Source organism: Flavobacterium piscis (genome assembly GCF_001686925.1).
In the GTDB taxonomy this organism is placed as follows: domain Bacteria; phylum Bacteroidota; class Bacteroidia; order Flavobacteriales; family Flavobacteriaceae; genus Flavobacterium; species Flavobacterium piscis.
The window spans coordinates 115,343-173,013 of sequence record NZ_LVEN01000035.1; the positions used below are offsets into that span (position 1 = coordinate 115,343).

Annotated in this window: 48 protein-coding genes (2 of these 48 running past the window's edge); 28 read left to right on the top strand and 20 right to left on the bottom strand. The window is 35.1% G+C overall.

Features of this window, described 5'->3' with window-relative positions:
- Positions 1 to 556: the 3' portion of a C40 family peptidase gene (locus FLP_RS15355; RefSeq protein ID WP_065450404.1), read on the top strand. The gene continues 206 nt to the left of window position 1, outside the view; the window shows 556 of its 762 coding nt (coding positions 207-762); its start codon lies off the left edge, out of view; the stop codon is at positions 554 to 556.
- Positions 557 to 580: 24 nt separating this feature from the next.
- Positions 581 to 1,642 (top strand): SMI1/KNR4 family protein, encoded by a 1,062-nt coding sequence (locus tag FLP_RS15360; RefSeq protein WP_065450405.1) that lies wholly within the window; start codon positions 581 to 583, stop codon positions 1,640 to 1,642.
- 79 nt (positions 1,643 to 1,721) lie between these two features.
- On the opposite strand, the gene FLP_RS15365 is transcribed toward FLP_RS15360, so the two are convergent.
- On the bottom strand, positions 1,722 to 2,567 hold the full coding sequence (locus tag FLP_RS15365; RefSeq protein ID WP_065450406.1) for an AraC family transcriptional regulator: 846 nt from the start codon (positions 2,565 to 2,567) through the stop codon (positions 1,722 to 1,724).
- 119 nt (positions 2,568 to 2,686) lie between these two features.
- Here FLP_RS15365 and FLP_RS15370 point away from each other — a divergent pair, with 119 nt between their 5' ends.
- The 4 genes from FLP_RS15370 (at position 2,687) to FLP_RS15385 (ending at position 5,468) form a co-directional block, all read left to right on the top strand.
- On the top strand, positions 2,687 to 3,673 hold the full coding sequence (locus tag FLP_RS15370; RefSeq protein WP_065450407.1) for an aldo/keto reductase: 987 nt from the start codon (positions 2,687 to 2,689) through the stop codon (positions 3,671 to 3,673).
- A 361-nt stretch (positions 3,674 to 4,034) separates the two neighbouring features.
- Positions 4,035 to 4,637 (top strand): NAD(P)H-dependent oxidoreductase, encoded by a 603-nt coding sequence (locus FLP_RS15375; RefSeq protein ID WP_065450408.1) that lies wholly within the window; start codon positions 4,035 to 4,037, stop codon positions 4,635 to 4,637.
- A 26-nt stretch (positions 4,638 to 4,663) separates the two neighbouring features.
- Positions 4,664 to 4,942 (top strand): putative quinol monooxygenase, encoded by a 279-nt coding sequence (locus FLP_RS15380; protein WP_065450409.1) that lies wholly within the window; start codon positions 4,664 to 4,666, stop codon positions 4,940 to 4,942.
- Positions 4,943 to 5,000: 58 nt separating this feature from the next.
- Positions 5,001 to 5,468 (top strand): DUF3291 domain-containing protein, encoded by a 468-nt coding sequence (locus FLP_RS15385; protein ID WP_065450410.1) that lies wholly within the window; start codon positions 5,001 to 5,003, stop codon positions 5,466 to 5,468.
- A gap of 124 nt (positions 5,469 to 5,592) precedes the next feature.
- Here FLP_RS15385 and FLP_RS15390 read toward each other — a convergent pair whose 3' ends face one another.
- Positions 5,593 to 6,300: a class I SAM-dependent methyltransferase gene (locus FLP_RS15390; protein WP_065450411.1), complete on the bottom strand. Its 708-nt coding sequence runs from the start codon at positions 6,298 to 6,300 to the stop codon at positions 5,593 to 5,595.
- A gap of 269 nt (positions 6,301 to 6,569) precedes the next feature.
- Here FLP_RS15390 and FLP_RS15395 point away from each other — a divergent pair, with 269 nt between their 5' ends.
- Together FLP_RS15395 and FLP_RS15400 are read left to right on the top strand one after the other, a co-directional pair.
- Positions 6,570 to 7,448 carry a LysR family transcriptional regulator gene (locus FLP_RS15395; protein WP_065450412.1) on the top strand — a complete coding sequence of 293 codons (879 nt, stop codon included), beginning with the start codon at positions 6,570 to 6,572 and terminating at the stop codon, positions 7,446 to 7,448.
- 169 nt (positions 7,449 to 7,617) lie between these two features.
- Positions 7,618 to 8,898 carry a DUF2130 domain-containing protein gene (locus FLP_RS15400; RefSeq protein WP_065450413.1) on the top strand — a complete coding sequence of 427 codons (1,281 nt, stop codon included), beginning with the start codon at positions 7,618 to 7,620 and terminating at the stop codon, positions 8,896 to 8,898.
- Between the two features lie 105 nt (positions 8,899 to 9,003).
- On the opposite strand, the gene FLP_RS15405 is transcribed toward FLP_RS15400, so the two are convergent.
- Positions 9,004 to 9,786 (bottom strand): META domain-containing protein, encoded by a 783-nt coding sequence (locus FLP_RS15405; RefSeq protein WP_065450414.1) that lies wholly within the window; start codon positions 9,784 to 9,786, stop codon positions 9,004 to 9,006.
- A 268-nt stretch (positions 9,787 to 10,054) separates the two neighbouring features.
- On the opposite strand from FLP_RS15405, the gene nirB reads away from it, so the two are divergent.
- The 9 genes from nirB to FLP_RS15450 all read left to right on the top strand — a co-directional run bounded on the left by nirB (position 10,055) and on the right by FLP_RS15450 (position 21,805).
- The gene (gene nirB / locus FLP_RS15410) at positions 10,055 to 12,568 is read left to right on the top strand and encodes a nitrite reductase large subunit NirB (protein ID WP_065450415.1); all 2,514 of its coding nucleotides are present in this window, start codon (positions 10,055 to 10,057) and stop codon (positions 12,566 to 12,568) included.
- 251 nt (positions 12,569 to 12,819) lie between these two features.
- Entirely contained in the window at positions 12,820 to 13,197 is a 378-nt protein-coding gene (nirD, locus tag FLP_RS15415) for a nitrite reductase small subunit NirD (RefSeq protein WP_065450653.1), read from the top strand.
- Between the two features lie 306 nt (positions 13,198 to 13,503).
- Positions 13,504 to 14,088 carry a DUF4202 domain-containing protein gene (locus FLP_RS15420; RefSeq protein ID WP_065450416.1) on the top strand — a complete coding sequence of 195 codons (585 nt, stop codon included), beginning with the start codon at positions 13,504 to 13,506 and terminating at the stop codon, positions 14,086 to 14,088.
- 65 nt (positions 14,089 to 14,153) lie between these two features.
- Positions 14,154 to 15,959 carry a sensor histidine kinase gene (locus FLP_RS15425; RefSeq protein WP_065450417.1) on the top strand — a complete coding sequence of 602 codons (1,806 nt, stop codon included), beginning with the start codon at positions 14,154 to 14,156 and terminating at the stop codon, positions 15,957 to 15,959.
- 388 nt (positions 15,960 to 16,347) lie between these two features.
- On the top strand, positions 16,348 to 17,007 hold the full coding sequence (locus FLP_RS15430) for a response regulator transcription factor (protein WP_065450418.1): 660 nt from the start codon (positions 16,348 to 16,350) through the stop codon (positions 17,005 to 17,007).
- 95 nt (positions 17,008 to 17,102) lie between these two features.
- Entirely contained in the window at positions 17,103 to 18,581 is a 1,479-nt protein-coding gene (locus tag FLP_RS15435) for an MFS transporter (RefSeq protein WP_065450419.1), read from the top strand.
- 105 nt (positions 18,582 to 18,686) lie between these two features.
- Positions 18,687 to 19,949, top strand: coding sequence for an alginate export family protein (locus FLP_RS15440; RefSeq protein WP_065450420.1), 1,263 nt, complete (start codon positions 18,687 to 18,689; stop codon positions 19,947 to 19,949).
- Between the two features lie 204 nt (positions 19,950 to 20,153).
- A complete protein-coding gene (locus tag FLP_RS15445; protein WP_065450421.1) occupies positions 20,154 to 20,777 on the top strand; it encodes a class I SAM-dependent methyltransferase in 624 nt (207 codons plus the stop codon).
- Between the two features lie 257 nt (positions 20,778 to 21,034).
- On the top strand, positions 21,035 to 21,805 hold the full coding sequence (locus FLP_RS15450) for an alpha/beta hydrolase (RefSeq protein WP_065450422.1): 771 nt from the start codon (positions 21,035 to 21,037) through the stop codon (positions 21,803 to 21,805).
- A 90-nt stretch (positions 21,806 to 21,895) separates the two neighbouring features.
- Here the strand turns inward: FLP_RS15450 and FLP_RS15455 are convergent, their stop codons facing one another.
- Positions 21,896 to 22,606 (bottom strand): Crp/Fnr family transcriptional regulator, encoded by a 711-nt coding sequence (locus FLP_RS15455; RefSeq protein WP_065450423.1) that lies wholly within the window; start codon positions 22,604 to 22,606, stop codon positions 21,896 to 21,898.
- A 182-nt stretch (positions 22,607 to 22,788) separates the two neighbouring features.
- Here FLP_RS15455 and FLP_RS15460 point away from each other — a divergent pair, with 182 nt between their 5' ends.
- The 3 genes from FLP_RS15460 (at position 22,789) to FLP_RS15470 (ending at position 29,099) form a co-directional block, all read left to right on the top strand.
- Complete coding sequence (locus tag FLP_RS15460) at positions 22,789 to 26,307, top strand: nitrate reductase (RefSeq protein ID WP_065450424.1); 3,519 nt, start codon at positions 22,789 to 22,791, stop codon at positions 26,305 to 26,307.
- 354 nt (positions 26,308 to 26,661) lie between these two features.
- A complete protein-coding gene (locus tag FLP_RS15465) occupies positions 26,662 to 28,092 on the top strand; it encodes a rubredoxin (RefSeq protein WP_065450425.1) in 1,431 nt (476 codons plus the stop codon).
- A 377-nt stretch (positions 28,093 to 28,469) separates the two neighbouring features.
- A complete protein-coding gene (locus tag FLP_RS15470; RefSeq protein ID WP_065450426.1) occupies positions 28,470 to 29,099 on the top strand; it encodes a hypothetical protein in 630 nt (209 codons plus the stop codon).
- A gap of 117 nt (positions 29,100 to 29,216) precedes the next feature.
- Here the strand turns inward: FLP_RS15470 and moaA are convergent, their stop codons facing one another.
- The 16 genes from moaA to FLP_RS15550 all read right to left on the bottom strand — a co-directional run bounded on the left by moaA (position 29,217) and on the right by FLP_RS15550 (position 44,749).
- The gene (gene moaA / locus FLP_RS15475; protein ID WP_065450427.1) at positions 29,217 to 30,224 is read right to left on the bottom strand and encodes a GTP 3',8-cyclase MoaA; all 1,008 of its coding nucleotides are present in this window, start codon (positions 30,222 to 30,224) and stop codon (positions 29,217 to 29,219) included.
- Entirely contained in the window at positions 30,211 to 31,125 is a 915-nt protein-coding gene (gene moaCB, locus FLP_RS15480; protein WP_065450428.1) for a bifunctional molybdenum cofactor biosynthesis protein MoaC/MoaB, read from the bottom strand. Before moaCB ends, moaA begins: the two co-directional genes overlap by 14 nt.
- Positions 31,118 to 31,555, bottom strand: a complete 438-nt coding sequence (locus tag FLP_RS15485) for a molybdenum cofactor biosynthesis protein MoaE (protein WP_065450429.1) — start codon at positions 31,553 to 31,555, stop codon at positions 31,118 to 31,120. Before FLP_RS15485 ends, moaCB begins: the two co-directional genes overlap by 8 nt.
- A gap of 104 nt (positions 31,556 to 31,659) precedes the next feature.
- Positions 31,660 to 32,733, bottom strand: a complete 1,074-nt coding sequence (moeB, locus tag FLP_RS15490; protein ID WP_065450430.1) for a HesA/MoeB/ThiF family protein — start codon at positions 32,731 to 32,733, stop codon at positions 31,660 to 31,662.
- 11 nt (positions 32,734 to 32,744) lie between these two features.
- Positions 32,745 to 32,981, bottom strand: a complete 237-nt coding sequence (locus FLP_RS15495) for a MoaD/ThiS family protein (RefSeq protein ID WP_065450431.1) — start codon at positions 32,979 to 32,981, stop codon at positions 32,745 to 32,747.
- The gene (gene cobA / locus FLP_RS15500; protein WP_065450432.1) at positions 32,981 to 33,772 is read right to left on the bottom strand and encodes a uroporphyrinogen-III C-methyltransferase; all 792 of its coding nucleotides are present in this window, start codon (positions 33,770 to 33,772) and stop codon (positions 32,981 to 32,983) included. The genes FLP_RS15495 and cobA overlap by 1 nt, the downstream gene beginning before the upstream one ends.
- A gap of 5 nt (positions 33,773 to 33,777) precedes the next feature.
- Positions 33,778 to 34,350, bottom strand: a complete 573-nt coding sequence (locus FLP_RS15505) for a molybdenum cofactor guanylyltransferase (protein ID WP_065450433.1) — start codon at positions 34,348 to 34,350, stop codon at positions 33,778 to 33,780.
- A 167-nt stretch (positions 34,351 to 34,517) separates the two neighbouring features.
- Positions 34,518 to 35,264 (bottom strand): sulfite exporter TauE/SafE family protein, encoded by a 747-nt coding sequence (locus FLP_RS15510; RefSeq protein ID WP_065450434.1) that lies wholly within the window; start codon positions 35,262 to 35,264, stop codon positions 34,518 to 34,520.
- A gap of 198 nt (positions 35,265 to 35,462) precedes the next feature.
- The gene (locus FLP_RS15515; RefSeq protein WP_065450435.1) at positions 35,463 to 36,635 is read right to left on the bottom strand and encodes a molybdopterin molybdotransferase MoeA; all 1,173 of its coding nucleotides are present in this window, start codon (positions 36,633 to 36,635) and stop codon (positions 35,463 to 35,465) included.
- Positions 36,636 to 36,802: 167 nt separating this feature from the next.
- Positions 36,803 to 37,060 carry a DUF6755 family protein gene (locus FLP_RS15520; RefSeq protein WP_065450436.1) on the bottom strand — a complete coding sequence of 86 codons (258 nt, stop codon included), beginning with the start codon at positions 37,058 to 37,060 and terminating at the stop codon, positions 36,803 to 36,805.
- Between the two features lie 18 nt (positions 37,061 to 37,078).
- Positions 37,079 to 37,597, bottom strand: coding sequence for a QcrA and Rieske domain-containing protein (locus FLP_RS15525; protein WP_065450437.1), 519 nt, complete (start codon positions 37,595 to 37,597; stop codon positions 37,079 to 37,081).
- A gap of 10 nt (positions 37,598 to 37,607) precedes the next feature.
- Complete coding sequence (locus FLP_RS15530) at positions 37,608 to 38,177, bottom strand: 4Fe-4S dicluster domain-containing protein (RefSeq protein ID WP_065450438.1); 570 nt, start codon at positions 38,175 to 38,177, stop codon at positions 37,608 to 37,610.
- A 19-nt stretch (positions 38,178 to 38,196) separates the two neighbouring features.
- Positions 38,197 to 40,413 carry a molybdopterin oxidoreductase family protein gene (locus FLP_RS15535; RefSeq protein ID WP_065450439.1) on the bottom strand — a complete coding sequence of 739 codons (2,217 nt, stop codon included), beginning with the start codon at positions 40,411 to 40,413 and terminating at the stop codon, positions 38,197 to 38,199.
- A gap of 159 nt (positions 40,414 to 40,572) precedes the next feature.
- On the bottom strand, positions 40,573 to 41,625 hold the full coding sequence (locus FLP_RS25540; RefSeq protein ID WP_065450440.1) for an MFS transporter: 1,053 nt from the start codon (positions 41,623 to 41,625) through the stop codon (positions 40,573 to 40,575).
- Between the two features lie 26 nt (positions 41,626 to 41,651).
- A complete protein-coding gene (locus tag FLP_RS15545; protein ID WP_065450441.1) occupies positions 41,652 to 43,244 on the bottom strand; it encodes a magnesium transporter MgtE N-terminal domain-containing protein in 1,593 nt (530 codons plus the stop codon).
- A 29-nt stretch (positions 43,245 to 43,273) separates the two neighbouring features.
- Positions 43,274 to 44,749: an MFS transporter gene (locus tag FLP_RS15550; RefSeq protein ID WP_065450442.1), complete on the bottom strand. Its 1,476-nt coding sequence runs from the start codon at positions 44,747 to 44,749 to the stop codon at positions 43,274 to 43,276.
- Between the two features lie 1,283 nt (positions 44,750 to 46,032).
- Here FLP_RS15550 and FLP_RS15555 point away from each other — a divergent pair.
- The 8 genes from FLP_RS15555 to FLP_RS15590 all read left to right on the top strand — a co-directional run.
- The gene (locus FLP_RS15555; protein WP_065450443.1) at positions 46,033 to 49,164 is read left to right on the top strand and encodes a SusC/RagA family TonB-linked outer membrane protein; all 3,132 of its coding nucleotides are present in this window, start codon (positions 46,033 to 46,035) and stop codon (positions 49,162 to 49,164) included.
- A 16-nt stretch (positions 49,165 to 49,180) separates the two neighbouring features.
- Positions 49,181 to 50,653, top strand: coding sequence for a RagB/SusD family nutrient uptake outer membrane protein (locus FLP_RS15560; RefSeq protein WP_065450444.1), 1,473 nt, complete (start codon positions 49,181 to 49,183; stop codon positions 50,651 to 50,653).
- Between the two features lie 27 nt (positions 50,654 to 50,680).
- A complete protein-coding gene (locus FLP_RS15565) occupies positions 50,681 to 52,249 on the top strand; it encodes an arylsulfatase (protein WP_065450445.1) in 1,569 nt (522 codons plus the stop codon).
- 43 nt (positions 52,250 to 52,292) lie between these two features.
- Positions 52,293 to 54,218, top strand: coding sequence for an arylsulfatase (locus tag FLP_RS15570; protein WP_065450446.1), 1,926 nt, complete (start codon positions 52,293 to 52,295; stop codon positions 54,216 to 54,218).
- Positions 54,219 to 54,287: 69 nt separating this feature from the next.
- On the top strand, positions 54,288 to 54,839 hold the full coding sequence (locus tag FLP_RS15575; protein WP_065450447.1) for a DUF1254 domain-containing protein: 552 nt from the start codon (positions 54,288 to 54,290) through the stop codon (positions 54,837 to 54,839).
- Between the two features lie 276 nt (positions 54,840 to 55,115).
- Positions 55,116 to 55,712, top strand: a complete 597-nt coding sequence (locus tag FLP_RS15580) for a DUF1214 domain-containing protein (RefSeq protein ID WP_065450448.1) — start codon at positions 55,116 to 55,118, stop codon at positions 55,710 to 55,712.
- A 272-nt stretch (positions 55,713 to 55,984) separates the two neighbouring features.
- Positions 55,985 to 57,055 carry a sterol desaturase family protein gene (locus FLP_RS15585; protein WP_065450449.1) on the top strand — a complete coding sequence of 357 codons (1,071 nt, stop codon included), beginning with the start codon at positions 55,985 to 55,987 and terminating at the stop codon, positions 57,053 to 57,055.
- Between the two features lie 127 nt (positions 57,056 to 57,182).
- Positions 57,183 to 57,671, top strand: the 5' portion of a protein-coding gene (locus FLP_RS15590; RefSeq protein ID WP_065450450.1) for a thioredoxin domain-containing protein. Its footprint extends 231 nt past the window's final position; only the first 489 of its 720 coding nucleotides appear in the window; it begins with the start codon at positions 57,183 to 57,185; the stop codon falls past the right edge of the window.

Below are 57,671 nucleotides of genomic sequence, written 5' to 3' on the forward strand. Positions count from 1 at the left end.
TCAGTTAAGCAAAGAAGCAATTATCTTAAATGCTGATTTGATTGATTATATCAGTGCGCCGGATAATTTATTATTACCAATTCCGCTTGGCGCATCATTATCTTTTTTAAATAATAGCGAAATTAATACTTCAAACTTTGATTTCGAAGGAACAAAAACCAGTGGTGTAAAACCCAAAAGCGCTTTAATAAATACAGCTTTTATGTATCTGAACGCTCCCTATTTATGGGGAGGTAAAACACCTTTCGGAATCGATTGTTCCGGTTTCACGCAAATGGTTTACAAACTAAACGGCTATAAAATTCATCGCGATGCCTCACAGCAAGCACTTGAAGGAGAACCTTTAAGTTTTATCGAAGAAAGCGAAGCTGGAGATTTAGCTTTTTTTGACAATGACGAAGGAAACATCATTCATGTCGGAATCATTATGGACAACAATTACATCATTCACGCAAGTGGAAAAGTTCGTATTGACCGTTTAGACCATTTAGGAATTTACAATCCGGAATTGAACAAACATACCCACAAGCTTCGTGTCATAAAAAAAATCATCTAATATTTCTAATATCCGTAAAATAGTATGTCATTAAAAATCTCATTATCTAAAAAAGAATTTAAAATTAATGACATTGCTGTCGAATTTCCTGTTGAAATAGCGGTTTTAAAAACAATTTTAGGCGAAGCAAGATTAAAAAAGAGTGAGCATAACCAAATTTATACTTGGGACAATCATGGTTTAATTGCATTTTCTAAAGAGGGAAAAAATGCAGAAAATTTATTATTGGATCTAAATTATGGAACTTATGATTTCTGCTCAAAACAGTCTTTTTCAGGAGAATTTATTTTTGAAGATCAAAATCTTTTTGAATTTTACACAACCAATAAAAAACAACTTGTAAAACTTTTTAAGGGTGATGACAGCGGTGCCTTTATTCTTAACGGAATCAGCGTTTGGTTTAATAAAGATGATGATAAAATAACAGCAATCGACATAGCTGCTTACCAGGAAAAGATTAAAAAGCCCAGCCTGCCTATTGATGAAAAATTTAAACAATTCGAATCCTTATGGCAAGAATGGATTACCGAAATCAATAAAATTATTGAATCAGACAATCGTTATTACAATCTCGCAGACGGGATTTCTGCAGAAAATTTAGAAGAACATTCTGAATTAGAAGAAGAAATCAAAATACCGCCGGCTCTTCAAAATTTTTATAAAGTTCAAAACGTAGAATACGATGCCGTAACTTCTGCTTTTCAGTTTTTGATCAACAATTGGACTTACGATCTTATTCCGTTTGAAGACATCAAAGACGAATGGAACTCTATACAAGATTTACAATTTGACGAAGACGATCTTCCGGAACTGGAAATAGATTTTGATAAAATAAAAACCAATAACTACGCAAACCCAAAATGGATTCCGTTTGCAACAGGAAGAAATGGCGATTATTTAATCTATGATACAGACCCTGCCGAAAAAGGAAAATTCGGCCAAATCATAGAACTTCAAAACGAATCCTGGGAACGAAATATAGTAGCTGAATCATTAGAAGAACTTCTAAAAAACGAAATCAACAATCTGAAAACCGGCAAAACAGAACATTTCGATTTTATAACCGGCAAAGAAAATCAAGATTAAATCCGTTCAAATCTAAAACAAAAAAATCCGCGATAATCCGTGTTTTCGCTTGCGAATCCACATCATCGCGTGCCAATATTTACGCGCTAATTCGAATCGTTTTCCTAAATTCCGAAGGACTATTCCCTCTTTGCTTTTTAAAGAATTTATTAAAGTGGCTTTCATCCGTAAAACCAAATTCATAAGCAATTTCATTAATCCGTTTATCACTGAATTGCAAACGATGTTCGATCAGTTTGGTTTTGTAATTGCTAATATATTGTTGCATTGTTTCATCAGCATGTTTTTTAAAATAACGTCCTAAATAAGTATTCGAAATTCCGAAATATTCGCTTAATGACTCTGCTTTTATTTTCTCCGGATAATAAATATTATTCTGAATATATTGCAGGATATCCATCGCTTTCCCTTCAGTTCCCACATTCACCTGTTCCGGTAAATACTTTGCAATATTTCTCGCTACAATAATAATAAGTGTGTTCACCAATTGCTGAATCAATTCCTGATTGTAAACATCTTTATCCTGATGTTCACGACAAATCGCCTCAACCATCACTTTTACCAAACATTTATCAGCCTGATTCTTCAAAATACAGCCCGGCTGATGATTCGCATTCTGCAAAATATATTCTAAACGCTGAATGTTTTCATTTTGTAAACTGGAGTTCTTCAAATAAATATCATTAAATCTCAAAAAGAAAAACTTTGTTTTCGTCTCGATAGTAAAATTATGACAATCTTCAGGCGTCAGTAAAAACATATGTCCCGCATCATATTCAAAAATATTTTTGTTGATGCACTGCGAACCTGTTCCTTCCAAAATATAAACCAATTCGAAGAAATTATGTCGATCCCCAACATCCGGATATTCATCCAGAGTTTCAAAGGAAACGGTAAACGGCTCGTATAGATTTTCTTTTTTCATGAGATGTAAATTATTTGAAGTTGCAAATTTACATAAAAAAGACAAATATATACAAGTTAACACTCTTAAAAATGGTATAATTTTGCCAAGTGAAATTTAAGATTTAAAAATACAACATTATGGAATATAGAAAATTAGGCAATACCGAACTTGAATTATCAACTATTACATACGGCGCATTTGCCATTGGCGGAAATATGTGGGGCGGAAACGAAAAAGCAGATTCAATCGCTTCCATTCAGGCTTCAATCGACCATGGCGTGACCACAATCGACACCGCTCCTTTTTACGGATTTGGTTTAAGCGAGGAAATGATTGGCGAAGCTATAAAATCTCACGATCGTTCAAAAGTTCAGTTATTAACCAAATTTGGTTTGGTTTGGGACGGAAGCAATAACGGAAAAGGCGATTTCTTCTTCGATGCCGATGACAACGGAAAGAAAATCCCGGTTTACAAATACGCTTCAAAAGCAAATGTTATTAAAGAAGTCGAAGAAAGCTTAAAACGTCTTCAAACCGATTATATCGATTTATTGCAAATTCACTGGCCAGATTCTACAACGCCAATTCAGGAAACGATAGAAGCGCTTGAAACTTTGATTCAACAAGGAAAAATCAGAGCGGCGGGAGTTAGTAATTATAGTGCTTCGCAAATTCAGGAAGCGCAAAAAACAATTCAATTAGCATCAAACCAGGTACCGTTTAGCATGCTGAATCGTAAAATCGAAACCGATTTGATTCCGCTAACAATCGCAGAAAACATCGGAATAATTGCTTACAGCCCAATGGAAAGAGGTTTATTAACCGGGAAATATTTCACAGACAGCAAACTAAAAGACAACGATCACAGAAATGGGTATTTCGGACAGTTTGATCTTCAAAAAGTAAAAACTTTAGTTGAAGAATTGAGTTCATTAGCAAACGCAAAACACATTTCGATCTCACAATTGGTTTTACGCTGGACAACTTTACAAAAAGGAATCACAATCGTTTTAGCCGGAGCAAGAAATGCAGAACAAGCAATTTCAAACGCAAAAGCAATGGATTTCGATTTATCAGTTTCAGAATTAGATTTCATCAATCAGGCAATTTCAAAAGTAAAATAAATATTTAAACACATAGAAACATAGCCAATAGGAATGTATAAAGGCGTTTCACTTAGCCTAAAAACACATAGCTATGTGATAGGAAAGTCTGCTTTTAGCTTTGTCAAAGTTTAAAACTTTGACAAAGCCAGACCTAGCTATGTGTGAGAAACTAGTTTCTTTCCACATCCTTTTTTACCCAAAGAAATATATGTCTCTATGTGTTTAAAATTATACGCAACAATAAAAACAATTTTGGTGTGACCCCGCAGAAAAAGCGGGGTCGGGCTATCCACAATATCTTTTGTTTTTTAAAGAAAAAAACAAAAGGATATTTGCTCCTATCCCTCACACTCACGAATTCATAAGAAGATTTAAAGACATGAAAAAAATATTTATCATCAACGGAAGTCAAAATTTCGCTCATTCAGGCGGAAAATTCAACCAAACCGTTACCGACTGGACAATCGAATACTTAACAAACAGCAAGCAATTCGAAATAAAAACAACTGATATCAAACAAGATTTTGATCTTGATGAAGAAGTCGAAAAATTCGTTTGGGCTGATATTGTAGTGTACCACACGCCAGTTTGGTGGTTTCAGTTACCAAACCTTTTCAAAAAATACATTGACGACGTTTTCACAGCAGGACACAACAAAGGAATTTACAGAAGCGACGGAAGAACCAGAACAAATCCGGACATTAATTACGGAACGGGCGGACAATTACACGGTCGCAAATACATGCTAACAACAAGTTGGAATGCCCCTGCAACCGCTTTTACACTTCCGGGAGAATTCTTCGAAGAAACATCAGTAGACGACGGAGCTATGTTTGGTTTCCATAAAATGAATAAATTTGTAGGTATGGAAAAATTAGAAAGTTTCCATTTCCACGACGTTGAAAAAGGTGCCACTGCCGAAAACATTGACATCTTTAAGGAAAATTACACAAAGCATTTAGAAAAAACGCTTAACCTTTAACTTCTAACATTTAACATCTCACAATCATGATCTCTATTACCGCAATTATCAAAAGTAAACAAGAAAACATCGAACAAGTTCGCAACATGATTCATCATTTGGTTACCGAAACCAGAAAAGAAGCTGCCTGTGTACGCTACGACCTTCATACCACCGAAAATGTTTTTATCATTTGGGAAGAATGGAAAGATCAGGCTGGTCTTGATTTCCACAACAATCAATCGTATTTACAGGATTTTATCAAGCAAAGTGAAGGTCTGGTCGCCTCTCCTATTCAGGTATATAAAACAACACAATCATTGTAAAAAGTTACAATAATTAGGCATCAATAAATTAACTTGCTTCTTATTTAATTAGTGAAACATGAGTAAATATCATCTTGCCGAAATTAATATTGCCAAAATGAAAGGAGTCAGCATAAACGATCCAATCATGAAAGAATTTGTAGATAATTTAGACATCGTCAACAAGTTAGCCGAAAACAGCGAAGGTTTTGTATGGAGATTGAAAGATGACAGTTATAACGCCACAAACTTAAACCCATACAATGATGAGCAAATCATTGTGAACGTTTCGGTTTGGGAAAACATTGAAACTTTAGAACATTATATGTACAAAACATTTCACAGCGAGTTTTTAAGACGTCGTAAAGAATGGTTTCAAAAATTTGGAAAAGCAGCTACAGCAATGTGGTGGATTCCAAAGGGGCATATTCCAACACTACAAGAAGCCGTAGAAAAATTAGATTACCTACAACAAAATGGTCCTTCACAATTGGTTTTTGATTTTAAAAATAAGTTTTCTGAGCCAGAATTAGAAAATAAAGTATAAAATATTTTTTGCCACGAATTTCACGAATTTTCACTAATTAATTTTTTCTCATGCGATAAAGCAAAGCTTTATTTCAAAATAAAAAATTCGTGAAAATTCGTGAAATTCGTGGCTAAACTTTTTTTTACTTTATTCCCCCAAAAGCACCAAAACACATATTCTTGTGTAAAATTTCAACATTGGTAAAGCCAACTTTTTTCATCAAATCCAATTGATAATTCATTGACCTTGGTGTATCTTCTTTTTCTACATAATCCAATACTTTCTGACGGTATTCTGCGCCTCCAATTCCCTCTAAATAATCGCCATAACGTTGCCACGTATATTCATTTAATAATTCAGTATCCTGCGTTATCAAATCTGAAATCATAAAACATCCACCCGGTTTTAATAATTTGAATATTTTGGTAAAAGTTGTTTCCCAATCCTGATCATCTCTTAAATGATGCAAAACCGCTCCGGCCAAAATAATATCAAAATGGTTCTCCGGTAATTCAACTTCGCGGATATCGCCATGCTTTACTTCTACTTTACCGTTGGTTGCTGAAGAAACTCTTTCGAATGCTCGATCCAACATTGGCAAACTCAAATCAACCAAAGTACTATTCAAATTGGGCAACTTAGACAACATTTTCAACGTATAATTCCCGGCACCACAGCCGATATCCAAAACGTGTACAGCATTCGGAGCAATTCTTTTAGACGCTTCCGTAATTAATTCTAAAGAAATAGTAGCGTCAATTGTGGCCACTTGCCCCGTTTCTAAATTTGAAAATCGTTCGACATCATTGTCAAAACGCTCTCTAATCTCTTCAATAGTTGATTTTTTCATAGTTCTTGTTTTTTGTTTTTTTTGCCACAGATTAAAGGATTAAAAAGATTTTTTTTTAAGTTGCGGAAAATTTGTTTGCCACGAATTACACCAATTTCCACGAATTAATTTATCTTTTTGAATTTGTGGAAATTGGTGTAATTCGTGGCTAAAGAAAAATCATGCTAATCAATGTAATCTGTGGCAAAACTTTTTTTCTCAAAACTACCACTTTGATATATACTTCAAAAATACTTATTTTGTCAATTATTAATACTTAATAGGTATTTATGGAACTACGTCACTTGAAATATTTTTTGGCTGTAGCCGAAGAATTAAACTTTACCAAAGCCTCAGAAAAACTATTTATTTCCCAGCCTCCATTGAGCCGGCAGATTTTGGAATTGGAAGAAGAGCTTCATGCGCGCTTATTTAACCGAAATAATAAAAAAGTCGAATTAACCGAAGCTGGAAAATATTTTGAAAAAGAAGTAAGAGAGCTGTTTCAAAATTTGGAACGCATTACAATTAAAACAAAAAAGATTGCTGCAAATGTTTCCGGCGAATTTAGAATCGCGTATATCAGTTCGATTTATTCGTCCGTTATTTCAGATTTGATCAAACATTTGAAAGAAAAATTTCCTTATGTGAATTTCAAATTATTTGAAGTTTCCACAACCAAACAAATTTCCGCTTTAGAACAAGGAAAAATCGAGTTGGGAATTATTCGGTCTCCTATACAATCTCCTAAAATAAAAGCGCAATTATGGTTTAAAGATGGATTTTCAGTAGTTTATAATAAGAATTTAATTCAAATTAAATCTGAAGAAGAGATTCCGAAACTAAAAGACGAAACTTTTGTGTTTTTTAATAAAGATTACGCACCACATTATCATGACATTTTATTAGAGCTTTGTGCTTTTTACGGCTTTGAACCGCAAGTTGTTCACGAATCCAACAACATCAATTCGATTGTTCAGTTAGTTAAAAATGGTTTGGGAATTTCGATTGTTCCCTCCAACATTGCGAAGAATAATCCGGATGCCGAAATTGGTTTTATTGAACTGAAAAAAGTCAATTTATTTACGGATGTTTCGTTAATTACTTCAAAAGAAGATGATTCTGAGATTACGAAAACTGCCGTGGAGTTTTTATTGAAAAAAGAATAGCCACGAATTCACGAATTTCTTTTTTTTGTTTGCGCATAGATTTTAAAAAATAAAAATTCGTGAATTCGTGGCTAAAAAAACGTTACAATTTATCACAACTTGTTTTGCATTAAAAGAGAACTTTTAAATACCTTAGCAAATTATAATTCTCGTTAAAAAATCAATAAAAATGGCTGAGCAATCTTCAATTATATGCCCAAATTGCGGGACACCAATCGATGTAAATGATGTATTAAAACATCAGTTGGAAGATAGTATCCGTAAAGAATTTCAACAAAAAGCCAATGCTCAATCCAGAGAATTGGAACTTAAAAATGAACAATTCGAAAAAGCCAAAGCCGACTTTGAAGCTAAAAAGAAACAGGAAAATGAACTTTTCGCTGAACGCCTAGAACGCGAAAAAAAGACAGCCGAAAAAGAAATCACCGAAAAGCTAAAAACCAAACTCGAAGAAGAAAACAAAGATCGTTTGACCTTAATGGAAAAAGAACTTTCTGAGAAATCAGAGAAACTTCGAGAATTGAATAAAATGACAGGCGAAATTGCGAAACTCCAACGTGAAAAACTGGAAATGAAAGAAGCCATCGAAGCCGAGGCTCAAAAACAATTGAATGCTACTTTGGTTCTGGAACGCGATAAAATCCGTAAACAGGAAGAAGAAAAAAACGAATTAAAAATAAAAGAATACCAAAAACAATCTGACGATCAGAAAAAGTTAATCGAAGAAATGAAACGCAAGCAGGAACAAGGTTCTATGCAGTTACAAGGCGAAGTAATGGAATTAGCGATCGAAGAATGGCTGGCGAATAATTTTCCGTTAGATAGTATTGATGAAATTAAAAAAGGTGCCAATGGTGCTGATTGCCTTCAGATTGTAAACACACGCGAACTGCAAAATTGCGGTTCTATTTATTACGAAAGCAAGCGTACCAAAGCTTTTCAGCCATCCTGGATTGAGAAATTCAAAAATGATATTCGAACTAAAAGAGCCAATATCGGTGTTTTAGTAACCGAAGTCATGCCAGCCGGAATGGACCGAATGGGAATGCGCGACGGCATCTGGATTTGTACTTATGAAGAGTTTAAAGGTTTAAGCGCGGTTCTGCGACAATCTTTGATTCAGGTAAGTCAGGCGGTTCAGGCGCAGGAAAACAAAGGCGATAAAATGTCGATGTTGTATGACTTTTTAACGAGCAACGAATTCCATTTGCAGATTGAAGGAATCGTAGAAGGTTTTACACAAATGCAAAGTGATTTGGATTCTGAAAAAAGAGCGATGCAAAGAATCTGGAAACAACGTGAAAAACAAATCGAGAAAGTCGTTCATAATACTTTAGGAATGTACGGCTCGATTCGTGGTATTGCAGGAAATGCGGTGCAAACAGTAAGAGCTTTAGAACTTGATTTTATTGAAGAAGAAAAAGAGGATCCTAAGGAATTATTTGAATAATTTTTTTTTTAATTCCAATAATTTAATACCAAATACCAATTTCTCACAAGTTTGTCATTCCTAGTTCCTAGGAATGACAAACTATTCGAAAACATCGAAGTTCAATCAATCCACCTTTCTAAATACTAACAATTTTCCTGACGGATTCGAAAGTGTCAATCTGTTATCTCCAATAGAATAAGTAGTTGTACTTTGCAGCGCTTTTATAAATTGATCCTCCTTATTTCCTTGTGCACAAGCCATCCTAGTTGCAACTACTTTAGAAAATCGCAGAAGATCTTTTTCATAAAAAATACTCCCGCTAATTGCATTACAACCTCCGTAACCCATAAATTTATTTTCTGAAGAATTTATTTCAATCCTTGGCAATTCTTTTTGATAATCAGTTGCAAAAACTTTGAAACCGTTTAGTTCTTCCAAAACCCAAATATCATGAAGGCGATAGTCAGTGTTATAATTCCCGCATCCGCTCAATTTTGTATCAGTAAGCTCGGTGTTATTTTTAATTTCAACTGAAACTTTATAAGGAGAAATTACTCCCGACATCGAATTTTGACATTCTAATTGCTGAATCGTGATTGTCGCACTTGCTGTTTCATTACTTACTTTATACATTTTTATATTAGCATCCATTGCCTTTATGACTTCGGTTGCAGGAAAAGCAAGTTTTTCCTTTCCCGAAATTAAGGATGTAAACTCAATATTCTCATTGCCCATTTTTATTCCCCAAAAAGGTTCATTCCCGGTTCCCGTAAAGTAATATTTCATTTGATCTTCCTGACTTCCGTATTCAGAACTAGTGTTTTGTGCATCTGAAGTTTTGCCCGCTGTAGATTTACAACCTAATATCAATGATAATAATAGCAAAAGTGTAAGTAATTTTTTCATAGAATTTATGTTAAGAATATTCCATTTAAATAAAATACATATAAAATTCTTATGAATTTACGACATTTTTTCGAAATCCTTATTTAGAATCTTTTCAAATTTATAATAGTTATAACTTTTCTAATTCAATCAAAACCCGCATTACGTAAAAGATTACGATAAAATACGTAAACAACAATCGTTATCAATTCAAAAAAAAATAATTATTTACGTATTTTCATAAGTATAAATACTTATATTTGCGTAGTAATACTTAATTAAAGAAATCATGATAAGAGTAATAGTAGTTGGAAACGGCATGGTTGGTTATAAATTTTGTGAAAAATTCATTGCAAAATCAGGACATGAAAAGTATCAGATAACCGTTTTTGGTGAAGAACCAAGGCGAGCCTACGACCGCGTTCACTTAAGTGAATACTTTGGAGGAAAAACTGCAGACGATTTATCACTTTCTACAACCGAATGGTACGTAGAAAACAATATTACACTCAACACATCTGAATTAATTACAGATATTAATCGTAACGATAAAACGGTACATACTCATTTAGAGAAAACTCATACATACGACTACTTAGTTCTGGCAACAGGATCATCAGCTTTTGTTCCTCCTATTGACGGAGTCGAAAAAGAAGGCGTTTTTGTCTACAGAACCATCGAAGATCTTGATGCAATTATGGCTTACGCCAAAAAGATAAAACAAAAAGGTGCAACAGAAGCAGCAGTTTTAGGCGGTGGTTTATTAGGTCTTGAAGCAGCAAAAGCTGTTAGGGATTTAGGACTTAATCCGCAAGTGGTAGAATTTGCTCCGCGTTTAATGCCAAGACAATTAGACAAAGGTGCAAGCGATATGCTGCAGTCAAAAATAGAAGAATTAAATATTGGCATTCACCTAAACAAAGCCACGCAATATATCGACGGTGCAGCGTGTATAACGGGAATGATGTTTGCAGATAACGAATTGTTAAAGGTTGACATGTTGGTTATTTCTGCCGGAATTAAACCTCGTGATGAACTGGCTCGGGTTTCAGGACTTGAAGTGGGTTTAAGAGGTGGTGTTGTGGTAAACAATCAGATGCAGACATCAGATCCTTCTATTTATGCGATTGGCGAAGTAGCCCTTTACAATCAAAACATTTACGGACTTGTTGCTCCTGGTTACGAAATGGCCGATGTAGCAGCTGAACAAATCTTAAATGGTTCCAAAACTATGAGAGAAACCATCGATATGTCGACACAATTGAAATTAATTGGTGTTGAAGTAGCGAGTTTTGGTGATCCATTTGTCGAAAATAATGATGTAACCGCTATTATCTATGAAAACAAATTAAGCGGAATTTATAAAAGAATCAATGTTACCAAAGATTCTAAAACCTTATTAGGAGGAATTCTGGTGGGTGATTCCAGCGATTACAACTCTCTTTTCCAGATTTTCAGCAACGCTATGGCCTTACCAAAAAATCCCGAAGATCTTATTTTAGGTTCAAGAGACGGTTCTGAAGGTTCTAGTTTAGGAAGCGTTTTAGACTTACCCGATACTGCTGTAATTTGTTCTTGCGAAAATGTAACAAAAGGCGCAATTTGCTGTTCACTTTTAGATGAGACCTGCGCCAGTTTTTCAGATGTTGTCAAACATACCAAAGCAACTTCTGGCTGTGGAGGCTGTAAACCAATGGTCTCAGATCTGGTAAAAGCTACTCAAAAATCTCTTGGCAAAGAAGTAAAAGATGTTATTTGCGAGCATTTTAGCTACAACCGTCAGGAATTATATGATTTGGTAAAAATCAATAAATACGAGAATTTCTATGAAGTAATAGATCATCACGGAAAAGGCGACGGCTGTGAAGTTTGTAAACCAGTTGTAGCTTCAATTTTTTCTAGTATTTATAATGATACTGCTAATAAACATGTAACAACTCAAGATACCAACGATAGATTTTTGGCGAATATTCAACGCAACGGAACGTATTCTGTTGTACCAAGAGTTGCCGGTGGGGAAATTACGGCCGAGAAATTAATCGTAATTGGTGAAGTGGCAAAACAATTCGATTTATATACAAAAATTACTGGCGCACAACGTGTTGACTTATTTGGAGCACATTTGAGTGATTTGCCAAAAATATGGAAAATCCTAATTGACAATGGTTTTGAAAGTGGTCACGCTTACGGAAAATCACTTCGCGCTGTAAAAAGCTGCGTTGGAAATGCGTGGTGCCGTTACGGAATGGACGACAGCGCCGGATTTGCAATCGAACTGGAAAACAGATACAAAGGAATTCGTTCTCCGCATAAATTAAAAGGAGGAGTTTCGGCCTGCATTCGCGAATGTGCCGAAGCCCGAGGAAAAGATTTTGGACTAATTGCTGTTGAAGGCGGATGGAATTTATATATCGCAGGAAACGGTGGCGCCAACCCAAAACACGCTGTTCTGTTAGCCGAAAAGATAGACAAAGAAACCGTTATCAAATATCTAGATCGTTTTTTAATGTATTACATCCGCACGGCTGGACCGCTTATCAGAACTGCAACTTGGTTGGATAAATTAGACGGAGGTTTAGAATACCTAAAAGAAGTCATTATCGAAGACAGTTTAGGAATCTGTGAAACTCTTGAAGCCGAAATGCAGACTCTTGTAAACACCTTCGAATGCGAATGGAAACAGGTACTTGAAAAACCAAGATTGTTAAAACGTTTCAATCACTTTGTAAACTCGGAAGAAAAAGATGACAATGTTGTTTTTGTTCCGTTAAGAGATCAAAAAGCGCCAAAAGCATGGTTGTAACTTATAAAAAATAAACACATAGAAACATAGCTATTTGAAATGAATAAAGGCGTTTCACTTGCTTAAAAACACATAGCTTTCACAAATTTTTAATTTTTAATTCTCAATTTTTAATTAAAAAATTCAGCTCCAAAAAAAGAAAAAAAATATCACAAACGTTTGCTGTCCTCTTACCCTCTTTTTTACTGCGCCATCAAACTCTCTTGATTGTAAAAAGAGGGATAAGAAACAGGAACACAAAATTTACTGAAATGGAAGAAATCTTAAATCAATACGAAACAGTTCATCCAAACGATGCTACAATTTGGTTCAAAGCCGGAAAAGTAGAAGATTTCCCCACCAATCGTGGCGGCTGCATCAAATACAAAAACAAACAAATTGCCATTTTTAATTTCACGCGCCGCAACGAATGGTACGCTTGCCAAAATGCCTGTCCGCATAAAATGGAAATGGTTTTGGCCAGAGGAATGACGGGATCTACAGATGATATCCCTAAAATTGCCTGCCCAATGCACAAAAAAACTTTTTCATTAGTTGATGGTTCAAACCTAAACGGTGAAGATTTTAAAATTGCAACTTATCCCATTAAAGTCATTGAAGATGAGGTATTTGTTGGCTTTGTAGATTAACAATACTAGTTTTATTCACAATCTTGTCATTCCGACGGAGGAGGAATCCCCGCAAGTAGCTCCGCACAGAAGAACGCCAATCTTTGTAGAGCTACTCGCGGGGATTCCTCCTCCGTCGGAATGACAAAAACAGACGAAAATATTCTTATGAAAATGATTGCCCTAGCCCCGATAGTAGTGGAAATCCTTTTGTGGCGGGGTTCGCCACAAAAGGATTTCCACTACTATCGGGATTAGCTCCTGAAAAAAATTAAGCCTTAAAAGTTAATTTACGTATATTTGAAATTCTATTATCAGACCAAAAAAATGACTACACCTTTTCAAAAAGCAAGCGAATGGATTGATGCTGAAAATGCTCAGGATCCTAATATCGAAATCGATCAAAATACTGAATACCCAAAGGAATTATTGTATTCGAACAGAATGTACGAAAGACTGTTGCAGTTTGAACCTGAAGCTTCAGAACAAATTCAGATTGCCTCAAAAGCACAACATATTTGCCGATGGAAAGTTGCTCGCGAATCTTACCCGATGGATCGTGTGGGCTATTTGAGATGGAGAGAAGACCTTAAAAAATTTCACGCCAAAACTACAGCCGATATCTTAGAAAAGGCCGGATACAATCAGGACTTTATCGATCGTGTTTCTTTTTTAATCGAAAAGAAATTATTAAAAAAAGATGCCGAAACCCAATTGCTGGAAGACATCATTTGTCTGGTGTTTTTAGAGTATTATTTAGATCCTTTCGTACATAAACACGACGATGAAAAACTAAAAAACATCATTAAAAAAACCTGGGATAAAATGTCTGACAAAGGACATCAGGAAGCCTTAAAAATCAATTATTCCGAAGAAAATCTTAATTTAATAAAAGCCTCTTTAGGATTGTAATCTGAGATATGGAACAAGTTTAAAACGAATTCCATTTTAAGGTAAAAGACAAATATTCACTTCGAATGAAAAAAAGCAATCAGGAAGCTGCAGATAAAATTAATTTCAAAAATTTACGCCGCTGGTATTTTTTTGCACTCTGGACTATTGCCGTAACCGTCATTCTAAGTCAGATTTTGGTTCAGTACAATTTAAAACAACAACTAAGCGATTCTAAAATCATCAATATTTCGGGAAAGCAAAGAATGCTGAGTCAGAAAATTGTCAAAGAAGTCTTGATTTTACATTATGTTTCAGATACCATTTCACAAAAACAAATTTCGCATTTAAAAGAGGTCCTCGAACTCTGGAAAACAACTCAAAATGCGCTTGAAAACGGTAATGACAGTTTGGCTTTCCCAAAAGAAAAAAGCGAAACCCTCAATAAATTATATACCGAAATCAATCCGGTTTTCAGCACTATTAGTCAGTCAACCAATTCTTTTCTTTTAAATTTAAAACAAAAAAGCAATTTAGCCCAAAACCAAAAACTGGTTCAGACCATACTAAAAAACGAAGGCGTTTTCCTTTCAAAAATGAATCAGATTGTAAGTCAGTACGATCTTGAAGCACACGAAAAAGTAACAGAACAACGCAAAATAGAATATTGGATTTTCGCCTTTACGCTTTTCGTTTTACTAATGGAGTTTTTCTTTATTTTTAAGCCAACCAATAAAAAAATAGAAAAACTGATTGCCAGACTTTTATCTTCTCAAAAGAAAGCTTTAAAGCTCGCTTATGACACTGAAATTATTAGCGAAATAAAGGAAAATTCGGTAAAAGAATTAAAATCTCTTAATTACGCAATGGAAAATACGCTGCTGTATTGCCGTATTGCACCAGATGGCTCGATCATTCATATAGGAGAAAAATTTGCCAAACTTTTAAACTATACGAGATTTTCATCCAACAAAAAATTCTCTGAAGTGCTAACAACCGATGAGAAGGAACAACTGAATATTGACCGAATTATCTTTGAGAAACACAGAAGCGGCTGGCAGGGCGAAATTAAAATCATCAATAAAGAATCCCAGACATTTTGGCTCGACTTATCGATGGTTCCGGTAACAATCAAAAAAGAAGAATCAGAACTTTTAATTATTTGTTTCAATATCACCGAGCGTAAAAAAGCACAACGGGAAGTCGAACGTCTTAACATCGAAAACAGCACCGAAAAAATCAATCAGCAAAAGATTATTTCGAGTAAAATCGTCGAAAATCAGGAAAACGAACAAAACCGAATCGCAAAAGAAATTCACGACGGAATTGGCCAAATGCTTACCGGTTTAAAGTTTAGTCTCGAAAGTATCAATCTGGAAGACAAAGAAAAATCAGCTCAAAAAATCGAATATTTAAAAAAACTATCACTCGATATTATAAAAGGCGTTCGCACCGCAACTTTCAATCTAATGCCTCCGGAACTCAGCGATCACGGCATCGTTTCCTCTCTGGCAAAACTTACGCAGGAACTTTCGAAACTAACCGGAAAAGAAATTCTGTTTTACAACAAAACCGAATTTAATCAGCGTTTAGATTCTTTGATCGAAATCAATATTTATCGCCTAACGCAGGAAGCCATTAATAATGCCATAAAATACGCCGAATCATCACACATAATTGTACAGCTTTCGCACAGTAATACTTTGCTAAGCATTATTGTAGACGACAACGGAAAAGGTTTTGATATTCACGCCGTAGACAAAAAGCGCAATAGCGAATCCGGAATGGGATTATTGTTTATGAAAGAGCGAATTCAATACGTAAATGGCCGTGTATTTATTAATTCTATTCCCGGCGAAGGAACAAGAATTACTTTTAATATTCCGATTTAAAATAAATTCCAAATATTTTAAATTCCAATTCTCACACAAGCTTGTCAGGCTGAGCGAAGTCGAAGCCCCGCAAAGTAAATCTATCAAATAATAATAATAATTTGGGCGAGACAGGCAATTGCTTTCATAAGATCTTATCGTTACTCAGAAATTACCAGAAATGATAAAGCTCACGTAAAAACTTTGTCAAAGTTCAACCCAAGACCATCGTCAAATAGCAACATCTAAATTATAATGTAATTCATTTTTTAATGATATTTTAATGTTGGCTTTAATATTAGAATTTGCAATTTTAAAAATTTAGAAATTAAAATTCAAAAATTACGTATATTAGCATCTTCTTTGTAGATGAATATACGTAAAAATCAAAAAAAAATTTAAGTAAATTATGAGCAATATCATTCGTGTAGTACTGGCAGACGATCATGTTTTTGTAAGAGATGGAATCAAATCATTACTTGAAAACGAAGCAAACATCGAGGTTGTAGGCGAAGCTATTGATGGTGCCGATGCTCTTGAAGTCGTTGCACAAAACAAACCTGATTTACTTATAGTAGATATTCGTATGCCCCACTTAACAGGTATCGAGGTAGTAGAAAAACTTAGAGGCGAAAATAATAATGTAAAGATCATCATGCTTTCTATGCACGAATCTGAAGAATACGTATTAAAGTCTATAAAAGCAGGCGCCGATGGTTATTTACTAAAGGGTTCAAGCAAAGAAGAATTCTTAAAAGCACTGCATACCGTTGCTGCCGGCGGAAAATATTTTAGTGGCGATATATCCTCTATATTAATTAGCCAGTTGACCAACTCTTCGACATCATTAGAACCTAAACAAAGTTTAGCTGATGAAATGATGATTACCAAAAGAGAAAAAGAAATCCTGACCCTGTTATTATCCGGAAAAGGAAATAAAGAAATTGCTGAAGCACTTGATATCAGTAAGCGCACCGCCGAAGTACATCGTTTTAATTTAATGAAAAAATTAAAAGTAAAAAACCTGATGGAACTTTCGAACAAAGCAACTGAATATTCTTTATTATAAATTACGTATAAATACGTAATTATTTTCCAAAAACTGCGTTTTGGCAGTTTTTAACTAAGTTATAGTACTTATTTTTATCAAAAATTATAAGTGCTATGAAAACTACAAACCCATTATCTCAATCTCACAAAATTTTAATTTTGAACACATTGGCCTTTACAGTGTGTTTTGCCTGCTGGACACTAAACGGTGTTTTAGTAACTTTTTTAGTCGATAACGGAATTTTCCACTGGAGCGTTGTTCAGGTGGGATGGCTTCTTGGTATTCCCATATTAACCGGTTCGATCATGCGTTTACCCATTGGAATTTTAACGGACAAATACGGGGGAAAATACGTATTTTCACTTTTACTCCTCCTCTGCTCGATTCCTTTATTTCTGCTTCCTTACGCTGACAGCTTTTTTATGTTTGCCTTATTGAGTTTTTTCTTCGGAATGGTAGGAACAAGTTTTGCAGTTGGGATAGGATATACATCCATATGGTACCCAAAAGAATGGCAGGGACGCGCACTGGGAATCTTTGGAATGGGAAATGCAGGAGCTGCCATCACTACCTTTTTGGCTCCTTCATTATTAAATCATTTCTCTATTGACGATCCTCAAAATGGCTGGAAAATATTGCCGGTTATTTATGCCATTTCATTATTAATAATAGGAGTTGCCTTTTTGATTTTCGCCAAAAATAAAAAAATAGAAAATAGTACAAAAAGCGTTTCTCAAATGCTTGGTTCTTTAAAATCAGCAAGAGTATGGCGTTTTGGAGCCTACTACTTTTTGGTATTCGGGTGTTTTGTCGCTTATTCGCAGTGGTTATTACCCAATTTCATGAATGTGTATCAAACAAGTCTGGTCATGGGCGGATTATTTGCAACGCTTTTCAGTTTACCTTCTGGCGTGATTCGTGCTTTTGGAGGATATTTATCAGATAAATTCGGAGCCAGAAAAGTGATGTATTGGGTTTTAAGTTCATCAGTAATTTTGAGTGCTTTATTAATGATTCCGAAAATGGAAATTACTACCACTGGCCCGGGCGTTTTAGCTACTAAAAAAGGCACTATAACTGCTGTTTCAGATAACAATATCAAAATTGGGGAAACAGATTTTGCCGTGGCACAAAAGAAAGAAGATGTAAGCGAAAGTTCCATCTTTCCAACCAGTACATCCTGGCAGCAAGTCGTGGTAGAACAAAATCAAACGGTGAAGAAAAAAGAACTTCTGGCCAAAGGAATTACCGTTATTAAATTCGATGCGAATATGTGGGTCTTTCTCGTTTTAGTGATCTTAATAGGAATTTCCTGGGGAATAGGAAAAGCGGCCGTTTACAAACATATTCCGGAATATTTCCCAACAGAAGTTGGCGTTGTTGGCGGGATGGTGGGCATGATTGGCGGTTTGGGCGGCTTCTTTGGGCCAATCATTTTTGGATACCTTTTAACTGCAACCGGCATCTGGTCCAGTTCGTGGATTTTTATTCTCATTTTTTCTGCTGTCTGCTTAATTTGGATGCATTACACAATTAGTAAAATCATGAAAGAAAAATCACCTATTTTTGCAAAAGTAATTGACAGACAATAGTTTAAAAATTAATATTCAAAATAAAAATTAGTTCGAATATGATTTATATCATTGTAAAAGAGCTATTTTTCTGATAAATTTGTTGTGATTTTAAAAAAACCAATCATGAAAAAAATAAAAATCATCCTATTCCTATTATTGGTAGGAATAAGTCTTGACATTCAAGCACAGGAATTAGATGTAAATCTGCAACTACGACCTCGTTTTGAATATCGTAACGGGTATAAAACTCTTATTCCTGAAGGCACAGAAGCAACTTCTCAAGTCTCACAACGTTCAAGATTAAATTTTAATTACAAACAGGATCAATTATCTGCAAAATTAACTCTACAGAATGTCAGAACATGGGGAGATGTGGGAACAACCACAACTTCAGATAAAAATGGCATAGCCGTTTTTGAAGCTTGGGCACAATATGATATATCCGAAAAATGGAGCGCAAGAGCAGGTCGTCAGGTACTTTCTTATGACAACCAACGTATTATGGGAGAAATTGACTGGTTACAACAAGGACAAAGCCACGACGCGTTGATGGTCTCTTTCCATCCCAAAAACCACCAGCTTGATATGGGATTAGCCTATAATTCTGATGCCGAAAACACCTTTCAAACTCCTTATAAAGTAGGTAATTATAAAGCAATGCAATATGCCTGGTACCATACTAATGTAGATCAATTAGGTATTAGTTTATTAGTTTTGAATACGGGTTACGAATATGCTAATCCGGCACAAAAATTATTAGTAGACTACAAACAAACGTTTGGTACTTATTTGACTTATAAAACCAAAAAAATTGACAGTAATTTAAGTTTCTACGGTCAAACCGGAAAAAGCGCAGACAATCAGGTTAGTGCATGGGATGGAGCACTAAACTTTGCATATGCTATTACAGATTCATTTAAGGCAGGTATTGGTTACGAATATCTATCAGGAAAGGATCAGGATGACGCAAGCAAAGTAATCAAATCATTCAACCCTATTTTTGGTACTAATCACGCTTTCAACGGCTACATGGATTATTTTTATGTTGGTGGAGGTCATCAAAACAGTGTTGGATTGCAAGACGCCTCTTTGAAATTCAATTATAATGTAAAAAAATGGCAATTTGCTTTAATGCCACACGTATTCCTGTCTGCTGCTGATGTTGTGGTGGCTAATGAAAAAATGGATTCGTATTTAGGAACTGAGGTCGACTTTACTGCCGGATTCAATTTCAAAAAAGAGATCACACTTACAGGAGGATATTCTCAAATGTTTGGTACTAAAACTTTAGAAGTTTTAAAAACTCCGGGATATGCCGGGCACACCAACAACTGGGCGTGGTTAATGATTTCAGTAAATCCTAGAATTTTTAGCTGGAAAAAATAAAGATTTTTTTTAAATCAAAATAATACAATTTACCCTTTTTCTAAAAAAGAAAAAGGGTATTTTTTTGTTTTCTACACGCAGGACATTTGCACTTATAATTGGGTATATTTGATGTACGAAAAACTAAATCTTTCCTTTATTTAACTGAAAGAATAATCAGTAAAGTCTCTCTTAATACTAATCTTAAAATCCAATAAAAAAAAGATGAACAACACCTGGACAGACAGATGGAACGACCGCTACAGCAGCGAAGAATTTGCCTATGGCACAGCGCCCAACAATTACTTAAAAGAACAATTAGAAAAACTTAAAACCGGAAGTATTCTTTTCCCTGCCGAAGGCGAAGGTCGAAATGCAGTTTTTGCAGCCCAATTAGGTTGGAAAGTCTCCGCATTTGATATCAGTGCCGAAGGAAAAAACAAAGCCCTTAAACTAGCCGAAGCAAAGAATGTTGTAATAGATTACCAAGTTGGGGAACTGGAAACCCTTAATTATCAAGCAGAACAATTTGATGTAATTGCATTAATTTATGCACACTTTCCTGCAACGATTAAATCATCAATTCACCAAACATTAGAAACTTATTTACGCAAAGACGGATACATCATTTTTGAAGCTTTCAGCAAAAAACATTTAGAATATCTGGCTATCAATGATAAAGTTGGCGGACCAAAAGATATTGAATCCCTATTTTCTATTGAAGAAATACAATCTGATTTTCCTGATTATGAAATCATTCAATTAGAACAAAAAGTAATCGAATTAAACGAAGGTTTGTTCCATAACGGAAAAGGTTCTGTTATTCGATTTGTTGGAAAGAAAAAATAAGCTCTCTAAAAAAACGTTTAGTAGAGATGTGCAAAAAATTTATCACTGTACATCTCTACATCATTTCACTCTCAAAAACAATAACTAACTACAATACAGTTATTTAAATTAAAATCAATTGTTAAAATAAAAACTTTTATTTGTATTTTAGTACAAAAAAAGAAACTATCTACAAGCGGCAACCTAAAGTAAAAAGGTTGTTTCTCATTTTGCATTGCCCTATTCTAAAATTAGTATCAATTTTAAATAACTAAATAATGGCAAAATCAAAAACAATTGTATTAGTGCACGGAATGTTCGTGAATGATAGTACCTGGTCAGAATGGAAAAATTATTATGAGCAAAAAGGATATACAGTATATGCCCCTGCAAATCCCGGACACGATGGTGATCCTGCAGCACTTCGGGAAAAGATACATCCGGAACTTGTTGATACAGGTTTTATAGATGTAGTACAAAATATTGCAAAACTCATTGATACTTTACCTGAAAAACCACTTGTAATTGGGCATTCGATGGCAGGATTAGCAGTACAAAAACTCATAGATTTAGGCAAAGCCGATGCTGCAGTAAGCATCAATGGAGCGCCTCCTAAAAATGTTCTCCCTCCATTTTCTACAGTAAAAATTGTTTGGCCCGCAGTAAATTTCTTTTCCAGTAAAGGATATTACTTAGGATCACGAGACTGGTACAATCGTGCCTTTTTTAATACACTACCAAAACCTGAACAAGACAAAGCTTACGACCTGATTGCTGTTCCTGAAAGCAGAAAAATTGGTAGAGAAACCTTATTGAAATCCTTCTCAAATGCCGATTTCAAAAAACCGCATCAGCCTATTTTATTTATTGGCGGAGGAAACGATAACATATTTCCGCCAGCCTTAACCAAAAAAATTGCTGCTCAATATAAAGATCCCAATAGCAAAGTTGATGTCAAAATCTATGACAATAAAAGCCATTTTATTTGTGGCGAAAAAGGTTGGGAAGAAATTGCAGATTATATATTAAATTGGTACAACAATCTGTAATATAAAAAAAGAGACGCACAAAAAAGTATACTATTGTGCGTCTTTACATTATGATGACTAAACATTACTACTTGTAACTTCATATTAAATTTAAACAGTAAAATATTTATGCTCCATAATTTCAGATCGTAATTTAGGTACAGCCAAAATCCCGATTTTTTTACCATCGGTTTTTATCAGCATTTCTTTTTTTAGAGTTGAAATTACGCGAATCGCCTGCTCCTCAGTCGTTCCGGCAAAATCAGCAATTTCTTTTCTCGAAAGTTCAATATCTATTAAGTCATTTATTTGTCCAAACTTACGGTGAATATACAGCAACAAATCAATTACACGTTCGCGAACATTCATGTGAGCAATTTTACGAATATTGTTCTCACTTTTATTGAGTTCATCGGCATAAAACAACATCAAAGCATACGTAAATTCCGGAATTTTCTGAAGCATTTCCAGCATCGTTTCGTTACTAAAATTACATAAAACGGTATCTTCTAAGGCAGAGGCACCAATCAAATATCTCTTACTGGTTCCAAATCCGCGAAAACCGATGGTATCTCCATTTTTTGTTAACCGAACAATTTGTTCCCTTCCGTTTATTCCTGTTTTTATTGTTTTTACTTTTCCTGAACAAATAAAGTACAATCCTTTTATAGGGTCACCCTCTTTGATAAAGGAAGTTGATTTTTTGCACATAAAAGTTTCTTTCCTTAAAACATATTCTTTCATCTGTTCTAAGTGCAAATGTTTCTTAATAAAACAATTTTCGTTGGTACAGGTATAACAAATAGGCTGCGGGTCTTTCATCAGTTCAAATTTTATGCATAATACACTAAATTGTTGTTCCTCTTTTATTTTAATCAAAAGTAGAAAAATAAATTATAAAAATAAGTATTTATACGTAAAAATACTTATTTTTGTTTTAGAAATAAATAAGTGAATTATTTAGTTTTAAAATAGATTTAGGACTAGTACTTAAAAAAACTGTGATGCAAAATACCAAAATCAAAACTACCTGTTCGTATTGTGGCGTTGGCTGTGGCATAATCGTAACCAAGGATGCCAAGAATGGCGTAATGGTTACGGGCGACAAAGACCATCCGGTAAACAAAGGAATGTTATGTTCTAAAGGAATGAATTTGCACTACGTAGTCAATGACACAGCAGACCGGATTTTATATCCCGAAATGCGCGGCAGTAAATCATATCCGCTCGAACGCGTTAGTTGGGATACCGCGCTTGATCGCGCCGCAGCCGTTTTTACCTCTATCATAAAAAAGCATGGTCCGGATAGCGTTGGTTTTTATATTTCCGGACAGTGTTTAACCGAAGAATATTATCTGGTAAACAAATTGGTAAAAGGCTTTTTGAAAACCAATAATATAGATACGAATTCTCGTTTGTGCATGAGTTCAGCCGTTGTGGGCTATAAAAAAACTTTTGGAGAAGATGCTGTACCTATTGCTTACGATGATATCGAACTGGCAGACACTTTCCTGATTACGGGAGCAAACCCTGCCTGGTGTCATCCCATTTTATTTCGAAGAATAGAAAAACACAAAGAGAAAAATCCTAAAATAAAAATCATTGTTATTGATCCGAGACGCACGGATACCGCTGCTTTCGCCGATTTGCATTTGCAGATTATTCCAGGATCTGACATTATTTTATACCATGCCATTGCCAAACGTATCATCGAAAAAGGCTATGTAGATCATGATTTTGTAAAAAACAACGCCGAAAATTTTAAGCAATACAAAGACTTAGTTTTAAGTACCTCTTTAGAAAAAGCATCAAAGATTTGTGGTATTTCTGTCAATGACATTAAACTTGCTGCCGATATTATTGGTAAAGCCAAAGGTTTTATTTCGCTTTGGGCAATGGGTTTGAATCAAAGTGCTGTTGGAGTTGATAAAAATACTGCTTTACTAAATTTATCCTTATTGACGGGACAAATAGGCAAACCGGGTTCAGGGCCTTTTTCATTAACAGGTCAACCCAACGCAATGGGCGGACGAGAAGTTGGCGGAATGGCGACACTTCTCGCGGCACACAAAGACATTGCAAATCCAGAACATCGCAAAGAAGTCGCTGATTTTTGGGGCGTTGATGCAATATCAGATAAACCTGGACTAACTGCAACCGAAATGTTCGAAGCTTTGGAATCAGGTAAAATGAAAGCTGTCTGGATTATCTGTACCAATCCGCTAGTGAGTTTACCCGATTCCCGCCGAATCGAAAAAGCATTGCAAAATGCCAAATTTGTAGTGGTTCAGGATATCTCGCACAATGCAGATACTTCAAAATATGCTGATTTATTACTACCTGCCGCCGGTTGGTTAGAAAAAGAAGGTACAATGACCAATTCGGAGCGACGAATTTCTTATTTACCAAAGGGAATCAACGCTCCCGGTGAAGCACTTTCGGACATTGAAATTTTAATTCGCTTTGCTAAAAAAATGAACTTTAATGGATTTAACTTTAACAGCGCAGAAGAAATCTACAAAGAGCATTGTGCATTAACTAAAAACACCAATATTGATATTTCTTTCCTAAATTATCATCGTTTAAAAACCGAAGGAACTTTTCAATGGCCTGTACCAGATTACGGACATCCGGGCACTCCCCGACTTTTTACGGATAAAAAATTCTATACGCCATCACAAAAAGCGATTTTTAATTTACCAACAGCAATAGAAAACACATCAGAACAACCCAATCCGCAATTTCCGTTTATCTTAACAACAGGAAGGGTGCGCGATCAATGGCATACGATGACGAAAACGGGAAAAGTGTCAAGATTAATGACACATACCCCAAGTCCGGTTTTAGAAATAAACCCAATTGACGCTTTTAAAAATGACATTAAAAATGGCGATATTGTTATTGTATCAAGCAAAAACGGAGAAGTTCGCGTTAAAGCAAAAGTTACAGACAGCATCAAAGAAAAAGTCGTTTTCCTGCCCATGCATTGGGGTAAACAACTCGAAAATGATCTCAACAGAACCAATAACTTAACCAATACGGTTGTTGATCCGGTTTCTAAAGAACCAGATTTTAAATACACAACGGTCAATATTAGCAAATATGTAAAACCATTTCAGAAAATTGCAATTGTAGGTGCGGGAGCTGCTTCTTTTAGGTTTATTCAGAACTATCGTGAGTTCAATTCAACAGATGAGATTGTAGTTTTTTCGAATGAAGTAAATCCGTTTTACAATAGAGTTTTACTTCCCGAATATATGACTGGCGAATTTAGCTGGGAACAATTATTAAAAGTAAAAGATGGTGAGGCTTTAAATAAATTAAAAATAACAATGAATGCCGGCGTGGCCATCACGAAAATCGATTCTAATAAAAAAACAATAACAGATAGTTTAGGCAACTTACATACATATGATTCGTTAATCATGGCAACAGGAAGCCGACCTTTTGTTCCTGAAAATGCACAACTACATCTTCCAGGCAGATTTACCGTAAGACGTAAAGAGGATGCAGATCGTTTAAAAAAACATCTTGACAGCACTAATTTACCTAATGAAGAGCAACATGTTGTTATTATTGGCGGAGGTTTATTAGGTTTAGAACTGGCTGCAGCCTTAAAACACAAAAAAGTTAAAACGACGATTATTCAAAGGGCTTCCCGTTTGATGGAACGCCAATTGGATCGAATTTCAAGTAAATTATTGGCAGAGGAAGTTCAGCTTCGCGATATTCAGATTTATTTTGATAACGAAGTAAGCACTGTTTTTGAAACCGATAATCCGAATGAAATCGAAATTGCGCTAAAAAGCGGTAGAATCATCACGGCAAATGCTATTGTTTATACGATTGGAACAATTCCGAATATCGAAATAGCGCGCGAAAGCGGTCTTGCCTGCGGACGCGGCGTAAAAGTAAACCAGTATTTGCAAACCTCAAATCCTGATATTTTTGCGATTGGAGAAATAGCAGAATTCAACAATAAATTATTCGGAATCACTTCTGCCGCCGAAGAACAAGCTGATATTCTGGCTAACTTTTTAGCTGGCGACATTAGCAGTTTTTACAAAGGTTCTATTTTAATGAATATCCTAAAACTAGAGGACATTAACCTGTGCAGCATTGGCGATATTGAAATTCCGGAAAATGACGATTCATACGAGGAAATTATTTTCGCAGATCTAAAAAAACGTTATTACAAAAAATGCATCGTTAAGGATGATTTGCTTGTTGGCGCTATTTTGATGGGAGATAAAAATGAATTTGCCGAGTTTAAAACCATGATCGAAAGCAAAATCGAATTATCAGACAAGCGAAATTTATTACTAAGAGGAAGCTCAAATGCAAAACCTGTTCTGGGAAAATTAGTTTGTTCCTGCAGTCAGGTCGGAGCCGGAAATATAGAAGAAACCATAAAAAGCGGTGTAAACAATTTTACGGATTTATGCAAAAATACCGGCGCAGGATTAGGCTGCGGAAGTTGTAAAACAGAGGTTAAGGAGATATTGGCGAAATGTAGAGTTTAAAAAAAATGTTTCAAGTTTAAGGTTTCAGGTTTTTAAGTTGCCTTAGTTTGAATATAAATTTTACCACAAAGAGCACAAAGTTTTTTCGCAAAGTTTCGCAAAGGCTTATATAGTATGTAAAGTTTGTTTTCTATCGAAAAAAGTTCACAAAGCTTTGCACTAAAATTTTTACCCAAAGCTTTGCGAGCTTTGACTACTTATTAAACACAAACTAAAAAACTTTGCGAAACTTTGCGAAAAAACTTTGTGCTCTTTGCGGTTAAACAAACACAATCTAATAACCTGACCCAACGCTGAAAGCCGAACAGCCAAAGCAAACAAAATAAACCTGAAACCTGAAACAAAAATAGAGATATGGAACTGACGAGATTAATAGTAAAAGGAGGCGTTATTTCGCCGGGAGAATTAAGGGAAGTAGTCAATATGGCGATGGATCAGGGTTTAGATTCTATTTCCTTTGGTTCAAGGCAGGATATTATTTTTCCAAAAGGATTTAAAACTTTAGCTAAAGAAAAACTGGGCAAACATCACTTTGTTTTTCCGGAGCAAAAAAGCGGTAATAATATTGTTTCATCCTATGTTTCTACAGATATTTTCAGGAATACCAATTGGCTTACCGGCAATAAGTTTTTATATATTTTAGAGCAATTTAAGGAGCAGCCACGACTAAAAGTGAATATCAACGATCCCAAACAACAGCTTGTTCCTTTGTTTACCGGACATCTTAATTTTATTGCTTCGGAACATGAAGATTACTGGTATTTATACATTCGTTTACCCAATTGGGAGCGTATGGAAGTATATCCAATACTTATTTATAGTTGGGATATCGCACAGTTTTACTATGAAATTGAAAGAATTACAGCTCAGGAATCTATTGGTATCGATATGATATTTGCACTTGTCAGCGAAGCCTTAGACACTAATAATAGAACAATTGATAAGCCTTTGAACGTTCCTTTTTATCCCTTTCCTTATTATGAAGGCATGAACCGTATGGGAATCGACCAGTACTGGCTGGGTTTGTATTGGAGAAATAATTTGTACAATTTAGATTTCCTGAAAGAAATGTGCGATTTGTGTTTTGATTGCAAAATTGGTAAAATATGTATTACGCCCTGGAAATCTTTTATTGTAAAAGGAATTCCCAAAGATCGAAAACTGGAATGGGAAAAATTTCTGGGTAAACGAGGCATCAATGTCCGCCATTCGTTATTAGAACTCAATTGGCATTTACCTGTAGCGGTAGAATGGGCTTTGAATCTTAAAACATATTTGGTTCGAACACTCGATCAATTTGACATTAGCACTTACGGACTCACTTTTGGATTATCAGAATACAATCGCGACGGACACTATTTTACATCGATAGTGGTCGAGAAAAATGAATTACCAAAAGCTCTCGAATCCATTAAAATAAGAGATACTTATAATGTTTTATATGCAAAGAATTTCGATGCCAATACACGCGAATATGTGGTGCATTCGCAAGATATAGACAAACTTGAACTCCCAACAATATTAATTGAACTGAGTAAGAAATATTTCGAAGAACTAGGAAATTCTGTTCCTGAAACAACAGAAAATCCACAGAAAAAAGAAAAACCGCAATTAGATATTTACCAATGTCAGGAATGTTTAACACTTTATAAATCCGAATACGGAGATGAAAGTCAGGGAATCCCGAAAGGCATTTTATTCACTGATTTAGCTGAAAACTATTGTTGTTCTCTATGCGAAGCGCCAAAGAGTAATTTTAAGATTCTGGAAATTGTTGAGAATTAAACGAACTGATTTCATTAGTATTTTCAGGAGCTAATCCAGCTGTCCGCTATATCTTTTACTTTTTAAAGAAAAAAGTAAAAGGATGCCGCTTCCATCTGGGCTATGGCACTCGTTTTCAAAAGCAAAATCAAGTAAAACTATCATTTATCATTATTTCATATTATAAAGTAATTTACATTATTTCTCAAGTAGAATTGTTAAGAGATTTTAGTCTTTATTTTTTACCAAAAACTCAATCTATTAAAAATAAGCCCTTTATAGTTAATTTTTAAGTAAAAACTTAACATTGGCGGACTTGTTTTATGTTTATCTTTACTTAACTGTTAATTAACAATTTAGTTACATTGTAGCAATTACTTATCTAAAACCGCATCAATATGGAAAACGAAAACGAAAAAATTACCCCAGAAAAAATTGATTCAACACCTGAAAATTCTCAGCCTGTTACAGAAAATAAAAAAACGGTAACTACGCCGGCTACAAAAACCCCAGTTCGCAAAGCAACGCCAACAACTGCTGCAAAACCTACTACGCCAACTACTACAACGCCGAAAGCTACAACAAAAACTGCAGCAACAACTTCGCCGAAACCGGCAGCCCGTAGAGCTCCGGCAAGAAAAATTACTCCAGCTGCTATTGAAAAAACAGAAGAAATAACAACTCCTAAAGTAAACATCAAAGAACCAGTAAAAAAAGAGTCATCAGAAAGCAAGGCTGATGATTTGGTTGAAAAAACAAAAGGAGAAAGTAAAAAAGATAAATCAACAGATAAAAAGAAGAAAAAAGTGAAAGACCAAGACAAGGAAAAAGAAAAAAAGAAATTAGCGAAGAAAAAAGATCAGGCTAAAAAAGACAAAAAGAAAGAAAAGGCTAAAAAAGCAAAACAAAAAGCTGCCGCTAAGAAAAAAGAAAAGGCTAAAAAAGCTAAGGATAAAGCGAAAGCTAAAAAAATAGCAAAAAAGAAAGCTAAATCTAAGAAAAAAGAGAAAGCTAAAAAGAAGAAATAATATTAAAAGAGGTTTGACTTGAAAAAGTTAGACCTTTTTTATTTGGTAAAGATTTATTCTTCTAGTTTATCATTTCGAGGCACGACAAATGACAATATTTCGTAAACTCTAAAAGAACTATCCTCCAATCGCAATCATACTACGATTATCAAAGTGAAGCGTGGGATCATCCATTTCTTCCAGCGTAACCATTCCGGCTCGAACTTTCTTTTTATTTTTTATAGATTCAGAAATCAAATTCGTGATCGATTCACCATTTCTTAAAGGCGTTAGCAAATCGGTTTCAGTATTTGAGAAGAGACAATTCTTGATCTTTCCGTTTGCTGTAAGGCGAATTCTGTTGCAGCCGTCACAAAACGGATTAGTTATAGAACTTATTATTCCGAAATCGCCCTGAAAATCTTTTATTCTATAAGTTCTCGCCGTAAAGTTTTTTTCGTCTTCTAGTTTCTCAATTTCTTTTGAAGGAAAATTTTTCTCCAGTTCTGATAAAATTTCGTTTTGGGAAATCATTTTACTTCTGTCCCACTCGTTACCTGCAAAAGGCATAAATTCAATAAATCGAACTGATAAAGGCAAATATTGGGTTAATTTGACAAAATCTACAATTTCATTTTCGTTAAAACCTTTCATCAAAACTACATTTACTTTTACTTTAAAATCATTATTCAAAAGCAAATGCAAATTACCAACAACTTTCTCAAACTGATTTCTAAGCGTTATCGAATGAAATTTGGAAGCAACCAGCGTATCCAGACTCAAATTGATCTTATTGATTTTATTTTGCTTTAAAACATCAATATGACGATCGATTAAAATACCATTTGTAGTAATGGAAAGAGCAACGTCAAGAGCGGCTAATTTTGAAGCAATTTCCGGAAAATCTTTTCGCAGAAGCGGTTCTCCTCCGGTTAATCTAATTTTATCAACACCATTTTCCACGAAAGTTTGAGCAATCGAAAAAATCTCATCGGCCGTCATTAAACTGGCTTTTGGAGATAATTCGATTCCGTCAGCAGGCATGCAATACGTACAACGCAAATTGCATTTCTCTAAAAGCGAAATACGCAAATAATTGTGTTTTCGCCCAAAATCATCCGTTAAAATGGTTTTAGAGGGTGTCATGATTTTTTCCTTTTAAAATATGAAAAACGTGCAGTACATGCGGAAAAATGGCATCCATAGATTCTCTGGCGCCGTTTGTTGATCCCGGCAAAGCCAAAACCAAACTTTTTCCTAATGTTCCTGCAACTGTTCTGGATAACATTGCATATGGCATTCTTTGCTGACCATAATCACGAATGGCTTCTTCAATTCCCGGAATTCTGCTTTCCAGTAATGGAGACAAAGCTTCGGGAGTAACATCTCTTGGAGATAATCCTGTTCCTCCTGTAAAAATGACCAGTTGGTGCTCTTTGGCGAAAGCCTTTGTTTTTTCCTGAATAATATCCAATTCATCAGGAATAATTTCATAATGTGCTGTTTCTACTCCGCAGGCATTTAGTTTTTCTACAATAATTTTTCCGGAACGATCTTCTTTATCACCCGCAAAAATTGAGTCAGAACAAACAAAAACTGCTGCTTTAATTACATTTGAAAATTTATTTTTGAAAGATGATTTCCCACCTTCTTTATGAATTAATTTAATAGTCGAAATTTCGATTTCCTTATCAATCGGTTTCAGCATATCATACATCGTCAGAGCCACTATAGATGCTCCGTGCATGGCTTCAACCTCTACTCCTGTTTTGTAAACGGTTTTTACATTAAAAATAATTTCAATCGTTAGACCTTCAATTTTATAATCTACGGAAGTAAATTCAATTGGAATGGGATGACAATCCGGAATCGATAAATGCGTGTTTTTTACTGCAAATAATCCGGCGGTTTTCGCCATTTCAAATACATTTCCTTTTGGCACCAGGTTATTTACCACAGCATCAATTGTTTCCTGTTTACTTACTTTTACAATTGCTGTAGCTGTAGCAGCTCTTAAAGTGCTTATTTTATGCGTAATATCAACCATTAGTATTTTGTTTCCAGGTGAATGTATCGTTTTCAAACATTTCTTTTCCAAAAATGGGCACATCGGTTTTTATCCAGTTTACAATGGCTTCTGTCGCTTCATAAACTTGTTTGCGTCGTGTTGCCGAAACAAATACAAACAAACAAATTTCGCCTGCTTTTACCACGCCTAAACTATGGTAAATGTGCATGCAGGTCAAATCGAATTTGGCAAAAGCTTTTTCGCGAATAGCATGCAGCGCTTCGTTGGCCATATCCGTATAAGCGGAATAATCGATTGCAACAACCGTATTATCGTGAATAACATCGCCGCGAACTTGTCCTAAAAAAATATTATGCGCACCAATCGTATGTTTTGACTGATGCTTAGCGATTGATTCTGCGATAAATTCAGGAGCAATTGGCCCTTCTACAAATACATTTTTACTCATTGTTTATGTTTTTTTTCTGCCACAGATTAAAGGATTGAATTGCTTTTTTCTTCTTCCACGAATTTCACTAATTTTAACAATCAATTTAATCCTTTAATCTGTGGCTATATTTTTATTTCTTCTAATAATTGTTTCATTACCAAAGCTCCTCCAGCAATACTTTTTACATTTTTAAATTGATGTTTCTGAAGCAATTCTGCTGCAATTTTACTTCTAATTCCGGATTGGCAAAAAACGTAAATGGTTTGGTTTTTATCTAGTTTTTCCATTTCGTTTTCCAAATTCATTAAAGGAATCCGGATTTGATTTATTAAACTGATTTTTGGTAATTCATCGCTATTTCTAACATCTAGAAATAAAACCTCAGGAATATTAATTTCATCTAAAACCGCTTCAAATTTTACTTCTTCAACCTGATATTCTTCTTTACTATATTTTTTATCAAAAATCTCTTTGGTCATCAATTGAACATCACTTTTATCAAAATCATATTTTTGCTGTTCGTTATTCAAAATACTATACACTACTATTTTACCACTTAAGACATTTCCAATTTCCAAAATCATTTTGATGACTTCGTTGGCCTGAAGCTGTCCGATAATCCCAACTGTAATTCCAATTACTCCGGCATCTTCACAATTGGCTGATTGTGTATTTTCATCCGGATACAAACATCTGTAAGTAGGTCCGTTTTGATAATTAAAAACCGAAATCTGGCCTTGAAATCTAAAAACAGATCCGTATACCATTGGTTTATTTGTAATTAAACACGCATCATTTATCAGATATTTAATAGCAATATTATCTGTTGCATCAACAATAATATCATAATTTTCGAATAAGGAAATGGCATTTTTTCCTGACAATTTCTCCGTAATTGCATTCACTTTTACAAGCGGATTCAATTCAGTAATCATCGCTTTAGCTTCTTTTGCTTTATGTTTTCCAACAGCCGAACTTTTGTAAATGACCTGACGATGCAAATTGGAAATTTCGATAACATCATCATCAACAATTCCTATTTCTCCAACACCGGCCGCAGCTAAATAAGGCAATATCGAAGCTCCCAAACCTCCTGCTCCAATAACCAGAACTTTAGCTTTAGATAATTTATCCTGACCAGCCTCTCCTATTTCAGGAAGGATTATTTGTCGGTTATAACGTGCTGTTGTATTCATACAAACTCAATTTATCCTCCTGCAAAAGGCGGTAATAAGGCAACAATGTCACTTGTTTGTAACTTATAATCTGTTGCTTTTGGTACAATTTTCTGGTTCACTGCCACACTAAAAGAAATCGAATCAAATCGATATTTCGCCTCTAAATCCTGCAATAAATCCTGCAATGACAATTCAGAAGTTGCTATCTTTTCGAAACTACATTGAGTCTTTTCTGCTACAGCGCCAAAATATTTAATCTCAATCATTATTTTAAATTTAAATTCTGAAAAATAAATTCATCTTCAAAATGTTCCTGAAAATAAGACGTCAGCCTTGAAGTGTTTTTTACTACTTCGCCAATTACAATAATTGCCGGTGACGAAATTTTATTTTCAGCTACTAATTTACTAATTGAACTTATCGTTCCTACTACTTTTTGTTCGGTATTTTTAGTTCCGTTTTGAATAATTGCTATCGGTAAATCATCCTGTCTATTTTGCTGATAGATCGAAATGATTTCCTCTAATTTATGCATTCCCATCAAAATAACCACCGTCGCATTCGATTTTGATGCTAAATGAACATCTTTAGACAATTCATGATTGGAAGTTGTTCCCGTAATTACCCAAAAACTTTCTGCAATCTGACGTTGTGTCAAACTTATTCCTACCGATGCCGGAACTCCTAAAGCAGATGAAATTCCAGGAACAATACTGGTTGCTAACCCAAATTGTTCTGCATATTCTATTTCTTCACTTCCTCTTCCAAAAATAAACGGATCACCGCCTTTCAAACGTACGACATGACCATAACGATTTGCCATTGAAACAATCAATTCGTTAATCTGATCCTGCGTATAAGCGTGACAACCCAATCTTTTGCCCACAAAAACAATTTCTGCCTTTGTTGCATATTGCAATAATTCTTCATTGACAAGCGCATCGTATAAAACAACATCAGCTTTTTCTAAAGCTTTTATGGCTTTTAACGTAATTAATTCGACATCGCCAGGACCTGCGCCTACAATTGTTAATTTTGGTGTTTTTAAATTTCGCATAGTTTTTAACTTAAATTGATATTCAGGTCGTTTAATTCGTCAACAGAATTAATATTAGTCAAATGAAAGTTTTCACTTTCTTCGATCGTGATGATTTGATGCGGAATTTTCGCTATTAAATTCATCATTTTTAAATCGTCATTATCAATTGCGCTTTTGATAACGGGTAATACTTTTTTAGAATAAATTCCAATTAAGGGATGCATTCTGCTTTCCGAAGCAAAAACGGTGATTTCAGCTTCCTGATTGTGTTTCGAAATTAATTCTGATAATAATTCGGTCGAAATTAACGGAATATCACAACTCAGAATCAAATTGAATTCTGTTTCAGAATTGATCAACGCTGTATAGATTCCTCCCAAAGGTCCTTTATCAGTTATGATGTCAGGTATTTTTTGGTACGATAAATAATCGTATTCTTTATTATTCGTTATTAATTTTATAGTCGATGTAATGGGTAAAACTGCTTTAATAATATGCTCAATAAATGGTTTATTCTGAAACAGGACTAAACCTTTCTCAGCTTGCATTCGGGAACTTTTTCCTCCACAAAGAATAAATACTGTTAAAGCTTCCATGACTAATTTTGTTTCAGGTTAAATGAGAAAAATTTTACCGCAAAGAGCGCCAAGATTTTATTTTCTACTGAGTTTAAAAATAAATTACTTAGGCAAAAGAACATTGCGTACTTTGCGGTTAATTTTTTGTTTCAAATTTCAGGTTTTACCATTGTTACTTATTTTCTTTATGGAAAAATCAATTTTATACTTGCCATTAAAATCACGGTTCCTAAAACAAATTTTAATGTTTTATTAGAGAAATATCCACTACCGTAAAATCCACCTAAAACTCCTCCAATAACTGCAATCGGAACCAAATAAAAACTCTCCATCGGAATTGTTTTCCCTCCTAAAAAGAAGCCTAACATACCAGCAAATGAATTCACAAAAATGAATAAACTTGATATTGCTGCAGACTCTTTTACGGTTGCCCAACCTAAAAATAATAAAATTGGACTCAGGATAATTCCGCCGCCAATTCCTAACATTCCGGACAATAAACCTATTATAAATCCTATTGCCAATGCAAAAGGCAATTTAATCTCAACTGCTTCTTTTTCTTTAAAACTAAATAATCCAAACAATCTGAATGCAGCAAAAACCAATACAATACCCAAAATAATTTTATAAATCGTATTATCCAAAGTGACAAAACCTCCAATAAATGCCGCTGGAACTGAGGCAATCGCAAACGGATAAAACAGCTTTGGCTTGAAATATTTCATTCTGTAATAAAAGAAAAACGAAATACTGGATACAAATAAGTTCAACAGCAATGCCGAAGGTTTCATAATAGCAACCGGAAAAGCAAAAATGGTCATCAAAGCCAAATAACCCGATGCGCCGCCATGCCCAACACTAGAATACAAGAAAGCAATCACGATTAAAGCAAAGCTGAATAATACAATATTTTCGGAACTAAGAAGGCTCATAATTTTTGTTTCGGTTTTTTGTTTTGATTTTTTGTTTCAAGTTTCAAGTTTTCTTTGTTTTCAGGTTTATGCTGTATGTTTAAATTTACATACTGCATTTCAAACTTTTCACTCAATATTCCTTTAATCTATTCTCTTTAATCTATTCTCTTTACTCTATTCTCTTTATTCTATTCTCTTTATTCTATTCTCTAAAAACTAATCTATTGGCAAAAGAGTCACTAATTGTCCCTTTTCTAAACTTTCCACCTCATTAGGAACAACTAATAAACTATTGGCAATTGCAAAGGTATTTAGCATTGCTGAACTTTGACCGTCTAACACGGTAACATGAGTTTCATCATACAACGCTTTTAAAAATAATGTTTTTCCGGTTGTATTAGTAATGTTATCATTTAATTTTCGAAGCATTTTCTTTAGATGAATGTCTTTAAATCCCATTCTGTTTTTGATTGCAGGATATACATAAATGTAAAAATTGGTTAGTGAGGAAGCCGGGTTTCCGGGCAAAGCAAAAACTAAAGTATCATTTTTAGATCCAAAAAACATTGGCTTTCCAGGTTTCTGGTTGATTTTATAAAAAAGTTCCTTTACCCCGTTTTCTAATAAAGCTTCTTTTACAAAATCGTAATCTCCAACAGAAATACCTCCTGAAATTAAAACGATGTCATGTTTCTTTAAAATTTCTTTTAGTGCTTTTTTAGTCGCTTTGAGATTATCTTTTACTTTATAAACCTTTGTTTTCTTTACTCCAATTGTCTGAAGCGCAGCTTGCAACATCACCGAATTACTTTCGTAAATTTTTCCTTTCGATAATTTCTCACCGGGTTTTACCAATTCGTTTCCAGTTACTAAAATCGCAACTTTAGGTTTTTTATATACCTCAACTTCCGTGATTCCTAAACAGGCTAAAAAACCAATTGCCGCAGGCGTAATTAAAGTATTTGCCTTAAAAACAACTTCTTCTTCGCTAATTTGCTCTCCTTTATGGCGAACATTAGCGTATTGTTCTGGCATTCTGGTAATTAAAATTGAATTCTCGGTGGCCATTACATGCTCCTGCATGATTACAGTATTAGCATTATCAGGTACATGTGCACCCGTAAAAATCCTTACTGCTTCATTTTCTTTCAGTTTTATTTTGGAATGATCTCCGGCCTGTACAATACCTACTATGTCATATTGATGTTTTTCGCTACGAATAAATGCATAACCATCCATTGCAGATTGACGAAACGGCGGCATTGCAATTGGAGAATACACTGTTTCGGCCAGAATATATCCTAGCGATTTACTCACCTGGATTTTTTGAACTGGCATAGTAGTGCTATTCTCTGCAATAATAGATAAGGCTTCTTCGACTTGAATCATGGTTGCTATTGTATATATAAGCAAAAAATACTTATTACAAATATAAGTATTTTTACTTAGTTTTAATCATTAGTAAAGTAAAATTTTAAAAAGAATATAAATTTAAGCTTAATTCTTCATATACTTCCAGAAAAAACGATAAATAGCTTGTTGCTTCGTCAATAAATTTATTTTGTTATTTTTCTTTTAAAATTTCCCGATGGCAAATAATACATCCATGCAAATCCGATAAAAAATAAGATTGCGGAAGCTATAAAAGCAGGTAACAGTATTTCTTTATTATTATCTAATGCATTATTCAGCGAAGCATAAAGTAACCAAATTTGAATACTCACATTTAAAATTAAAACAACAATGAGCGTCGAAAGTATAGTATTAAGTTTATTTGGATTTGCCCGATTCTGACTTCTTCTAAAAGTACTCATAGCGTATTGAATTTAGGATTATAAATAAATGTCTTTCTTTTCTACCATTGCTTTTACATAAACGGCATCGTCTTTAAAAAACACTTCTAATTGCGGTAACGCTCTTGGCGGCGGCCCGGCAATTACATCTCCGGTCATGGCATCAAATGAACCTTCGTGACATGGACAATGAATGATTCCGGTTCCGGGTTTGTAAAATACAGAACAGGAAAGATGCGTACATTTTTGCTCATAAGCCCTGAAATCGCCACTTTCTAAATGAATCAATATGTACGGAATTGTACTTCCTTCGATTACAAATCCTCTTGTTCCTCCTACAGGAATTTCTTCTTTATTACAAATAAAATGTTCTCCCTGAACACCTTCTTTTGGCAGCAAATACGCTTTTGCAGCAACGAATCCGCTTCCTACCATTAATCCTCCGGAAACAAAAGTCAGGAACTTAGCGAAATCACGACGGCTTACCTGAGTGGATTCCAGTTTTTTTATTGGGAAATCTTTTTTCCAGTTTTCATTTAAATTATCTTCTTTTGACATGGATACAGATTTAATATATTCTTAATTCTTTACTTCCTTTTGGCATCATAATGTTCACTTTTGTATTGACTGTTTCTTTACCAAAAATAAATGTGTTGATAGGCGAACTGTTGGGTCTCATTTCTTCGATTTCTGCCCTTGTCCCGTAAAACAAAGCACCACTAGGGCAAACAGTTGCACACATTGGTTTTTTACCTACGCTTGTTCTATCGTAACACATCGTACATTTCATCATCAAATCGTAATCTTCCATTTTTTTAGGAACTCCAAACGGACAGGCCATTACACAATTTGAACAGCCAATACATCTTTCTGTGTTTGCAGTATGAACAACTCCAAATTCATCTTGAGAAATAGCATCGGCAGGGCAAACATTGGCGCAAACCGGGTCTTCACAATGCATACAAACCTGTACAGTAGTCTGAATTGTTGAAGAACGTTCTACATAATTTACGCTTATCAATGACTCCTGCCCATTTGTTTCGCATTCTGCACAAGCCATTTCACAGGCTTTGCAACCAATGCAACGTTGCAGGTCTACAAAAAACTCTTCGTTTTTATTGAAATTAGTTAAATTCATCGCGTCATTTTTTTATAGGTTAAACACTTGCATAAGCTTCGGATTCATTTGATGAGGGAGCTACTTGTCCTAACGGATCTAGTAAGCAGGCGCACACTTTAAATTCTGGAATTTTAGAAATTGGATCTAAAATTCCAGTTGTAAGCTGATTTGCTGATTTGGCTCCAGGCCAATGATACGGTATAAAAACAGTATCTTTCCGAATGGTTTCTACAATATTTGCCGGAAAAATTCCTTCTCCTCTTCGAGTAGCCACACGAACTAGTTCGCGTTGTTTTATATTATATTTTGCAGCCAATTCCGGGTGAATTTCTAACATTGGTTCAGGAAACTGATCTACCAATTTGCCAATTCGACGGGTTTGTGTACCGCTCAAATATTGAGAAACAACTCGTCCTGTTGTCAGTGTTATTGGATATTCATCGTTTGTGATTTCGCCAGGTTCTCTATAGGGTGCAGGATTAAAATGTGCTTTTCCGTCAGGAGTTTTAAATTTTTTGTCTTCCCATAATCTGGGAGTTCCAGGATGATCTAATGACGGACATGGCCAGAAAACACCCATATTATCTTCTACTTTTTTATAAGTAATTCCAAAATAATCTGCTGTTCCTCCTTTTGAAGCGACTCTTAATTCATTAAAAATGGCTTCGCTATTATCGTAAGTAAATTTATCTTTTTCACCCAAACGTTCGGCAATTTCTAATAATATTGAAGTATCCGTTCTTGCATCTCCCGGAGGTGTTACAGCTTGTCGAATACGGATAACACGTCCTTCTGCCGAAGTTGTGGTTCCTTCTTCTTCTTCCTGTAAAGAACCTGCCAGAACAATATCTGCATGACGGGCAGTTTCATTCAAAAAGAAATCAATACAGACATAAAACTCTAATTTTTCAAGAGCCGATCTCACATAATTATTGTTGGGAAGCGACACTAACGGATTAAAACAAATCGAAATTAGTCCTTTGATTTCATCTCTGTGAATGGCTTCAATAATTTCGTAAGCGGTTAATCCTTTACCGGGCATGTCTTTTTCGTCGATTCCCCAAACTTCAGAAATATACTTTCTGTGTTCCGGATTTTCGATATCTCTGTTTCCAGGCAATTGATCACATTTGTGACCGTGTTCCCTTCCTCCCTGTCCGTTTCCTTGTCCGGTAATGGTTCCGTAACCACAATAAGGTCGGCCAATTCTTCCGGTTGCCAAAACTAAATTGATACAGCCCAATACATTATCAACTCCTTTTGAGTGATGTTCTATGCCACGTGCGTGAAGCAAGAAACTTGTCTTCGCTTTGCCCCATAATTCGGCTGCAGCCTTAATTTTATCTTTATCAATTCCGGTAATTTCTTCTGCCCATTCTAAAGTATAATCTTTTACTGCATCGATTGTTTCCTGAAATCCAGATGTATAATTGTCTATAAAATCGTGATCCAGCATATCGTAATCAACCAAATATTTTAACATCGCACCGTATAAAGCAGAATCTGTTCCGGGTTTTACATCTAAATGAATATCTGCCGTTCTGGCTAGCGGAATCATTCTCGGATCGATCACAATTAATTTTGCTCCGCGATCCCTGGCTTTCCAGATCCAATGTGTTAATGTTGGAAAAGTTTCACTAATATTTGCTCCGGCAACGATAATTACTTCGGCATGTTCTAAATCGGAATAGTTGTTCGAAGCACGATCTAAACCAAAAGCTTTTTTATTTCCGGCTCCTGCACTTACCATACAAAGTCTTCCGTTATAATCCAGATTTCTGGTTTTTAATGCAACACGGGCAAATTTCCCAACCAAATAACTTTTTTCATTGGTTAGCGATACTCCTGATAACATTCCAAAGGCATGTTTACCATATTTTTCCTGAATTCTTTTAATTTCAGATACGGTTTTATCCATGGCTTCATCCCAGGTCGTTTTTTCAAAACCTTTTCCTTCTACTCTTTTTAAAGGATGTAAAAGACGGTCCGGATGGTTATTTTGCAGGTAACGCTGAACTCCTTTTGGACATAAACGCCCTTCATTAAAAGGAAATTCCATCCATGGCTCGAAACCTACTACTTTATTTTCTTTGACCAATAATTGAATCCCACACTGCATTCCGCAAAAACAACAGTGCGTTTTTACTACTTCATCTGGTTCGTCTCTACCTACGTAACCATCTTTTGGTGCATAATTTAAATGCGGCCCAAAATCTTCAATAATTTTTTCGGTTGATACAGGTAATTTTGCCATGTCTTTATTTTGTTTTATTTTGTTTCAGGTTTATTTTTTTTGTTTCAAGTTTTTTTGTTTCAGGTTTCAAGTTCACACTTTGTGTAGACTTTGGTTTATAGACAAGCTATAGTAACCTGAAACAAAAAAAATAAACCTGAAACCTGAAACTCTTTTTTTTTATCCAAATAAGCTTCCGCCACTATCTAATCTTGCTTTTAGGTGTGCTTTTGCCAAACGCGATCTTTTTCCTTCAGGACTTAAATCAAGGTGTGACGTACCATCTTCATGTGTAAAGTCAAAACCTAATTGTTTGGTAACAATTTTCAGATCATCAATATGAAGTTTGGTAGCAAATACTTCTCCTGTATGAGGGCAAACAGCCATTCCTTTTTTCATTCCTTCTTTCTTATAAATATGAGCCCCAATCTGAGCCGGACGCTGAATAATATGAAAGAATTTTCCAAAAGGAATCCAAATCAAAAACATAATTACCGTTACGGCGTGAATTACAGCTAAAAAGTCATATGCGAATCCTTTCATAAACTGATAAGAATAAGTAAGACACAATCCTGTAACCGATATTGCAATCAATAAAATCAGAGGCAATAAATCTCCTTCAAAAGTTTGGGTTGCTATTAAACCGGGATTTGTTAATCTTCTTCTCAAATAATAAACAGATCCAAATATTACTAACCATGAAGACCAATTTAGAGCATGAAAAATCAAAAATGCCATTACAGATCCAATTTGGAAATCCATCATTTTAAATCCAAAAAAATGAGCCTCATAAACAGATATTGAATTTTCTGCCAATGTAAAGTGAATCCATCCAAACGTAAGGGGGATTGTTATCGCAAAGGCCGATAAACATCCTAATGCGATACAAAAATGTGCTGCCCAACGGTATTTACTTCTGGGATAAATGAATTTTTGAACTACTATATTTTCTACAGTTTCTTTGCCTAAAAACCACATGTGTTCAAATATTTTACCGGTAAAAAGAAATTTAATACTGCGTTTGAAATACATCCAGGTTGGCGGACGCTGCAACCAAACAGAGTAACGATAAACTATCCCGAAGAAAGCGAATACGGTTCCAAATAGATAAGTTACAAGAGCAGCATCAAAATTTTGCAATTGTCTTGATCCGTAAAAAACGAGCACTATAGTTAATGCTGATACGAGAGTTGCAACAAGTAAAGCTTTGGTATTAAATGTTTTATTTTTCATCCTTAATTTTATTTAATGATTACTTCCTAACTTGGTTTCTCACAACCTTTACGATTATAGAACCACCAATTGATACCTGTAGCTAATATAGTGAAAATAGCAACACCAATAAAGAATTGATTTACAGTACCATTGGCAGAAAGGTTGTTTCCTATTAATTTAGAAAAGATAAATGGCCCAAATGCTGCAATCGCTGCTGTCCATCCGATAACTCCTGCTGCCTGACGTTGATTTTCAGCAAAAATAATTGGGTATTGTCTAAAAGTACCCGCATTTCCAATTCCTGTAAAGAAGAACATTCCAAGAATTACCGCGACAAACATTGGGAACTGATCCATACTGGTTGGCGCTACTAATCCCTGAGTAACCAAAATTACAGAACCTGCTAAAATTCCTAAACCAGTAATAGTAGTAAGAATAGCCCCTCCAACTTTATCAGCAACAAAACCAAAAGCAATTCTGCTTGCAGAACCAATAAGAGGACCGTAGAATGCGTATACTAAAGGATCCGGTGCGTTAGGGAAATCTCCATATAAAAACTTTATCATCAAAGGGAAGGCTGCAGATAAACCCGCAAATGTTCCAAAAGTCATTACATAAGTAATGGTACAATACCAAGTATGTTTATTAGAGAAAATATCCATTTGTTCTTTAATAGAAGCTTTCATTGGAATACTTCTTAAATAAAACCAGCTTATAAATGATAATAGGATTAAGAAAGGAACATACCAAAATGCAGCTGACTGTAAGTATATTTCTGTGTTTTTAACAGCTGTATTTTCAGGACTAATATCATTTAATATTTTTTCAGCCATCTTTGGGTTTGCATTTGCAATTGCCTTAGCTTTGGCTTTCACCGGCAGTGAAGTAAACAAAACTACTTTGTCATCTGAATGTATTGATGCACTTACTGAGTCAATAACAGTTTTCTTTACGTTTGTCAATATTCTAGTTTGCACTTCAGGATCCAGAGCAGCAAAAACCTCTTTTTGTTTTTGAATGCTGGCATTCTGAAACACAATTATTGCTTCTTTATGATCAATACTTGTAAATACAGATGCGGCACCAAAAATACTGACACTTATAACAAGCGGTGTAACAAATTGCGCTACAGAAACACCAAAATTTCCAATTCCGGCTTGTATGCCTAGTGCAGTACCTTTAAGTCTTTTAGGAAAGAATAAACTTGTACTTGGCATATAGGATGAGAAATCTCCTCCGCCAAAACCTGTTGTAAAAGCCAAAAGTGCAAATATCCAAAACGGCGTATTTACATCCATTACCGCAAACCCAATACCTATTACCGGAATTAATTTAATTGCTGTAGCAAAAGAAACTACATGTCGGGTACCAAAAATGGGTAATATAAACGTATGTATAATTCGAAGAAAACCTGCAGATAAACCAGGAATTGCTGTTAACCAAAAAAGTTGATCTTTAGTAAAACGAAACCCTAATCCCGGTAATTTAACAGCTATAACGCTCATCATAAACCACGAGGCAAATGATAATATTAATGTTAATGTTGTTATTGTCAAAGTTTTCCAGGCAATTTTACTTCCGGTAGAACTCCAAAATGCATCATCTTCGGGGTCCCATTTGTCTAACCAAGTTTTCATATTTGCGTATTTATTAATTATTAGTTGTTTTAATGATTGTCTTCTATGTGTCTGGTAAAATTTGGAGATTTTGTTCGCAGTACATTTATAATGGTTCGATGCATCCAAAGCAAACAAAGAACAGAAATGACGAAAATAAATATCCATGAGCTGGTCCAGAGTCCAGTATAATTAAGTAAGTAACCAAAGATGATAGGGCCAACGAATCCTCCCAAACCGCCTATCAAACCAACCATTCCTCCTACGACACCTACTTCATTAGGAAAATATTCCGGTATATGTTTGTAAACAGCTGCTTTACCAATTCCCCACGATATACCAATAAGGATTACCAATATCACATACACCCAAAGATTTGCACTAAATTTGATCTGTGTAATACCCTGAGCTAATAGTTCTTTCTTCTTTACTTCCTGATTTTGTTTTACTACAATTTCCTGCCAGGAATTTTTTACAGGAAAAATGGCGGTTTCGTGATTTGCTGAAGTTTCTTTTTGATTGATTTTATGCACTTTACCATTAACAACTATTGCATCTGCTGCAACTTCTGTAACTACACCATTATTAGTAGCCAAAACTCCGGGTCCTGCCGTAAAGATTTCCATTTTAGGAAACATCAGTAAAAAACTAATTATTATTGATGAACCTAAAACCCAATACATTACTTTTCTTGCTCCAAACTTATCTGATAAGTATCCTCCAAAAGCTCTCACAATTCCGGATGGTAAGCTAAACATGGTGGCAAACATTCCGCCCATTACCAATGTAGTATGATAAACATTCATAAAGTTTGGCACCAGCCATTGCGAGTAGGCCACAAAACATCCAAAGACTAAAAAATAATAAGCTCCAAATCTCCAAACCCTGATATTTTTAAGAGGAGACATTAACTCTTTCATTGTTTTTGACACTCCTGAATTGACTTTATTTTTAGCAAAAACAATAAAAAGCAAGCCTATAAGAACTAATACAGAAGCGTAAATAACAGGAAGCATTTTCCACCCATTAACAGGATCTGTCTCTGAGAAGTTATTTAATAGGGTCGGCGCAATAAAAGTAGTAATTGCGGCACCTGCATTTCCCATTCCAAAAATACCTAAAGCCCTACCCTGCCAGTTTTTAGGATACCAAATAGAGGTATAGCCAATCCCGACAGCAAAGCTTGTTCCTACCAACCCAAAGAAAAAACTTAAAACCGCAAAACTCCAAAAAGAAGCAGCAAATGGAAGAAGAAACAGTGGAATTGAGCACAATAATAACAATACCGAAAATATAATCTTACCACCATATTTATCTGTTAAAATACCAATTGGAAGTCTGAAAATAGAACCTGATAAAATAGGAATGCCTAATAACCAGCCTGTTTCGACAACTGTCCAGTTAAAGATTCCTTTATCTACCAGATAAGTAACCAAAACTCCATTTAATGTCCAACAGGCAAAACACACTGAAAAAGCCAGCGTATTTAAAAATAAAATTTTGTGAGATTGAGATAGATTATTCATACAGAAATATTAAAATATCTAATTTTAATTTCATAATGAGTACTTACTTCCTCAATTACAAAGCAAAGTTAGATCGATAGATTATTAGAAAACATGATATATATCATTTCAAAGACAGTCTTTAAAAACAAATAAATCATAACCATCTAATTAACAATGGATTTCAATTAAAAAAAAATACTATTCTTGTTAATAAGTGAACTTTCGAGATTAAAATATCTTTTCAATAATTTCAATCTATTATTATAATATTCTTTTTTTTATTCTTCTACAATATTCTAATCCTACAAATGAAAAAATATCAGTTTTCATTTTCCGGCACTATTCAATACAATAAAAATAAGAAATTATTTTAAGTAAATGACTAATAATTAATTATTTACAAAAACAAATCTTAAACGAATGCTCGATTATTAATTGACAATCTGTTATTTTCCACCTACAAATTGTTAACTTTTTTTTACTATAAAATGTTAGCTCTTCAGGGAATATTTTTAATTAAAAAATTAGATATGTAGTTGTAAATTAGACTGTATATGACGTTTTTACATTGTTTTTGAAGCTGTTAAGTTTTTAAAAATGTAAAAACAAAGTGTAAAATACTACATTTTCCCTCTCTTCTATGGTGCTTTTTAACATTTGCTATAGCCAACCACAAGAACTCAACATATTGATTTACAAGGTTATAATCCATTTATTTTTGATTATAGATAATTTATTTTGCTTTACACTAAAAAAAAAATGAACAAATTTTTGGATTTTATTATATTAAAATTAACTTTGTCTATAGGATTAGTAGAGTATAAAATTATTTGAAACCATAAAGAATTATATTTTGAAAACAACCAAAAGCATAGCGTATAACATTTTTCCTAAAAATTATACTTATAACACATTCTGTTATATGTGCTTCTGTTGCTAATTCTTAGCCTTTTTTTCGTTTACATTCGAGATCTCTTTTTCACCGAATCGATTTATAAAGACGAAATTTAAAATACACCAAAAAATCACCTTATTGAAATTACAAAAATCTGTTTGATACGTTATTTGGTATCAAAAGGATTATTGAAACCGTACCTATAAATTAAAAAGAATAACTAATAACTAAAAAACAAAGATGAAAAAGATGCAAAATTGTTGCTGTAAATAAAAAAAGCCATTTCTGCGGCAACAGAAATGGCAAGGCTTAAAGAACATTTATCACTAAACCAAGAATACCTGTAGAGAGTTGAAAAATCAACTTTCAAGGCCTCTTGTTAATTACTTAAAACCAGTACAAAGAAATGAAAAATTTTTTAAAAATAAACTCATTACTATTTCTCCTGCTTGTCACCGCAGGAATTAATGCCCAAAATACAACACCACTTATACAATCGAAGCTCGACGGAACTGTCGTAGATGATGTTACAAATCAGCCAATTATTGGAGCTTCTGTTGTTATTAAAGGAACAACACACGGTGTTCAGACAGATGCTGAAGGAAAATTTTATTTTCAAACCGGTCAAAAATTTCCTTATACCTTAATCATAAGCTACATTGGTTATAAAAAGGCTGAAATAATTGTAGATAAAAATCCAATTACAATTCATTTAAAAGAAGAACGCCAGGAATTGGATGAACTGGTAGTTGTTGGCTATGGTTCTCAAAAGAGAAAAGACATTACAGGTTCTGTAGCTTCTGTTCCCAAAGCTAATTTATCCCAAGTCACCTCATCTGCAGATAACTTACTACGAGGAGCAATTCCGGGAGTGGTAGTTACACAAAGTTCGGGGCGCCCGGGAGCTTCATCAAGCGTACGTATTAGAGGAGGAAACTCAATTACGGCCGGTAATGAACCTCTGTATGTTGTAGACGGAATATTAATTTATAATGATAACAATAATAGTACAGCGGGTGTTACGAATGCCGGTGCAACAGTCAATGTGCTATCGACTATAAATCCGGCCGATATTGAATCTATTGAAGTATTAAAAGATGCTTCAGCAACTGCCATTTACGGATCGCGTGGTGCAAATGGTGTCGTTATTATTACTACGAAAAAGGGAACAAAAGGACAGGATAATATTTCTTACCAGGGATATTTTGGATTCCAGAATGTATCAAAAAAACTCAACTTAATGAATGCCAGCCAATGGGCAAGCTTGCGTAACGATGTTCAGGCCAGTATTGGTCAGGCTCCTTCTTTTACACCAGCTCAGATAGAAGCGTTTAAAACATCTGGAAGTTATGACTGGCAAGATGCTCTTTTTAGAACTGCTGCGCCTGTACAAAATCACCAATTATCATTTTCAGGTGGAGATGAGCGTTCAAGATACGCAATTTCAGCAGGATATTTTCAGCAAGACGGAATTGTAATTGCATCCGATTTTAAAAGAATTTCACTTCGTGTCAATTACGAAAGAAATTATTCTGATAAATTTAAATTTGGCGTAAATGCTAACTACAGTAATTCGATTTCTAATGGTGTTGGTACTAATGGCGGTGCTACTGCCGGAAGATCGCCAAACCCGTTAGTGGTGGCTTTGTATCAACCTCCGGTAGTACCTATTAAAAATGCTGACGGAAGTTATAACTTAACCAATAATCCCTATGCAACTGCAGTAAATGGTATTATACCAAACCCTATCAACGACTTAGTCAGTACAACCAACGAAACTAAAATAAACAGAATTTTGACCAGCTTATTTGGTGAATATAAGATCACTAAAAAACTTGTTGCAAAAGTAGCGGTGAGTGGTGATGTTATTGATACAAAACAAAACTATTATGCTTCGTCTACTACTACTGCCGGAGCAGGAACAAAAGGATTGGCTTCTGTTGGAGATCGTTTAGTAAGTTCTGTATTGAATGAAAACACGTTGAATTACAATACCACTTTTGGTGAAAACCATAAATTCTCAGCCTTAGGAGGATATACACTTCAATACACTCAAGGTGAAGTAGTAAATGCAGGATCTAATACATTTGTAAATGATGCTAATACGTATAACGCTCTGCAAGATGGTGTTGCGATAAAACCTTATAGTGATGCATTCGAAAGTGTATTAAAATCATGGTTAACCCGAATAAATTATTCCTACAAAGGAAAATACAATTTTACTTTATCTGCACGTGCCGATGGTTCATCAAGATTTGGATCAGAATCTCTTTGGGGCTATTTTCCTTCAGCAGGATTTTCATGGAATATTACCGACGAAGATTTTGCTAAAAATATTAAAGGTGTAACCGAAGCCAAACTTAGAATTACAGCAGGAACAACAGGAAACCAGGAAATCGGTAATTACCTTTCTTTAGCTCAAATGGGCTCTGTAAATTATGCCTTTGGAGGAACTTTACAAACAGGTTTAGCCCCTACCCGATTGGCAAATCCGGATTTGAAATGGGAAAAAACGAATCAATATAATGTTGGTTTAGACTTATCACTATTAGATAGAAAAATCAATTTTGTATTTGATGTGTATTACAAGAAAACAAACGACTTATTAATTAATGTTCCTATTCCGCTTACTTCAGGTTATGCTACAGTGCTTCAGAATATTGGAGGGGTTGAAAATAAAGGTATTGAAATTGGTTTAACAACAGAAAATGTAAAAACAGAAAATTTCTCATGGAACTCCAATGTTGTGTTCTCTGCCAACAAAAACAAAGTAGTTTCGATAGGAAACGGAGTTGATCAGTTTTTTCCTGTAGTACCAAACGGATCTTTATTACAGCAACAACCCGTAACAGTAAAAGTAGGTTTGCCATTGGGAACTTTCTGGGGATATAAAACCAACGGAATTTTCCAGACGCAGGAAGAAGTCAATACGCAACCAAAAATAAACAGTTTAGCCAACACAAAAATTGGAGACCGAAAATATGTTGATACTAACGGAGATGGTGTAATTACAGCACTTGACAAAGGTAACTTAGGAAGTTCTCAGCCAAAATTTGTTGGAAGTTTTAGTAATACCGTTTCATATCGCGATTTTGATCTTAATTTCTCTTTTCAGGGATCTTATGGCGGAAAGATATTTAATGCCTTAAATCAGCAATTAGAGATTTCTACTCTTGGAACAAATGCTAATGTTACGCTGGAAGATAGATGGACTCCAACTAATCCAAGTAATGAAATCCCGAGAGCAACGAGTTCTCCTCTTGGAATCGTTTCTGAGCGTTATGTAGAAGATGCCTCTTTTTTAAGATTAAAATTAATCACTTTAGGATATACATTGCCTAAAAGCGCTTCTCAAAGATTAGGAGCCAAAAGCATTAAATTCTATATATCTGCTGAAAATTTAATTACATGGACAAAATACACTGGCTACGATCCAGAGGTAAGTTCATACGAACAAAACAACTTATATCCCGGAATTGATTTTGGTTCTTATCCAAACTCTAAAACATTTATTTCGGGTCTGAACATAACTTTCTAAGTAAAAAATATACATAATGAAAAAGATACTAATAACAATCATACTAAGTGCCGGTTTATTTGCATCGTGCACAGATTTAGAAGTAACACCAACCTCTTTTGTTACCGAAGATAAATATTTTAAAACGCAGGATGATGCTGTGGCAAGTGTAACTGCTGTTTATGCCTCTTTAAGTCTTGATCCGGGAGAACAAAGTTTATTTGGCAGAAACCTTTATTTCTTAACCGATATGGCTACAGATTACGCTTCAGCAGGAGTTTCGGCAACAAACCCGCAGGTAAGAGCTTTGAGCAGTTTGACCCATGATGCCACTTCTGATCGTGTTCAGGTTGCCTGGCGCCAAATCTATAACGGAATCAACAGAGCCAATGTTTCTATCGATAATATCCCTAAAGTAGCAGGAAACGAAACGGTTAAAACAAGATTGATCAATGAAGCAAAATTCATTAGAGGACTACTATACTTTCAGGCAGTTCGTTTGTGGGGAGGAGTGCCAATCGAATTGCATGAACCAACTTCTATACAATTAGAAAGTTTAAAATCAAGAAGAGAAACTGTTGATGCTGTTTACACTCAGATTATTTCAGATTTGAATGCTGCCGAAGCCTTACCTGCAACTTATCCCGCAAGTGATGCAGGACGCGCAACATCAGGAGCTGCAAAAGCAATTTTAACCAAAGTATATCTGACCAGAAAAGATTATCCAAATGCAATTTTAAAAGCCAGAGAAGTCATCAACGGTGGTTACGGATATGCCCTTTTTGAAAGTTTTCAGGATATTTTTACTAAAACAAAAAAGAATGGTAAAGAGCATATTTTTTCTGTTCAGTTCGAGCCAAATCAGGCAGGAAACGGATCAAGCGGAAGTACTTTTCAATCGACATCATTTATAGGTTTTACTGCTACAGAACCAGCAGATATTATCTCGGATGTTGCTTTATTTTATGACATATATGCTCCTGGAGATACAAGAAGAGATGTAAGTTATGCCAAGACATTGCCAATTCCGGGAACTGCAAATATTTACACTTTCCCTAAACCCATCTTTAAAAAATATTTGGATTTAACCAATGTGGCAACTCCGGGTAACGTAGCTATTAATTTTCCAATTATTCGTTATGCTGATATTTTACTGTCTTTAGCAGAAGCGATAAACGAACAGGGAACACCAACACCGGAAGCTTATGAACTGATCAATCAGGTAAGAAGAAGAGCTTTTGGAAAACCAATTACAACGCCGGACGCAGCTGTAGATTTATCGGGATTAACACAAACCACTTTTAGAGCTGCCATTCAGGAAGAACGCAAAAAAGAATTTGTTCAGGAAGGGCAACGCTGGTTCGATCTGGTTCGTTGGGGAACTCTGGTTACCGAAGTGAAAAAAGTAACAGCTAAAAACTCTGTTTCAGAAAGAAATAACCTTTACCCTATTCCACAAAGCGAAAGAAGTATCGATCCGGTTGGCTTACCACAAAACCCTGGATACTAATAACCGATTTTCATCCAAATAAATAAAATGATTAAAAAACTGTTCATTATTGCCCTATTGGTTGTTGCACAATTTCAGCTATTGGCACAGAAAAAGCAACCTAATATCATCGTCATTTTGGCAGATGATTTAGGTTTCTCAGATATTGGTGCTTTTGGGTCAGAAATTAAAACGCCAAACTTAGATAAGCTCGCTAAAAACGGGCTTATTATAAAGCAGTTTTACAATGCAGGACGTTGCTGTCCTTCCCGGGCTTCATTGCTCACGGGTTTGTATCCACACCAAGCAGGAATTGGCGACATGGTTCAGGACAAAGGGTTCCCGGCTTATCAGGGATATTTAAACGAGCATTGCATCACGATTGGGCAAGCACTCAAACAGGCAGGATACAACACAATTGTTTCCGGAAAATGGCACGTGGGTCTGGTACCATCAGCCTGGGCGGTTAATAGAGGGTTTGATGATTCTTTTACTTTACAAAACAACGGAAGCAGTTATTTTAACTCAGAACCTTTATATAATGACGGACGAAAAGTCACTTTTATGAAAGGAGATAAAGAAATTATTCGCACAGATACTTCTACTTATCTAACTCAGGAAATAACCAATTTTGCCCTTAGTTCTTTAGAAAAACAACGAAATAAGCAACAGCCTTTTTTTCTTTATGTGGCGTATAATGCTCCACATTGGCCCATTCAGGCATTGCCGGAAGATATTGCAAAATACAAAGGCAAATACCTCGAAGGCTGGGATAAATTGAGAGCAAGCCGTTTTAAAAAATTAAAAGTACAAGGCATCATTGATAAAAATTGGGACTTATCAAATCGTTTTGAAAAAGTACCGGATTGGGAAAAACTAAGCGCCGAAGAAAAAGACAAATGGGATACCCGAATGGCAATTTACGCTGCCATGATTGACCGAATGGATGCCGGAATTGGAGAAATCCTGCAGAAAGTCAAGTCGTTGGGAGAAGAAGATAATACGATCGTTCTTTTTCTTTCGGATAATGGAGGAAGTGCCGATGATGTAAAAAAATGGAATTATGTTACACAAAAAAATGGAACACCAGGTTCAGTTGCATCAATCGATAGTTACGAAAGTCCTTGGGGAAATGTGAGCAACACGCCTTTTCAATTATTCAAAAAGAACACTCACGAAGGTGGCATTGCTTCCCCTTTTATTGCTTATTATCCTAAGCAGATTAAAGCGGGAACAGTAAGCAACAGAGTAAGTCATTTGATTGATATTTTTCCAACTTTTCTCGAGTATGCGGGTTTTCAATATCCGGATTCTTTTCAGGGAAAAAAGCTAACACCTTTAGAAGGAATTAGTTTAAAAAAGGAATTTGAAGGACAACAATCCGATGCACATGAAGCTTTGTTTTGGGAACATGAAGGCAGCAAAGCAGTACGAAAAGGACAATGGAAGGCTGTAGCCGAAAACAATCAGCCTTGGGAATTGTACAATCTTGCTACTGACAGAACCGAAACAAAAAACGTAGCAAAATCAGAACCGAAACTACTCCAAAACCTGATTGAATTACATCAGCAATGGTCTGTAAAAGTAGGTATCCAAGATTGGAATAAAATAAAATAGTTAAACAATGATTACGCATTAAATAATTAAAAAATTTAATCTAATGAAAAATTTAAAATTGAATACTAAAATCAAAAGTCCACAAAAAGGGCTGTTGATTACTGCATTAATACTGACGCAATTAGGTTTTGCGCAAATAAAACCCGATCCCAACTACAAAGGTGTAATTGGCAAAACACTAGCCGATTCTAAAGAATATTGGCCAGATCCTGTAAAAGCTCCTGACGGTGCGCCAAACGTAGTCTGGATTTTATTAGATGATGTGGGTTACGGCGCTACAAGTGCTTTTGGAGGTTTGATCAACACACCTACTTTCGAGAGTTTGGCCAATAACGGTTTGCGCTATACCAACTTTCACACCACAGCGATTTGTGCGCCTACCCGCGCCGGATTACTTACAGGTCGTAATGCACACGCCGTTCACGTAGGCGGGTTTTCGCATACTGCTATGTCAGCAGGTTTTCCGGGATATGATGGTCGAATTCCGTCTTCGGCAGGAACGATTGCTGAGATTTTACGCGACAACGGATACAATACTTTTGCTGTTGGAAAATACGGTGTAACTCCAGATGAAGATGCTACAGATGCAGGTCCGTTTGATAGATGGCCAACCGGAAAAGGTTTTGATCATTTCTACGGATTCTTAGGATCAGAAACAGATCAGTATAATCCTGATTTAGTTGAAGATCAAACCTGGTTAAACGGAAATACAAGACTAAATAATGCAGGAAATGATAAATCTAAAAACCAATTTACAGCTGATTTAAAAGGGAAACACTTAAGTGAATTAATCACAGACAAAGCCATTACCTATATCGATCGCCAGAAAAGTGCAGCGCCAAACAAACCTTTCTTTTTATATTATGCACCAGGAGCAACACATTCTCCGCATCAGGTAGCCAAAGAATGGAGCGACAAATACAAAGGTAAATTTGATGAAGGCTGGGATGTTTACCGTGATAAAGTAATTGCCAATCAAAAGAAGTTAGGTTTAATTCCGGCTGATGCCAAATTGCCTACGCGCGATTCGTATGTAAAAGCGTGGAATACTTTATCTCCTGACGAAAAGAAATTATACGCTCGTTTCATGGAAATCTACGCCGGATATCTTGAATATACGGATTATGAAGTAAGCCGAATTGTAAATCATCTGAAAGAAATAAATCAGTTAGACAATACCATTTTCTACGTTGTTTTGGGTGATAATGGAGCTAGTAAAGAAGGAACAGGATCCGGAACAATCGATCAGCCGTTGTTGAAAAAATTATTCGGGAATGGTTCGAAAGAAGATGATGTAAAAGAAAATCTGGCTAAAATTGATCTTTTGGGAACTCCGGAAGCTATCGAGGGAAATTATCCTTACGGATGGGCTTTGGCTGCAAATACACCTTTTAAAAACCTGAAACAAGATGCTCATTCTGAAGGAGGAACGCGTAATCCGTTGATTGTTTATTATCCAAAAGGAATCAAAACTCCTGGAATTCGTAACCAATACGGTCACGTGATCGATATTTTGCCAACCACTCTGGAAACAGTTGGCATTACAGCTCCAAAGGAAATCCGCGGTATTGCTCAGGATTCTATTCAGGGAACTTCATTAGCCTATTCTTATGCCGATGCAAAAGCGCCTTCAAGACATAAAATTCAATACTATTATATTTTTGGATCAAGAGCTTTGTACAAAGATGGCTGGAAAGCTGCGGCACCTCATCATCCTGATTTTATCGATATTGTTGATAATGGCGCTTTGGCAAAAAGTACTGGACCAAGTACCTACGATAATGATGTTTGGGAATTATACAACCTGAATACTGACTTTAACGAAAGAGTTGATCTGGCTAAAAAGAATCCTGAAAAACTAAAAGAACTTCAGGCTGCTTTTGATGATCAGGCGAAGAAAAATAACATCTATCCTTTTATCGACTGGCAGGATGTTTTGAAACAACGAGTTCACAAGAAAAATAAATAGAAATTCTTCAGTACTATTCATCATGCTGTAAAGTATCATGAATAGTACTGATATTAAAACAAGTAAATTATGGCAGCAACAAAACCAATTTTGAAAAAAGGCCTATTCACCTTGATTCTTGTAGTAATTGCAGTAAGTTTTTACTACCTGACCATTTGGGTAACTCCCTACTACGTGCAGAAAAAATTTGCAGAAAAAAGTCTGGGCGTTGTCAATACTCCACGATTTGGAGATCAGCCCAATGCTGAAAACAGCAGAGTAATTCCGTTACCAAATCCTGACTTTTTGTATTCAACAATCAATTACGATTTGAAAGAAAATGTATTGAAAATTTCAGGAATTGTTCCCGATTCTACTTATTGGTCTATCTCTGCTTATCAGGAAAACACCACCAATTTTTTTGTAGAAAACGAAGAAAAAGTAAAAGCCAAATTCGAATATTATTTAGCTCCTGAAGGAAGTACTGCCGAAGTCTTGAAAAATATTCCAAAGGAAAAAATCATTTACAGTCCAACGAATAAAGGATTGATTCTGTTTCGTTATTTGGTTTCGAAAGCATATCCGGTAAAAACATTGGCGGAATTGCAGCATGGTGTTACGGTTGAGAAATTAGGGAAGTAAGCTTAACCTTTGACATGGTACGCAGATGACACGGGTTTGCTTTGCAAAGACACGGATTTAAACGGATTTTTTTTAATTTAATCCATCATTTGTGATCGTAGCCCAAAGTTTGTCATTCCGAGGAACGAGGAAACTCCACGAGCAACTCGACAAAGATTGACGAATTTCTAATCGGAGCTACTTATGAAGATCCTTCCTCCGTCAGGATGACAAAAATGCGCATAAAAACTTTGTCAAAGTTAAAAAAACACAGCATTCAATTTAAATAAAATTAAAATGGCTTTAAATCAAAAAATTAAAAAGACAGGACTTGCGGTAGCATTGATCATTCTCGCTATTATATTTGGGAGTGCCGTTGGTGTTTACAACATCAAATCCGGCAAGAGCGATTCGCAACGCATTATTGGTAACTGGCAAACGGTTGATAAAGACAAAGACCTTAACTCAGCCGATTTACTAACCATTGCACAAGTGGCAGTTTACGGACCTTATGCCTTAACTAAAAAAGAAGTTATTTACCTGAGCACAAGTACGGATAGCGAAGGAAACGCATTAGACCCAAAAGCCGATTATGTAATTAGCGGAAAAAAACTAGATGCGAAATATTGGAGCATTACAGCGTATGACGAAAATGGTTTTTTAATTAAAAACCCAATCAATAAATACAGCTATAATCTGGAAGATGTAAAATATGAAGCTGATAGTACTTCGTATAAAATCAATCTTTCAGGAACTGAGAAGAAGGAAAACTGGCTGCCAATAAACGATGTTCAAAAAGCAAGTTTAATCATTCGCTTGTATTTGCCGTCTGAAAAACTCAGAGAAAATTTAACGGTGGAAACGCTTCCAACAATTCAAAAAGTAAAAAAATAATCAATACATATTATCACAAATTTGGAAAAAATCAATAAATAAAACTCTATTAATTCAATAGAATTAAAGTAGTATTTTGTTTATTTTTACATTTTATCAAAGAACACTGATTTTCAATACAGTTATAAACATAAAAATTAGAAATCATGAAACGAGTAGACTATGAAATTATAGGAAAAAAAATCATCGTGGGAGCGATTGTTTTTTTAGTTCCGCTAGTCATTTTGGCGGGAGGTTTAGCATTAATTAGTAATTTTTTAAAATAAGATATCATGGCAGTAATAGATCACAATTCAAGAAGCAGATTAATAAGAGATTTAAGTATTAGTTTCGTAATATATTCACTTCCGGTAGTGGCAATATTTCTTTATTTCAAACTAACAAATGGCGCTATAACACAATCGCACCTTACCTTACCCTCGTTTTTAGAATTTACAAAACCCGCTTTCGAAAACATTCGTACGTGGGGATTAACTGTTTTTATGCTGGTTTTGGGAATTATAGAATTTACAGCCGGTTTATATGATGATGAATGGACGGGTGAAGAACGCAAAATAGATATTATTTGTTTCCTGGCTCCAAAATTACTTTTACCACCGGTAATCGCATTTTTTAGCTTAACGGCATTGCCATATTTAATCCCGAATTTGGCCAACTCCCTTTCATGGGTTCCGTTTTGGGGAGGATTTTTCCTAATCGCAATTGCAGATGATTTAACTCAATATTGGTACCACAGACTTCATCATCAGGTTCCGTTTTTGTGGAGATTTCACAGAACGCATCATTCGGCTCCATATATGGGAATGGCGATGGCATCAAGACAAAACTTTATTTATACGGTTTTCTTTTCTCAAATTTATTTAACGGCTACACTAACGTATTTTGGTTTAGGATTACCGGCTTTGTTTGTTCTGGTGATCAAAAGTTTCATCACTCTTGGCGCGCATTCAAGCATCAAATGGGACAAACCATTTTACAAATACAGAATTTTACATCCAGTTGCATGGGTTCTTGAACGCTTAATTTCGACTCCTGCAACACATCACGCACATCATGCAGATACTAGCGGAGACGGCGTTGGACACTTTAAAGGAAATTTTGGGAACATGTTTTTTCTTTGGGATGTGATTTTCGGAACGGCTTTAATTACACGAAAATATCCAAAATCGTACGGAATGAAATCGTACAAACAAGAAGAATGGTATGCGCAATTTTTGTGGCCAATATTCAAATCCAAAAAAGAAGGAAGTGCTTTGGCAGAAGGAGTCTTATCTGTTCCAATAAAAGCCAAAATAGAAACTGTTTCTGCGGGTCCGGTGTATTACGAGCAGGCTCAATCTTAAAAAATACCCTGAAAAAAAGGTAAGACATAATAACTCTCACGTTGTAAATTTTAACAGCAATCTATTCAACTTTAGATAATCTGTAATTAAATCCATACCAAAAATTGTAATTGCTTAAAATGAAATCATGAAAAATAAAATATTTAAAAACAGTTTTACAATTGTCTTTTTACTGTTTACCGTTTTAGGTTTTTCACAAGATAAAGGCTCCAGTAGTATTGTATTACTGGATGCCTTTTATGCGAAAATTAAAGCACAAAAAAATCCACAGATAATTGATGCCAGAGGTCCCGAAGAATTTGCGTTAAATCATATTGAAGGTGCAGTAAATTTCAATCTTAAATCAGAGAATTACGAGAAAGCTGTAGCTGCTTTAAATCCTTCACAGCCGGTATTTATCTATTCTATTGCAGCTTACAGAAGCGGTCTTTTATCAACTGAATTAATAAAAAAAAGTTTCTCTGAAGTCTATATTTTAGAGGGCGGAATTGCAGCCTGGATTGGTGGCGGAAAATCTTTTTATACCAATCTAAAAAGCAAATTATCATTGCCTGAATACAAAAAAATAATAGCAGAAAATAAGTATGTGTTGGTCGACATTGGTTCTAAATATTGC

Excerpts from the sequence above, each read along its gene's own strand:
- FLP_RS15360 (WP_065450405.1), top strand. The coding sequence starts at position 581 with ATGTCATTAAAAATCTCATTATCTAAAAAAGAATTTAAAATTAATGAC.
- FLP_RS15365 (WP_065450406.1), bottom strand. The coding sequence starts at position 2,567 with ATGAAAAAAGAAAATCTATACGAGCCGTTTACCGTTTCCTTTGAAACT.
- FLP_RS15370 (WP_065450407.1), top strand. The coding sequence starts at position 2,687 with ATGGAATATAGAAAATTAGGCAATACCGAACTTGAATTATCAACTATT.
- FLP_RS15375 (WP_065450408.1), top strand. The coding sequence starts at position 4,035 with ATGAAAAAAATATTTATCATCAACGGAAGTCAAAATTTCGCTCATTCA.
- FLP_RS15380 (WP_065450409.1), top strand. The coding sequence starts at position 4,664 with ATGATCTCTATTACCGCAATTATCAAAAGTAAACAAGAAAACATCGAA.
- FLP_RS15385 (WP_065450410.1), top strand. The coding sequence starts at position 5,001 with ATGAGTAAATATCATCTTGCCGAAATTAATATTGCCAAAATGAAAGGA.
- FLP_RS15390 (WP_065450411.1), bottom strand. The coding sequence starts at position 6,300 with ATGAAAAAATCAACTATTGAAGAGATTAGAGAGCGTTTTGACAATGAT.
- FLP_RS15395 (WP_065450412.1), top strand. The coding sequence starts at position 6,570 with ATGGAACTACGTCACTTGAAATATTTTTTGGCTGTAGCCGAAGAATTA.
- FLP_RS15400 (WP_065450413.1), top strand. The coding sequence starts at position 7,618 with ATGGCTGAGCAATCTTCAATTATATGCCCAAATTGCGGGACACCAATC.
- FLP_RS15405 (WP_065450414.1), bottom strand. The coding sequence starts at position 9,786 with ATGAAAAAATTACTTACACTTTTGCTATTATTATCATTGATATTAGGT.
- nirB (WP_065450415.1), top strand. The coding sequence starts at position 10,055 with ATGATAAGAGTAATAGTAGTTGGAAACGGCATGGTTGGTTATAAATTT.
- nirD (WP_065450653.1), top strand. The coding sequence starts at position 12,820 with ATGGAAGAAATCTTAAATCAATACGAAACAGTTCATCCAAACGATGCT.
- FLP_RS15420 (WP_065450416.1), top strand. The coding sequence starts at position 13,504 with ATGACTACACCTTTTCAAAAAGCAAGCGAATGGATTGATGCTGAAAAT.
- FLP_RS15425 (WP_065450417.1), top strand. The coding sequence starts at position 14,154 with ATGAAAAAAAGCAATCAGGAAGCTGCAGATAAAATTAATTTCAAAAAT.
- FLP_RS15430 (WP_065450418.1), top strand. The coding sequence starts at position 16,348 with ATGAGCAATATCATTCGTGTAGTACTGGCAGACGATCATGTTTTTGTA.
- FLP_RS15435 (WP_065450419.1), top strand. The coding sequence starts at position 17,103 with ATGAAAACTACAAACCCATTATCTCAATCTCACAAAATTTTAATTTTG.
- FLP_RS15440 (WP_065450420.1), top strand. The coding sequence starts at position 18,687 with ATGAAAAAAATAAAAATCATCCTATTCCTATTATTGGTAGGAATAAGT.
- FLP_RS15445 (WP_065450421.1), top strand. The coding sequence starts at position 20,154 with ATGAACAACACCTGGACAGACAGATGGAACGACCGCTACAGCAGCGAA.
- FLP_RS15450 (WP_065450422.1), top strand. The coding sequence starts at position 21,035 with ATGGCAAAATCAAAAACAATTGTATTAGTGCACGGAATGTTCGTGAAT.
- FLP_RS15455 (WP_065450423.1), bottom strand. The coding sequence starts at position 22,606 with ATGAAAGACCCGCAGCCTATTTGTTATACCTGTACCAACGAAAATTGT.
- FLP_RS15460 (WP_065450424.1), top strand. The coding sequence starts at position 22,789 with ATGCAAAATACCAAAATCAAAACTACCTGTTCGTATTGTGGCGTTGGC.
- FLP_RS15465 (WP_065450425.1), top strand. The coding sequence starts at position 26,662 with ATGGAACTGACGAGATTAATAGTAAAAGGAGGCGTTATTTCGCCGGGA.
- FLP_RS15470 (WP_065450426.1), top strand. The coding sequence starts at position 28,470 with ATGGAAAACGAAAACGAAAAAATTACCCCAGAAAAAATTGATTCAACA.
- moaA (WP_065450427.1), bottom strand. The coding sequence starts at position 30,224 with ATGACACCCTCTAAAACCATTTTAACGGATGATTTTGGGCGAAAACAC.
- moaCB (WP_065450428.1), bottom strand. The coding sequence starts at position 31,125 with ATGGTTGATATTACGCATAAAATAAGCACTTTAAGAGCTGCTACAGCT.
- FLP_RS15485 (WP_065450429.1), bottom strand. The coding sequence starts at position 31,555 with ATGAGTAAAAATGTATTTGTAGAAGGGCCAATTGCTCCTGAATTTATC.
- moeB (WP_065450430.1), bottom strand. The coding sequence starts at position 32,733 with ATGAATACAACAGCACGTTATAACCGACAAATAATCCTTCCTGAAATA.
- FLP_RS15495 (WP_065450431.1), bottom strand. The coding sequence starts at position 32,981 with ATGATTGAGATTAAATATTTTGGCGCTGTAGCAGAAAAGACTCAATGT.
- cobA (WP_065450432.1), bottom strand. The coding sequence starts at position 33,772 with ATGCGAAATTTAAAAACACCAAAATTAACAATTGTAGGCGCAGGTCCT.
- FLP_RS15505 (WP_065450433.1), bottom strand. The coding sequence starts at position 34,350 with ATGGAAGCTTTAACAGTATTTATTCTTTGTGGAGGAAAAAGTTCCCGA.
- FLP_RS15510 (WP_065450434.1), bottom strand. The coding sequence starts at position 35,264 with ATGAGCCTTCTTAGTTCCGAAAATATTGTATTATTCAGCTTTGCTTTA.
- FLP_RS15515 (WP_065450435.1), bottom strand. The coding sequence starts at position 36,635 with ATGATTCAAGTCGAAGAAGCCTTATCTATTATTGCAGAGAATAGCACT.
- FLP_RS15520 (WP_065450436.1), bottom strand. The coding sequence starts at position 37,060 with ATGAGTACTTTTAGAAGAAGTCAGAATCGGGCAAATCCAAATAAACTT.
- FLP_RS15525 (WP_065450437.1), bottom strand. The coding sequence starts at position 37,597 with ATGTCAAAAGAAGATAATTTAAATGAAAACTGGAAAAAAGATTTCCCA.
- FLP_RS15530 (WP_065450438.1), bottom strand. The coding sequence starts at position 38,177 with ATGAATTTAACTAATTTCAATAAAAACGAAGAGTTTTTTGTAGACCTG.
- FLP_RS15535 (WP_065450439.1), bottom strand. The coding sequence starts at position 40,413 with ATGGCAAAATTACCTGTATCAACCGAAAAAATTATTGAAGATTTTGGG.
- FLP_RS25540 (WP_065450440.1), bottom strand. The coding sequence starts at position 41,625 with ATGAAAAATAAAACATTTAATACCAAAGCTTTACTTGTTGCAACTCTC.
- FLP_RS15545 (WP_065450441.1), bottom strand. The coding sequence starts at position 43,244 with ATGAAAACTTGGTTAGACAAATGGGACCCCGAAGATGATGCATTTTGG.
- FLP_RS15550 (WP_065450442.1), bottom strand. The coding sequence starts at position 44,749 with ATGAATAATCTATCTCAATCTCACAAAATTTTATTTTTAAATACGCTG.
- FLP_RS15555 (WP_065450443.1), top strand. The coding sequence starts at position 46,033 with ATGAAAAATTTTTTAAAAATAAACTCATTACTATTTCTCCTGCTTGTC.
- FLP_RS15560 (WP_065450444.1), top strand. The coding sequence starts at position 49,181 with ATGAAAAAGATACTAATAACAATCATACTAAGTGCCGGTTTATTTGCA.
- FLP_RS15565 (WP_065450445.1), top strand. The coding sequence starts at position 50,681 with ATGATTAAAAAACTGTTCATTATTGCCCTATTGGTTGTTGCACAATTT.
- FLP_RS15570 (WP_065450446.1), top strand. The coding sequence starts at position 52,293 with ATGAAAAATTTAAAATTGAATACTAAAATCAAAAGTCCACAAAAAGGG.
- FLP_RS15575 (WP_065450447.1), top strand. The coding sequence starts at position 54,288 with ATGGCAGCAACAAAACCAATTTTGAAAAAAGGCCTATTCACCTTGATT.
- FLP_RS15580 (WP_065450448.1), top strand. The coding sequence starts at position 55,116 with ATGGCTTTAAATCAAAAAATTAAAAAGACAGGACTTGCGGTAGCATTG.
- FLP_RS15585 (WP_065450449.1), top strand. The coding sequence starts at position 55,985 with ATGGCAGTAATAGATCACAATTCAAGAAGCAGATTAATAAGAGATTTA.